Origin of the sequence: Rhizobium sp. YTUHZ045 (assembly GCF_051124255.1) — a bacterium.
Classification (GTDB): Bacteria; Pseudomonadota; Alphaproteobacteria; order Rhizobiales; family Rhizobiaceae; genus Rhizobium.
In genome coordinates this window covers 3,592,183-3,649,729 of sequence record NZ_CP101432.1, presented here as the reverse complement: position 1 = coordinate 3,649,729, position 57,547 = coordinate 3,592,183, and the positions used below count along the sequence as shown (strand labels likewise).

Below are 57,547 nucleotides of genomic sequence, written 5' to 3'. Positions count from 1 at the left end.
GGAACTCGGCATCGATTGATCATCGCTCAAGATGAGACGTCTCCGGCGGCGGCGTAAGCGTGCCGCCGGAACCTTCGGTGGGGTGATGATGGCTTTTCTCGAATTCAAACATATCTCCAAGGGCTATCCCGGCGTGCAGGCACTGTCGGACGTCTCGTTTGCCGTCGCGAAGGGCGCCGTCCACGGCCTGATGGGCGAGAACGGCGCGGGCAAATCGACGCTGATCCGCGTGCTGTCGGGCGATCAGGCCGCCGACGCCGGCAATATTCTCATCGACGGCGAGGAACAGAAATATGCCTCGGTTCGCGACGCCTTCCACGCCGGCGTCATCGTCATCCATCAGGAACTGCAGCTCGTTCCGGAGCTGACCGTGGCTGAAAATCTCTGGCTCGGGCGTTTTCCTGCCAAGGGCGGGGTGATCCAGGCCAAAACCCTGATCGAGACGGTGCGGTCGAAGCTCGATGAAATCGGCATCGATGTCGATCCGGCGGCCAAGGTCGCTTCACTTTCGATCGGCGCGCGGCAGATGGTCGAGATCGCAAAGGCCGTCATGCTCGAGGCGCGGGTGATCGCGCTCGATGAGCCGACCTCCTCGCTCTCCTCGCGCGAAAGCGAAATCCTGTTTTCACTGATCGAAAGATTGAAAGCGAAGGGAGCGGTCATCCTCTATGTTTCGCACCGTCTCGACGAAATCTTCCGGCTTTGCGACAGCCTGACGGTGCTGCGCGACGGCAAGCTTGCTGCCCATCATCCTGAGATCGCCGCCACGACACGCCAACAGATCATCTCGGAGATGGTCGGCCGCGCGATCAGTGATATCTGGGGTTGGCGCGAGCGTCCGCTCGGCGACATTCGACTGGAGGTCACGGGCCTCTCGGGGGCCAAGCTTCGCCATCCCATCAGCTTTTCAGTTCGCCGAGGGGAGATCCTCGGCTTCTTCGGCCTGATCGGCGCCGGCCGCAGCGAGATGGCGCGGCTGCTCTACGGCGCCGATGCGAGGCATCAGGGCCAGGTGACGATCGATAGCGTCGCCGTTTCGCCGAACGATCCGAAAGCGGCGATCGACGCCGGCATGGTGCTTTGCCCGGAGGATCGTAAATCCGACGGCATCGTTCAGGGGCGGTCGATCGAGGAGAATATTGCGATCTCGTCGCGCCGGCATTTCTCTCCCTTCGGGGTTCTGAACCCGAAGAAGGAGGCGGCGCTGGCCGATCAGTTCATCGCCCGGCTGCGGGTGCGCACGCCATCGCGCAAGCAGGACATCATCAATCTTTCGGGCGGCAACCAGCAGAAGGTCATTCTGGGCAGGTGGCTTTCCGAACAGGGCATCAAGGTTCTGGTGATCGATGAGCCAACGCGCGGCATCGATGTCGGGGCGAAGTCGGAAATCTATGAAATCCTTTATGAGCTGGCGGCCGACGGCATGGCGATCGTGGTGATCTCAAGCGAGCTGCCCGAGGTCATGGGAATCTCCGATCGCATCATGGTGATGTGTCAGGGCAGGGTGGCGGCCAATGTCGCCCGCCCGGATTTCGACGAGCGCGGCATCCTGACGGCGGCACTCCCCGACAAGAATGCCGCAGGCATCATGTAAGACTGGGAACACGGACGATGACTTCGTTGAAAAAAATCCTTCTGGGGGAGCAGGGGCTGGTGGTGATTTTCGCCGCCGCCTTCGTGATCGTCTCGCTCTTCGTTCCGAACTTCCTGACCGAGCGAAACATGCTTGGGCTGCTGCAATCGGTCGTCACGATCGGCATCGTCGCCTGCACGATGATGTTCTGCCTGGCTTCCCGGGACTTCGACCTTTCCGTCGGATCGATCGTCGCTTTCTCCGGCATGGCTGCGGTGATGGTCTCCAACGCGACAGGCTCCATTCCCGTCGGGTTGCTGGCAGCCCTGCTCTGCGGCGCCATCGTTGGCCTGGTCAACGGTATCGTCATCGCCCGGTTCCGAATCAATGCGCTGATCACGACGCTTGCGACCATGCAGATCGTGCGCGGGCTGGCGCTGATCGCGTCGGATGGCCGCGCCGTCGGCATCAACGATCCCGCCTTCTATCAGCTTGCCCTGTCGCGTTTCCTCACCGTGCCGACACCGATCTGGATCATGCTCATCCTTTTCGTCTTCTTCGGCTTCGTGCTCAACCGCACCGTTTTCGGCAAGAACACGCTGGCGATCGGCGGCAATCCCGAAGCTTCGCGGCTTGCCGGCGTCAACGTCGTCACCATGCGGGTCTGGATCTTTGCGCTGCAGGGTCTTGTCTGCGGCATTGCCGGCATCCTGCTTGCCTCGCGCATCACTTCCGGCCAGCCGAATGCGGCGACGGGGCTCGAGCTTTCGGTGATTTCGGCCTGCGTCCTCGGCGGGGTTTCACTTGCCGGCGGCCGGGCGGCAATGAGCGGCGTCATCGTCGGGGTGCTGATCATGGGAATTGCCGAAAACGTTATGAATCTGCTGAATATCCAGGCATTCTATCAGTATGTCGTGCGCGGGCTGATCCTGCTGATCGCAGTGCTGCTCGACAATTTGAGATCTTCGGCTGCGGGACGACGCGGATGAGCAAAGGGCATGGCGGGGACGACATCGATCTGGGCCGCGGTGATCTCTCCGTCAGGATCAGCCGTCGGGGCGCGGCCGTCACCGCCGCAACATTCCGGGGCAAGCCTTTCCTCGTTTCGACAGGTGGCCAGGATGGGACCTTCGCGAGTTTTCCCATGGTTCCGTTCGGCAACCGCGTGGAAGGCAATGCCATGACCTTTGGCGGACGCAACTATGCCTTCCAGCGAAATTGCCACGATCCGCTCTACCTGCATGGCGATGGCTGGATCAGCCTATGGGAGCTGGAAGAATCGAGTTCCGAGCACGCGCAGCTCCGCTTTTGGCGCGATGCCGACAGGATCTCGCCCTATGCCTATCTCACCCGGCAAGAGATCCGCCTCAGCGGCAATCGGCTAGCGCTGACGCTCTCGGTGGAGAACAGGGGAGAGGCGGTCCTGCCCTTCGGGCTGGGGCAGCATCCCTTCTTCACCCGGACGCCGGAAACACGATTGACGATCGCAGCCGACCGCTTCTGGAGCGAACGGCCGGACCATCTCCCTGATGCACCTGGTCCGGTACCCGCTAAATTCGATTTCACTTCCGGTGCGCTGTTGCCGTGGCAATGGATGAACAACGCCTTCGAAGGATGGAACGGACGGGCAGCCATCGCTTGGCCGGAACTTGGAATCCAGGCGACGCTGGAAGCCGATGATGCGCTCAATCGCTTCATGCTGTACATGCGGCTCGACCGGACAGATTTCTTCTGCCTGGAACCGATGAGCCACCTGCCGAATGGGCATCATCTGCCGGATTTCGGAGGGCTCAAACCTCTTGAGCCGGGCGAGGCTCTTTCAGGCAAGGTCACGATCGATCTGTCGGCGCTGCCGGTTCAGCCGGAGGGAAGATAGATGGGTGATCGCCTGCAGGGCAAAAATATTCTGATCACCGGCGCTGCGCAGGGTATCGGCCTTGCGATCGCCAAGGCTTTCATCAGGGAGAATGCCGCGGTCTATCTCGTCGATCGCGATGGAGCGCTGCTGGCGCATGCAGCGGGAGAACTCGCCAGCACGGGCGGCCGGGTTGGTTATCTGCCGGCCGACATTACCGATGCCGGAACAATCGCCAAGGCGGTTGCTCAGGCGAATGACGAGATCGGGCCATTGAATGCGCTCGTCAACAATGCCGGGGTCAATGTCTTTGCCGAACCGCTCCACACGACCGACGAGGAGTGGAGCCGCTGCTTCGACATCAATCTCAAGGGAGCATGGAATTGCTGCAAGGCGGTGCTGCCCGGCTTCATCGAGCGCGGCGACGGCGTGATCCTCAACATTGCCTCCACGCACGCTTTCACGATCATTCCGCATACGTTTCCCTATCCACTGGCGAAACATGCGCTGCTCGGCATGACGAAATCCCTCGCCCTGGAGTATGCGTCCCGCAATATCCGGGTGAACGCGCTGGCGCCGGGCTATGTCTCGACGCAGAAGGTGATCGACTACTGGAACAGCTTCCCCGATCCGGAGGCAGCGAAAGCCGAGACGATGAAGCTGCATCCCGGCGGGCGGATCGCAACGCCTGAGGAGATCGCCATGGCGGCGGTGTTCATGATCTCCGACGAATGCCCGTTCATGAACGCCACCTGCCTGACGATCGACGGCGGTCTCAGCGTGCAGCAGCATCCCGCCTGAAAGGCTTTCTATTTCGCCGATTTTTACGAGCCTGTCGTCTTCTCAGGATAGAGCGTTATATTGTCCCACCGGGAGGCTATCCAATCTCCCTCAGGCATGGAGCGGCGCCCTGCCGCTTCCTCAAAACCATCGAAACAGGAGGACGGCATGCAGATCAATCGCACGGCTTCGGCTCATTGGAGCGGCGGCCTCAAGGACGGCAAGGGCTTGATCTCGACTCAGAGCGGCGCCCTGACAGACTATCCCTACGGCTTTGCCAGCCGCTTCGAAGGCATTCCCGGCACCAACCCGGAAGAGCTGATCGGCGCTGCCCATGCCGGCTGCTTCACCATGGCGCTGTCGCTCATCCTCGGCGAAGCCGGCTTCACCGCCGAGCATATGGAAACCTCGGCCAAGGTGACGCTCGAAAGCGTCGAGGGTGGCTTCGCCGTCACTGCCATCCATCTCTCACTTTCCGGCCGCGTCCCCGGTGCAGATGAGGCGACCTTCACCGAACTGGCCAACAAGGCGAAAGCCGGCTGCCCGATTTCCAAGGCGCTCGCCGCCGTTCCGATCACGCTCGACGTCAAGCTCGCCTGATTTTTTTCTGCTATTGCCGCGAAGTGCCGCGCGTCTGATGTCGCGGCACTTTTCAATCGTGGCTCGCGCTCATCATCACCTCGTTTCCAAATTTATCGCACCGCTCGCGTTACGCAGGCGGCATTGACAAGTGACGTTTGATGTTTTACGACTGACGAAATTCGAAAATCGTCAGTCGTTACTCGAGGTCTCGAAGTCCATGAACGACATTGCGGAAAATACGCTCGACGTCACGCGACAGGAGAATATCACGCGGATACTCGACGCGGCCGAGCGGCTGTTCCGTCACTACGGCTACAGCAAAACGACGGTGGCAGACATCGCCCGCGATCTCGGCATGTCGCCGGCCAATATTTATCGATTCTTCGCTTCGAAGGTGGAGATCCATCAGGCGCTCTGCGGACGCATGCTCGCCACTTGCTATCAGCTCGCTTACGACATCCGCCACCAGCCGCTCAGCGCCAGCGAACGGCTGCGCCTTTATGTCGAGACCCAGTATCAATGGACGATGGATACGATGCTCGACGAGATGAAGGTGCACGAGATGATCGTGGTCGCGATCGAGCGCGACTGGCATGTCATCGAGAAACATATCGATCGCGTCCATGATCTGATTGCTGAAATCATCGCCGAAGGCATCGCCTCCGGCGAGTTCGCCGAGCACGATCCGGTGGTCGCCTCGCGCTGCTTCGGCGCGGCGACGGTCAATCTCTGTCATCCCCAGATGGTGGCGCAATGTCTCGCGAAGACCAACCGCGCTGCCGTCGACGAACTGATCGATTACGCCATCAGGGCGCTCAAGAAATAATCGACGGCAGCCGTCGTCGGTCCCCCGAAACATTCCAGGAGTGCGGAAGATGTTTTCGCTCAACACCCTCAGCAACCGCATGCCGTCCGTCGCGAACCTCGCGCTCATCGGCGTCATCGGGATCGGCCTGTCCGCCTGCTCGGAAGAAAAAGCTGAGGTCAAGGAAGTTATTCGGCCGGTGAAGGTCGTGGAGATCGCCAAAGCCGACGATACCCGCAAGCTCGATTATTCGGGGTCGGTCAAGGCGCGCACGGAGATGAACCTCGGGTTTCGGGTGGCCGGCAAGATCACCGAGCGTCTCGTCGATATCGGCGACCGGGTGACGCCGGGCGACGTTCTCGCCCGCATCGATGCCACGGACTATCAGCTCGCAGTCAAGACGGCGGAGGCCAATCTCGCCGCGGCCGAAAGGGGCGTCGAAACCGCCGATCTCGCCAACAAGCGCGCCGAGCAGTTGTTCGACAAGAGCGTCGCCCCGAAGTCGCAGCTCGAACAGGCAGCACTCAGCCATGACCAGGCGATCTCGCAGCGCGACGCAGCGCTCTCGGCGCTGGATCAGGCGAAGAACCAGGTGAGCTATACCGAGCTCAAGGCCGGCCAGAATGGGATAGTGACATCGATCAATGCCGATATCGGCCAGGTCGTTGGCTCCGGCAGCCCCGTTTTGACCGTTGCCGTCGATGGTGAAAAGGAAGTGCAGATCGCGGTTCCGGAAAACGACATTGCCGAATTCAAGCCCGGCAAAACGGTCAAGGCCAGTTTCTGGGCTGATGCCAGGCTGGTGCTCGACGGCAAGGTGCGCGAGGTTTCCGGCAGCGCCGACCAGCAGTCGCGCACCTTTGCGGTTCGCGTGAGCCTGCCGAACGATCCGCGGGTGTTGCTAGGCATGACCGCGACCATCGAAGCCGATGTCAACAACGGCAACAGCTATGTCTCGATCCCGCTCACTGCGCTGGCCGAAAAGGACGGCCAGCAGATGGTCTGGACGGTCGACCGCGACACGGCGACGGTGCATGGCCGCATCATCGAGGTCGCCGATTTCACCGGCGACGGCGTGCATGTGACCCAAGGCCTCGATAGCGGCGATCTCGTCGTTGCCGCCGGCACCCAATTCATGAGCGAGAACCTGAAGGTGAAGGTGCCGAACCAGCAGTCGGCCCAGGCCGATACCGACCAGGCCGTTCGCTAATCGCGCTTCAAGAGGGAACCAGGACCATGGACGCCACCGCGGAAAAACGGCCCTTCAATCTGTCGCGCTGGGCGATCGGACATCCGAGCATCGCCCGCTTCCTCTTCGGCCTGATCATCATCACCGGCATTCTCGGCCTGATGCGCATGGGCCAGCGCGAGGATCCCGAATTTACTTTCCGCGTCATGGTCGTCCAGGCGATCTGGCCAGGCGCTTCCATTCAGGAAATGGAAGATCAGGTCGTCAACAAGATCGAGCGCAAGCTGCAGGAAACCCCGCATCTTGACTGGGTCAAGTCCTATACGCGGGCGGGCAGCTCCATCATCACGCTTCAGGTCAAGGGTGATACGAATTCGAAGGACGTGGCCGATGCCTTCTACCAGGTGCGCAAGAAGGTCGGTGATATCTCCAGCGAGCTGCCGCAAGGTCTGCTCGGCCCCTATTTCAACGATGAGTTCGGCGATACCTTCATCACCCTGCATTCGATCAGCGGCGAGGGTTATACCTATCCGGAACTGAAGAAGTTCGCGATCCAGGCGCGCGACATGCTGCTGACGACACCGGGCGTCGAGAAGGCGGTCATCATCGGCGACCAGCCTGAGAAGATCTATATCGACGTCTCGTCCAAGGCACTCGCCGAGCGCGGCCTGACGATCCTCGACCTGCAGAACGCTATCAAGGGTCAGAACAATGTCGATCCGGCGGGCTCCGTTGATACCGGCCTGCGTTCGGTACGCATCTCTGTCGAAGGCGACGTGAAGAAGGCGGCCGATATCCGTGAGCTCAGCCTTCGCGCAGGCGCCCAGGTGACGCGCCTCGGCGATATCGCCACCGTCAGTTCCGGGCTCGAAGATCCCTACCAGCGCAAGTACCGTTTCAACGGCCATGACAGCGTCCAGGTCGGCGTCGTCATGGCCAAGGGCTTCAACGTCACCGATGTCGGCAAGGATGTGGAGGCGACCTATCAGCGCTTCGAGGAATCGCTGCCTTACGGAGTCGCAGTCGATCAGATCGCCAACCAGCCCGACGTGGTAACGGATGCGATCGGCGAATTCATGCATGCGCTCGGCGAAGCCCTCATCATCGTGCTCGTCGTCTCGTTCTTGTCGATTGGCTGGCGCTCGGGCCTCGTCATCGCCATCGCCATTCCGCTGGTGCTCGCCGCCACTTTCGCGCTGATGTACGAACTCGGCATCGACCTGCAGCGCATCTCGCTCGGCGCCCTGATCATCGCGCTCGGCCTGCTGGTCGACGATGCGATGATCGTCGTCGAGATGATGGAGCGGAAGCTGGAGGAGGGACTGGTCAAGATCGAGGCGGCAAGCTTTGCCTATTCCTCAACCGCCTTCCCGATGCTGACGGGGACGCTGATCACCACGGCCGGCTTCATTCCCGTTGGTTTCGCCGCATCGACGGCCGGCGAATATGTCCGCTCGCTGTTCTACGTCGTCGGCATCGCGCTTGTTACCTCGTGGTTCGTCGCGGTCTATTTTACGCCGTGGCTCGGTTACATGATCCTCAAGCAGCGCCATCACGCCGGCGAGCATCATGATGCCTTCGACACCCGCTTTTATCGCCGGCTGCGCGGCACCGTCGGCTGGGCGGTTCGCCATCGGGTGATCGTGCTGCTGTTGACGCTCGGAACCTTCGTCACCAGCCTCTGGGCCTTCCAGTTCATTCCGCAGAATTTCTTCCCGCAATCCTCGCGGCCGGAAATCCTGGTCGATCTCTGGCTGCCCGAAGGCACCAGCATTCGGGAAGTCGAAGTGCAGGCGAAGGCGCTCGAAGCGAAGATGATGGATGATCCCGACAAGCGGTTCATCGCCACCTATATCGGCGAAGGCGCACCGCGTTTCTTCCTGCCGCTCGACCAGCAGCTGCGCAACCCGAACTTCGCCCAGCTGCTGGTTATGGCGAAGGACGAACCGGCGCGCGAACGGCTGATCGTCAAGCTGCGCACCATTCTTGCCGAAGACTTCCCATCGATCCGCGGCAAGGTCGACCGCCTCTTCCTCGGCCCGCCCACAGGCTGGCCGGTGCAGATGCGCATCATGGGGCCTGACCGCCAGGAGGTGCGAGCGATCGCCGATCAGGTGAAGGCGCGCTTTACGGCCAACCCGATGCTCGGCGCCATCCATGACGACTGGCTGGAGCCGGTGCCGGCGATGAAGCTAGTGATCGACCAGGACCGCGCCCGGGCGCTTGGCGTGACCTCGCAGCGCGTGCGCCAGATGCTGCAGACCGCCATGTCCGGGGCTCCGCTCGACGATTTCCGCGACGGCGAGGAGACGGTCTCGATCGTCGCCCGCGAGCCGGATGCCAGCCGCTCGCTGCTGTCGGCGGTCAATTCCGTCTACGTGCCGACGGATTTCGGCGGCTTCGTTCCGGTCTCGCAGGTCGCCAAGGTCGTGCCCGTCATGGAGCAGGGCATCGAATGGCGGCGCGACCGGCTGCCGACGATCACGGTGCGCGCGACGCTGCCGGACGGCGTGCAGCCGAATGACGTGGTCATGAAGATGTATGCCGACATGAAGGACCTGCGCGACAGCCTGCCGGCCGGCTACAACGTCGAGATCCAGGGCGGTGCCGAGGATGCGGCGGAAAGCCAGATGTCGATTGCCGCCAAGGCGCCGATCATGCTCGCCGTCATCATCGTGCTGCTGATGGTGCAGCTGCAGCATTTCGGCAAGGCGATGCTGGTGCTTGCCACCGGCCCGCTCGGCATCATCGGGGCGGCCGCCGCCTTGCTGATCAGCGGCGCGCCCTTCGGCTTTGTGGCGATCCTCGGTGTCATCGCGCTGCTCGGCATTATCATGCGCAATTCGATCATTCTGGTCGATCAGATCGATCAGGACATCAAGGCTGGTATGCACCGGCAGGAGGCGATCGTCGGTGCGGCCGTGCGGCGTTTCCGGCCGATCATGCTGACGGCGCTGACCGCCGTGCTGGCGTTGATCCCGATCTCGCGCGGCGTCTTCTGGGGTCCGCTCGCCTTCGCCATGATGGGCGGCATCTTGGTTGCGACAGTGCTCACCATTCTGGTTCTGCCCGCCGGTTACGCCCTTTTCTTCGGCCGGGAGCCGAAGGCAAAGGACGAGCCAGGCCGGGATGCCGACGCCATCCAGGAAGAGGCGGATGACAGACATCCGCCGGCGTTGGCAGCCGAGTGAGGACGGCGCGGCGAAAGCCGCGCCGTTTTCCTTGCAGGCCGCAATCTCACGGTTCTCATCACTGCCGGGTTCGCCTCGACTCGCGTCGATTCCCTTGCCGCCTCGAAAAAGCTAAGCTTTTGAAAGCATGCCGGGGCACAAGCCGTCATCCCGGCCGCTCATTGACGGGGAGGGTGAGACCATGGCCGATTATCGTCTGGAAACAAGCTGGCATCCGGTCGAAGGCAGTTTCGGGCGCTTGATCTTCACGCTCTTCAATCTTTCAGCCGAGCCGCTTTCCAGTTTCTCGCTCGCCTATACGTCGGAGACACGGGTTGCCGAAAAACACGTCTGCGATGGCGGCAGCCTGAAGCGACAAGTCGCGCATCTCCATGAATTCCGGCCGCCCGACGGGCTGAGTGTGCCGCCGGGCGGCCACTGGCGGTTCACCGTCGAGGGACTGACCCGAGAGCCGAAACATGTGACATCGGGGGTCAAATCGGCCTATCTGGCACTTGGCGACGGGCGCCATATTGCTGTCGCCTTCGGCGATCTGATTCTCGAAGACCGCGATGGCGGAATTGCGCCGCCGCTTCTGCCGCCGGGCCGGGTAGAGGAGCCTTATTCGCTGCTGCCCTGGCCGCTGGCGCTCGCGTTGAAGGCGGGAGAACTGCCGCTCGTCCTTTATCCGGCCGAGAGGACACGGCCCGAGGCGGTCAAGGCGTTGTCTCTGGTTCTTTCGCTTTACCAGCGGCTTTATCCGGCCGAAAATGTGCCGTTCTCGCTCTGCGCCGTAAAGGGCGGGCGGGCTATTCGTTTCGTTACTGAATCATCGATCGCTGCGTTCGCCTATGAAATACGATTTACCGCGCATGAGGTCGTGCTCTCCAGCGCGGATGCGGCGGGTCGGCACTATGGCCTGATCAGTCTGGCGCAAATCATGCACGGCGCGCGTGCCAATCGGGAGAGCTTCAGATTTCCGAATTTCGGCACGATCGCCGACCAGCCTCGTTATGACTGGCGCGGCTGCCATCTCGATGTGGCCAGACAGTTCTATCCGGTGGCTGACGTCATGCGGCTGATCGATATCCTCGCCTGGAACAAGCTCAACATCTTCCATTGGCACCTGACAGACGACGAAACCTGGCGGCTGGAGATCAAGGCCTATCCCCAGCTTACGGAGATCGGCGCGCTGCGCGGGCCGGACGAGGTGCTTGTGCCGCAGCTTGGTGACGGGGCGGAACCGCGCTCTGGCCATTACACGCAGGAGGATGTCAGGCGGATCGTCGCGCATGCTGCGTCGCTTCAAATAGAAGTAGTGCCGGAAATCGATGTTCCCGGCCATAGCACCGCGACGCTGTTGTCACTGCCCGAACTCGTCGACGGGCAGGAGGCGCCGGACAGCTATCGCGCCGTGCAGGGTTATCCCAATAATGCCCTCAACCCGGCGGTCGAATTCACCTATGAGTTCCTCGGGAAGGTGTTCGACGAGATGGTCACGCTGTTCCCCGGTGAATATATCCATATCGGCGGCGACGAGGTCGCAAGCGGCGCCTGGCTTTCCTCGCCGCTTTGCAAGGCGCTAATGGAACGGGAGAAAATTGCCGGCACAGCGGAGCTGCAATCCTATTTGCTGAAACGGATCAAGGCCATGTTGTCGGAGCGCGGCAGGAAGCTCGCCGGCTGGAACGAAGTCTCGCATGGCGGCGGAGTTGATCGCGACGGCACTTTGCTGATGGCCTGGGAAAAGCCCGCTGTCGGAATCGAGCTGGCGCAGCAAGGTTACGATGTGGTGATGACGCCGGGCCAAGCCTATTATCTCGACATGGCGCAAGCGGAAGCCTGGTCTGAGCCCGGCGCGAGCTGGGCTGGCCATGCGCCGCCGGAACACACCTATGCTTACGAGGCCGAGGGCGAGTTGCCGGATGCGCTGCGGGAGAAGCTGCGCGGCGTCCAGGCTTGCATCTGGACTGAAAACTTCCTCTCTCGCGCCTATTTCAACCGGCTGGTCTTCCCGCGCCTTCCGGCCGTCGCCGAAGCCGGGTGGACGCCATTGGAACGCAAAGACTGGGACCGGTTCGCAGCGATCGTGCGGATGTGGCCGGTGCTTTAAGACGTGATTGCTTCCGCCTTGAGCCCCAACAGCGCTGCGCCGATCAGGCCGGGTTCGATGCGGCATTCACTCGGCACCACCAGTGGACGGTCGAATTTGCGCAGGATGCGGGTACGCACGGCCTTGTCTAGCTCGGCGAGCAAGGGCTCGACATTGGAAAGTCCGCCGCCGACCGGAACGATGGTGGCGCCGGTGATGTTGATCGTCAGGGCGAGCGGTGATGCAACCAGATCGACATAGACGTCGATGGTGCGTGTCGCCTTCTCCTCCCCTTGTCGCCACTGACCGATGATCTCTTCGCTTGAGAGCTTGAGATCATGCAGCGTCTTATGCAGGCGCTCCAGCCCGCGGGCGCCGCCGACAGTGTCGACACAGCCCTTCTGGCCGCAGCCGCAGGCGTAAGCAGGAATGGCGACGGGAGGATTACCGGCCGCCGAGGCGATGATCGGCCCATGACCCCATTCGCCGGCAAAGCCTCCGGCCTCATTGACGAGCCGCCCGTCGGCGACCAGACCGCCGCCGACGCCGGTGCCGAGGATGGCACCGAAGACGATGCGATGGCCGCGGCCAGCGCCGAGACCGGCTTCAGCCATGGCGAAACAGTCGGCGTCATTGGCGATCAGCACCGGCAAGCCGAGTTCGGCTTCGAGATCGGCCGCGAGCGTGCGGCCGTGTATGCAGGGAATGTTGGCGCAGGTCAGCCGCTGGGTATCGGGATCGACGACCCCAGCGATCGAGAGGGCAATACGGCTCGGGCGTTCGCCGGTTTCCGCGATGATATCGCACAGGGTCTCGACGAAAGCGCCAAAATCATCCTTCGGCGTCGGACGGCGGCCAAGCGGAACGATGTCTGACTCGGAGCGGGCGATGCCGCCCTTGATGGCGGAACCGCCGATGTCGAATGAAATGACCATTGCCTGCCTGCCGTTTCTCTAGCCTTCAGCGTCTGCTCGCACTGTTGGCAGGGAATTTCAAGCCTTGATGCATCTGCCTGCCACGCGCTTGCGGCGCAAAAAAGCGGCGGTCGAATGTAAATGGCCGCCGACAGGTCTTCTCATTGATTTCCTGTCCCTTAAGTCATTCAATTGGCATATTGCGCGGCCAAGATCGGGCTTGGCATTCCATCATCTAACGGTATCATGACCTTCGAAAACGCCGATCCCCACAGACGCCGAAGACCACGTCCGCCCCGTCCAAAAGGCCGCCGCCTCTCAGCTGTCCTGCGGCAGTTGGCAGGCGATCAAAGCCGGGAGTGGATTTCGATCGGCGATCTGTTCGAGACGATGGGTGACAGGGCGATCAGTGCTCTGATGTTGATCTTCGCGCTGCCGAACGCTTTTCCCACCCCGCCCGGCACATCGGCCGTGCTTGGCGCGCCGCTGATTTTTCTGGCGGCCCAATTGACCTTCGGGCTAAAACCCTGGCTGCCGAAGGCAATCGCAAACCGCTCGATGCGGCGGGAGGATTTTGAGACTATCGTCGGCCGCATCCATCGCTGGCTCGCCTGGGCGGAGCGCATGCTGAAGCCGCGACTTGCCATCTTCGCCGAACCGCCGGCGGAATATTTCGCCGGCCTCGCCTGTCTGCTGCTTTCGATCGTGCTGGTTCTGCCGGTACCGCTCGGCAATATCCTGCCGGCAATCACCATTTCGGTGTTCGCGTTCGGCATTATGGGCCGTGACGGGCTTTTCGCGCTCATTGGCTTTATCATGACGACCGTGTCGCTCGTCATTGCCGGCAGCGTGATTTACGGTCTCGCGAAGGCGTCGATTTATTTCGTCATGCAATGGTTCGCCTGAGCGGTTGCGTCAACAGGCTCGACATTTTCGGGAATTTTGTTTTGAACTGGCGTGGATAGAGACTCACATCATGCCGGCGGCGGCAAGCCGGCTCATTTTGCGCGGTAGGCAGTAGATGGCAAAAAGATCCGAGACCCCTGCACGGCTCGACGATGCAGCCCGTGCCGGCTGGCTTTATTATGTCGCCGGACGCACGCAGGATGAAATCGCCGCCACGATGGGCATTTCACGGCAATCGGCGCAGCGGCTGGTGTCGCTTGCCGTCGCCGAGCGTCTGATCAAAGTGCGGCTCGACCATCCGATCGCCGCCTGTCTCGAGCTTGCCAACCAGCTGCGGCGAAAATTCGGGCTGAAACATGTGGAAGTGGTGCCGAGCGATGCGGGTTCCTCGTCGACCACCATCGGCATCGCCGAGGCGGGTGCGGCCGAGATCGAGCGCTGGCTGAAGCGGCCGGAACCGATCGTGCTGGCGGTTGGCACCGGCCGCACGCTGAAGGCGGCGGTCGACCAGCTTCCGGCGATCGAATGTCCCAATCACCGGATCGTCTCTCTGACCGGCAATATCGCGCCGGACGGTTCGGCCGCCTATTACAACGTCATCTTCAGCATGGCGGATGCAGTCAAGGCGCGGCACTATCCGATGCCGCTGCCGGTGCTCGTCACCTCGGCCGAAGAACGGGAGCTGCTGCATGGGCAGCAACTGGTGCGCTCGACGCTCGACATGAGCGCGCAGGCAGACGTCACCTTCGTCGGCATCGGCGAGCTCGGCATCGACGGGCCGCTCTGCGTCGATGGCTTTCTTGAAAAGGACGAGATGATGGAACTGATGCGTGGAGGCGCCGTCGGTGAAATCTGCGGCTGGATCTTCGATGTCGACGGCAAATTGCTCGACAACCCGATCAACGAGCGTGTCGCCTCGGCGCCGATCCCGTCCCGCGAGGCTTCGATGGTCATCGGGCTCGCCAAAGGCAAGCGAAAATACAAGGCTATCAGAGCCGCCGTAGTCGGCCATCAAATCAATGCTCTGATCACTGACGAAGAGACCGCTGAGTTTTTGCTCAAAAGCTGAGCAAAAAATATAGCAATTAAATCAAGGACAAGACCACTGCCTTCGGCATCGCAGCAACGATTGTCGATTGACTTTTTTCATGCAGTGATGAGTAATTGCTCATGAGCAAAGCGAATGCTCACATCTCGTCTTCTGGGAGGAAGATATGACATTGAGAACTTTCCTGCTGGGCGCCTGCTCAGCATTGGCGTTTGCCGGCATGGCTTCGGCCGAGACGCTGACAATTGCGACCGTCAACAACGGCGACATGATCCGGATGCAGAAGCTGACGGACGACTTCAAGGCAAAGAATCCCGGCATAGACCTTGAATGGGTCACCCTCGAAGAAAACGTGCTGCGCCAGAAGGTCACGACCGACATCGCGACCAAGGGCGGCCAGTACGACGTTCTGACGATCGGCACCTATGAAGTTCCGATCTGGGCGAAGCAGGGCTGGCTGCTGCCGCTCGACAATCTCGGCGACGCCTATGACGTCAACGACCTGCTGCCGGCCATCCGCAGCGGCATCAGCATGGACGGCAAACTCTATGCCGCGCCGTTCTATGGCGAAAGCTCCATGGTCATGTACCGCAAAGACCTTTTCGACGCCGCTGGCCTGAAGATGCCCGACGCGCCGACCTGGGACTTCATCGCGGACGCTGCGAAGAAGGTCACCAACAAGGACAAGGAAATCTACGGCATCTGCCTGCGCGGCAAAGCTGGCTGGGGCGAAAACATGGCCTTCCTGACGGCTATGTCGAACTCCTTCGGTGCGCGCTGGTTCGATGAGAAGTGGAAGCCGCAGTTCGATCAGCCCGAGTGGAAGGACACGCTGACCTTCTACGTCAACCTGATGAAGGAAGCTGGCCCTCCGGGCGCCTCCTCCAACGGCTTCAATGAAAACCTGGCGCTCTTCCAGACCGGCAAGTGCGGCATGTGGATCGACGCGACGGTTGCCGCTTCCTTCGTCTCCGATCCGAAGCAGTCGCAGGTCGCCGACAAGGTCGGCTTCGCGCTCGCTCCGGACAAGGGCCTCGGCAAGCGCGGCAACTGGCTCTGGGCCTGGAACCTCGCCATTCCGGCAGGCTCGCAGAAGGTCGAGGCCGCCGAGAAGTTTGTCGCCTGGGCAACGAGCAAGGAGTACACCAACCTGGTTGCCGAGAAGGAAGGCTGGCTGAACGCACCTCCGGGCACCCGCACCTCGCTTTATGCGAATGCGGAGTATCAGAAGGCTGCTCCCTTCGCCAAGATGACCCTCGATTCGATCAACTCGGCCGACCCGACCAAGCCGACCGTCAAGCCGGTCCCTTATGTCGGCGTCCAGTTCGTGGCGATCCCGGAATTCCAGGGCATCGGCACGGCGGTGGGCCAGCAGTTCTCGGCAGCCCTTGCCGGCCAGATTTCGGTCGATCAGGCTTTGAAGAGCGCACAGCAGCTGGCGACCCGCGAAATGACCAAAGCCGGCTACATCAAATAACCTCCTGAGAAGAGGCGGATCCTTGACAATCCGCCCCTCTGGGCCGCCGATTGCCCAAACCGCATCGGCGGCCTCTTTTCCAGATCAAGCTGCATTGCGGCCGCTCCCCGCTTCACTTCAGATCGGTGATTGCCATGGCAACAACACATACTCGCTCCGCGGCGCGCCTGATGATTGCGCCCTCCGTGCTGTTCCTCTTTGCGTGGATGATCGTCCCGCTTGCGATGACGATCTATTTCTCTCTGCTGAACTATAATCTGCTCAGCCCTGGCATGGAGAGCTTCGTCGGCCTGCTGAACTACGAATATTTCCTGTCAGATCCGGCCTTCATCGCCGCTCTGATCAATACGCTGCTGCTTGTCGCCGGCGTTCTCGTCGTCACCGTCGTCGGCGGCATCGCCTTCGCGCTGCTGCTCGACCAGCCGATGTACGGCCAGGGCATCGTGCGCATCCTTGTCATCGCGCCGTTCTTCGTCATGCCGACAGTGGCAGCACTCGTTTGGAAGAACATGTTCATGAACCCGGTCAACGGCCTGTTTGCGCATCTTGCGAAGGCGCTCGGCCTGCAGCCGATCGACTGGCTGGCGAATGCGCCGCTGCTCTCCGTCATTCTCATCGTCGCCTGGCAGTGGCTGCCCTTTGCCACGCTCATCCTGTTGACGGCGCTGCAGTCGCTCGACGAGGAGCAGAAGGAGGCGGCCGAAATGGACGGCGCCGGGGCGATCTCGAAATTCATTTACATCATCCTGCCGCACATGGCGCGTGCCATCACCGTGGTGATCCTGATCCAGACGATCTTCCTGCTCTCGGTCTTCGCCGAAATCCTCGTCACCACCAATGGCGGGCCGGGCACCGACAGCACCAACCTCACCTATCTCGTCTATGCGCAGGCTCTGCTGCAGTTCGATATCGGCGGCGCTTCTGCAGGCGGCATCGTCGCGGTCGTGCTTGCCAATATTGTCGCGATCTTCCTCGTGCGCCTCGTCGGCAAGAATCTGGAGGCTTGAGATGGCCAGAAAAGTCACAACTCAGCGCAAGCTCATCGTGACGGCGGTCGCCTGGACGCTCGGCATCCTGATCTTCTTCCCGATCCTCTGGACGTTCCTGACCAGCTTCAAGTCGGAAGCCGACGCCATCGCCTCGCCGCCGCAGTTCCTGTTCTTCCACTGGACCGCGGAGAACTATGCGGAAGTGCAGAGCCGCTCGAACTATCTCAGCCACTTCATGAACTCGGTGGTCATTTCCTTCGGCTCGACGCTGATCGGCCTGATCATCGCTATTCCGGCCGCCTGGGCGATGGCGTTCGCGCCGACCAAGCGGACGAAGGACGTGCTGATGTGGATGCTCTCGACCAAGATGATGCCGCCTGTGGGCGCGCTGATCCCCATCTATCTGATGTTCCGCAATTCCGGTCTGCTCGACACGCGCATCGGGCTGGTGATCGTGCTGACGCTGATCAATCTGCCGATCATCGTCTGGATGCTCTACACCTACTTCAAGGAAATTCCCGGTGAGATCCTCGAAGCGGCCCGCATGGACGGCGCCTCGCTGATGAAGGAGATCGTCTACGTGCTGACGCCGATGGCGGTGCCGGGCATTGCCTCGACGCTGCTTCTGAACATCATCCTTGCCTGGAACGAGGCCTTCTGGACGCTCAACCTCACCGCCTCGAAGGCGGCACCGCTGACGGCCTTCATCGCCTCCTATTCCAGCCCCGAAGGCTTGTTCTATGCCAAGCTCTCGGCGGCCTCGACCATGGCGATCGCGCCGATCCTGATCCTCGGCTGGTTCAGCCAGAAGCAACTCGTCCGCGGCCTGACCTTCGGCGCAGTGAAATAAGAAAAGGGAGACAAACATGGGCAGCATTACCCTTCAGAAGGTTTCCAAGGTCTTCGGCGAAGCCAAGGTCATCCCTTCGATCGATCTCGATATCAACGACGGCGAGTTCGTCGTCTTCGTCGGTCCATCCGGCTGCGGCAAGTCCACGCTGCTTAGGCTGATCGCCGGTCTTGAGGATGTCTCCGGCGGCAAGATCGTCATCGACGGCAAGGACGCCACCGAGAAGGCGCCGTCGGAGCGCGGCCTTGCCATGGTGTTCCAGTCCTACGCGCTCTATCCGCATATGAGCGTGCGCAACAACATCGCCTTCCCGCTGAAGATGGCGGGCGTCGACAAGGCGGAAATCGACCGTAAGGTGACGGATGCGGCACGAGTGCTGAACCTCACCGACTATCTCGAGCGCAAGCCGCGCCAGCTTTCCGGCGGTCAGCGCCAGCGCGTCGCGATCGGTCGCGCCATCGTGCGCCAGCCTTCAGCCTTCCTCTTCGATGAACCACTGTCGAATCTCGACGCGGCTCTGCGCGTCAATATGCGCCTCGAAATCAGCGAGTTGCATCAGCAGCTGAAGACGACGATGATCTATGTCACCCATGACCAGGTCGAGGCCATGACCATGGCCGACAAGATCGTCGTGCTGAACCGCGGCAATATCGAGCAGGTCGGCTCGCCGCTCGAACTCTACAGCCGCCCGCGCAATCTTTTCGTCGCCGGCTTCATCGGCTCGCCGAAGATGAATTTCATCAAGGGCCAGAACGCCGCCGAGCTCGGCGCGCACACGCTCGGCATCCGTCCCGAACACATGCTGCTGTCGATGGAGAGCGGCGATTGGAAGGGCAGGGTCGTCGTTGCCGAGCATCTCGGTTCCGACACCTTCCTGCACATAGATGTCGAGGGGATCGGGATGGTGACGGCGCGCGGCAGTGGCGATTTTGCCGCGCAAGCGGGCGACACGGTCTATCTGACGCCGGACCGGTCACGCATTCATAAATTCAACGAGGGCGGCCTTGCCATCTGAGCAGGCGGCCGGCTGGGGGCAGGCATGCGAGCCGGGCGATGGCGCTCGGCCGTCTCGGCAAGACCTTCAAGAGGACTGAAACATGACGTGCAAATTATCGCTGGCAACGCTTTCGGACGCGGCGCGCACTGCCGCCATCCCTTCCTACGACAGGGCGTCGCTGAAAGCCGGCATCGTGCACTTCGGCGTCGGCAATTTCCACCGCGCGCATCAGGCGATCTATCTCGACGATCTCTTCAACCAGGGCGCCGATCACGACTGGGCAATTATCGGTGCCGGCGTTCTGCCATCGGATGCCGCCATGCGCGAGAAGCTTGCGGCGCAGGATTTCTTGACGACGGTGGTGGAGCAGGACAACAACAAGACGGCGGCGCGTGTCACCGCCCCGATGATCGACATTCTGCCGGTCGGCGATCCTGCCGCCATCATCGCCAGGCTTGCCGATCCCGAGATACGCATCGTCTCGCTGACGATCACCGAGGGCGGTTATTTCATCGATGCTTCAGGCACGTTCAATCCGGCCCATCCTGCTATCGCCGCCGATGGACAAAATCCCGGTGCGCCGAAGACGGTCTTCGGTCTGATCGTCGCTGGCCTCAAGGCGCGCAAGGACAAGGGCATCGGACCTTTCACCGTGATGTCCTGCGACAACATTCCCCATAATGGCGTCGTCACCGCCAATGCCGTGATCGGCACTGCAGCACTTTCGGATGCCGCCCTTGCCGACTGGATCAGGGCTAATGTTGCCTTTCCAAACGCGATGGTCGACCGGATTACGCCGGCGACCGGCCAGCGGGAGATCGATTTCCTCAGGGACAATTTCGGCATTGAGGATAATTGGCCGGTTTATTGCGAAGAATTCAAGCAGTGGGTGCTCGAAGACAAGTTCACGGCCGGCCGCCCGGCCTTGGAAAAGGTCGGCGTCACCTTCGTTCCTGATGTTACGCCTTACGAGCATATGAAGATCCGTATCCTTAACGGCGGGCATGCCGCGATCGCCTATCCGTCGGCGCTGATGGACATTCATTTCGTGCATGATGCCATGGAAGATCCGCTGATCCGGGCGTTCCTGGCCAAGCTGGAGAGAGACGAAATCATTCCGATCGTGCCGCCGGTGCCAAACACCTCGCTGACGGATTATTTTGCCCTCATCGAACATCGGCTTCTCAATCCGAAGATCGCCGATACCATCCCGCGTCTGGCGCAGGATGGCTCGAATCGCCAACCGAAATTCATCCTGCCGTCGACGCTCGACAATCTGCGCCAGGGCAGAGATGTCATCGGCCTGGCGCTGGTCTCGGCGCTTTGGTGCCGTTATTTCGCCGGCAAGACCGACAGCGGCAAGGATATCGTCTTCAACGACGCCAGCGCCGAGCGCCTGCACGCAGCGGCGCTGAAGGCAAAGGCCGATCCGTCCGCCTTCCTCGGCTTCGATGATATTTTCGGCGAGGTGGCGAAATCGGATCTTTTCCGCAAACGTTTTGCTCATGCTGTTAAAACCTTGTGGGAAAAGGGCACGCGGGAAACGCTGCAGCTCTATCTCGACGGCAAGCTCGCAGTGTAAGGGGAATGCGGATGGCGGCATCGGCTGGCGCCATCCATCCCGCCTTGCGGGCGGCGCGGGACGATCATGCGTCCGAATTGAAGTCAGGTTGGGTTTTTCATGGCTGATGCTGAACCACGGCTGGTCATTTTCGATTGCGACGGCGTGCTCGTCGACAGCGAACCGATCTCGATCAGCGTGCTCGTCAGGGCGATGAGTGATCTCGGCGTTTCGATTACCGAAGACCAGGCCTATGAGCGCTTCCTCGGACGCAGCCTGGCAACCCTCATCGATACGCTGGAAACCGAGTTCAATATTCACGCCGGCGAAGAATTCCTGGAGCGCATTCGCACTGATCTCTACGCGCGGTTTCGCACCGAGCTGAAGCCGATAGACGGCATCGCGGCGACGATCGACGGGCTCGGCATTCCCTGTTGTGTCGCTTCATCAAGCCAGATGGAGCGAATCCGGTTGTCGCTGTCCGTCACCGGACTTCTCGACAGGCTGCCCGACATCTTCAGCGCGACGATGGTCAAGCGCGGGAAACCGGCGCCCGATCTCTTCCTCCACGCGGCACGGCAAATGCATGTCGAGCCGGGATCCTGCCTCGTCATCGAGGACAGTCCGGCCGGCATTGCCGCCGCCAAGGCGGCGGGCATGACGGTCTTTGCCTTCACCGGCGGATCGCATGCGAATTTCGCCGGATACCGCGCCGAACTCGACCGGCTTTCGCCTGATGTCGTGTTTGACGCCATGCCGGAATTGATACACCTTGTCCGCAACCATAAGCTGGACGGGACTGCAATTTAATGCGTGATCATGTGGTTGCGGTGGATGTCGGCACCGGCAGCGCGCGCGCCGGCGTCTTCGATGCCGGGGGCCATCTGCTGGCCAAGGCTGAACATCCAATTGTCATGAACCGGCCGCGTGAAAACCACGCCGAGCACGATTCCGAAGACATCTGGTCGGCCGCCTGCACCGCGGTGCGCAGGGCGATGGAGCAATCCGGTATTGCCGCCGCCTCGGTCGGAGCAATCGGCTTCGACGCTACCTGTTCCCTCGTGGTCCGCGACGTCGAAGGTGGACCGATCAGCGTGTCCACAACCGGTGAGCGGCGTTTCGACACCATCGTGTGGCTCGATCATCGCGCGCTGAAGGAAGCCGACTTCTGCACGGCGACGGAGCACAGGGTGCTTGAACATTCCGGCCACGTCATGTCGCCGGAAATGGAAATGCCGAAGCTGATGTGGCTGAAGAAGAAGCTGCCGGCGACGTGGGAAAGGGCGGGCTATTTCTTCGACCTTGCTGATTTCATGACCTGGAAATCAACTGGGTCGACCGCCCGTTCTCGTTGCACGCTGACGGCAAAATGGAATTATCTCGCCCATCTCGAAAAGGGATGGCAGCAGGATTTCCTGCAGCGGATCGGGCTCGATGATCTTCAGACTCGCGGCCGGCTGCCGGATGAGACTGTGCCGGTCGGCGGCAGTATAGGCCGGCTGACGGCTGATGCGGCCGAGGCGCTCGGGCTGACTACGGAGTGCCATGTCTCCGCGGGAATGATCGACGCTTATGCCGGCGCGCTTGGGGCGCTCGGCGGTTATGCCGCCGATCCCGTAACACGTGAGCGCCAGCTGGCACTGATCGCCGGCACGTCGAGCTGCGTCGTCGCCTTCTCGCGGGAGTGCAATCCAAGCCACGGCATGTGGGGGCCTTATTATGAGGTTGTCTTCCCGCAGTCCTGGCTGGTGGAAGCGGGGCAATCGGCGACCGGTGCGCTGCTCGACCATATCGTGCGCATGCATGCGGCCGGCGGTGAGCCGACAGCGGCATTGCACCAGAAGATCGTCGCGCGCATCGCCGAATTGCGGGCAGAGGAGGGCGACGCTTTCGGCGAGCGTATTTTTGTGCTGCCGGACTTTCACGGCAATCGCTCGCCGCTTGCCGATCCGCATGCCGTCGGCGTGATCAGCGGGCTGACGCTCGACACTTCCTTCGACGGGCTTTGCGCGCTCTATTGGCGGTCTGCCGTCGCGATCGCTCTCGGCATCCGCCATATCCTGGAGACGATGAAGGACTACGGCTACGTGCCCGATACGCTGCATATCGCCGGCGGACACGTGAAGAACCCGGTGCTGATGGAACTCTATAGCGACGCCACCGGCTGCAAGGTCGTGGTGCCGAAGATGAACGAGGCGGTGCTGCTCGGTACGGCGATTGCGGCATCCGTCGCCTGCGGCCTGCACGAGGATTTGGCGGCAGCCGGCGAGGCGATGTATCGGGGCGGCGTCGAACGGCTTCCCGACAAAGCGAAACAGGCGCTTTACGACCGCGATTATCGCCGTCTTCTGGCCATGCATCGGCACCGTGCCGAACTGGAAGCGATGTTCTGAAAGCTCACATCTAGTGGTTCGCGGTTTCACCGAGGACGGTCGCAAATTCCAGCATGCGGCGGCGGCGCAGCGCTGCCTCCTCTCCGACTTCGAGAATGACGGATTCCGAAAGGCAATCGAGCAGTGCGATCAGCGGCGGAAGGTTGTCGAGATCGGGAGCGCGTGCCGGCGGCAAGGACAGCATGACGTTTGACTGATCTGCCATCCAGTCTGCTTGCTGAGGCGAAATCAGCACGACCTTGTAGCCGTAGCGGCGCGCGGTTCTGGCAAGCAGCCGTGCCTTGGCGAAACGGCGGCAGTCGATGATGACGAGCAAAGCGTCGTCGACGGCCTGCCGGGCGAAGAGTTCGGCAAAACGGTTGTCGGTGGCATCGAGCGTGCGGACGCCATCGCGGGCCTGCGTCAGCCGCTGGGAGAAATGATTGGCAAGGCTTGCGAGCCGCGCATGCGTGGCGATCGATACTTCGCGGGCCGTGCTGATCAGGCGGACGGCTTCGGCCCAAAGCGGCTGCGCCGTCAGATGATAGATGTGATGCAGGGCCTGGATCTGCTCGGCAACCAGCACGGCAAGCGGCTTGCCCTCCGCGGCGTCCGCATGCAGTTCGCTCATGGCGCTCTGCAACTGCGCCGGCGATGTCGTCACGGTCTCGCGAATTTCCACCTTGACGCTGTCCAAACCCTGATAGCCGAGCGCGCGCAGGAAGCGCCCGACGGTCATCGGCGAGAGGTCCAGCCTGTCGGCGACAGATGCTGCCGTCTCAAACGGCAGGTCGTTCAGGTGCTCGGAGAAATATTTCGCGATACGACGCTCGGCCGGTGTGCCGCTTTTTACGTATTGCCTGAGTTTGTGTACAAAGTCTTCCACATCAGCCTCCCCGTATTTCCTCAGAGGCGTTCCGTGGATGCGCTATCGCAATCCCTTGTCTTGGCAACTATTGTCGGAAGCTGCTTCTCAGGCCCATGCGTATTTCTGCGTCTCATAATATTATATTCGTTCTAATATTGCGACAAGTTTCTATTAAAGCCTGCAATTTTATTCTCTCTTGTCGGTAGCATTCGCCTTTCCTACATCTTTTGCGCAACCGGAGACGCTGAAGAAATGATTCTTGATGCCGCACGCCTTTCGCTCGCCAATCTGTTCGCGCCGGAGACACGCTTGGTCTTCTGGAAGGTGCTCGGCCTGACGCTTCTCGTGCTCGTCGGCCTCTGGTTCGCGCTACGCGGGGCCTTCATGGCCTTCCTCTTTCCCTGGCTCACCAGTTTCTTTCCCGATATGCCGGACTGGGCGGGATGGTTTGCTCTGGTCTTCGCAATCCTTGCCGGGGTCGGCCTTGCGCTCGTGCTGGCGTTGCTGCTTTCGCCCGTCACGGCGCTGATTGCGGGCCTTTTCCTCGACGATGTCGCCGACGTTATCGAAAAACGTGACTATCCCGGCGACGCGCCGGGCGCCGCCATGCCGCTCGGCCCGGCGATGGCGAGCTCGATCAAATTCCTGGGGGTGGTGATCCTCGGCAATATCGTGGCGTTGTTGTTGCTGTTCATTCCCGGCGTCAATCTGGTCGCCTTCTTTCTGGTGAACGGCTATTTGCTCGGACGGGAATTCTTTGAATTCGCCGCCATGCGCTTCCGTTCGCCGCATGAAGCGCGGCTCTTCCGTGCCAAACATGCGCCGACGGTCTTTCTCGGCGGGCTGGTCATCGCGCTCTTTCTGGCGATCCCCGTGGTCAACCTGCTGACGCCTCTCTTTGCGGCGGGCATGATGGTGCATCTGCACAAGCTGATTTCGGCAAAGGACGCCGGTTTTCGCGCCTGAGGATCAACCCGGTAAGGCTGATGTCTCGTACATTGGCGCAAATTCGGCGCTCGGCGGGATCGGCGTGATGATGTCGATCAGCACGCCGTTCGGATCGGCGGTGATGAAATGCCGCTGGCCGAAATCCTCGTCGCGGATCTCCTGCAGGATCGGGAGGTTTGCGCTGTTGCAGGCCGCGTAGACCGCATCGACATCGGCAACCTCGAAATTGAGGAGCAGTCCGGACACTTTGCCGCGAGCCGCAGCCGGGATGGTTTCGTGGCTGCCGTCGAGGATTGCGAGCGAGACATGCTCCGCCTCAGTCGATTGCAGATGAACGTACCACTCGCTCTCGAACAACGCCCCGAAGCCGAAATGCGTGCAATAGAAGCGGGCGGAACCGGCAACGTCGTCGGTCATGATGACAGGATAATAGCTCGTCGATTTCATCCTTTTCCTCCATAGATACAGACAGACTGTATGTTTTTATTCTTAACATACAGTCTGTTTGTATGTAAATGGGGGAAATGAGCCGCAGCAATCGCGAAAGAACGGAACAGACAAGAGGGGCGCTGATCGATGCCGGACGACGCCTCTTCGTCGATAAAGGCTATGCCGAAACGGCGACGCCGGAGATCGCGGCGGCGGCGGGTGTGACACGCGGAGCGCTCTATCATCATTTCGAAGACAAGAAGGCGCTCTTTCGCGCGGTTGTCGAAGTCGAGGCGCGCGCAGTCGCCGAAGCAATCGCGGCATCTTCGGCGTCCGATGATACGCCGCGCGACGCGCTGATTGCCGGCGTTTCGGCCTATTTCGACGCAATGATGGCGGAGGGCCGCACGCGGCTGCTATTGATCGACGCTCCTGCCGTTCTCGGTCTGCCGGCGAGCCAGGCGATCGATGCCGACAACGCGGAAAGGACATTGCGGACAGGACTTGCAGCCATGCTTCCGAGAGCTGGCGCTACGCTTGAGCCTCTGACATTGCTGCTATCGGCGGGCTTCGACCGCGCGGCAATTGCGATCGAGGCGGGCGCCGAACGGCGGAGCTACGAACAAGCGATCACTGTTCTACTCGACAGCCTCGCCGATCACCTGCGGCGGTAGTTCGACCAGCGGGGCCGGCACATCCGAACTCTTCTCCGGCGATTTGCAAATATCGGCGATGACGCAGCGCTCGCATTCGGGGCGGCGTGCCTTGCAGGTGTAGCGCCCGTGCAGGATCAGCCAGTGATGGGCGTGATAGAGATAGTGTTTCGGCACCACTTTCATCAATCGCGCTTCGACTTCATCAGGCGTCTTGCCGGGAGCAAGCCTGATGCGATTGGCGATCCGGAAGATGTGCGTATCGACGGCCATGGTGGCCTGGCCAAAGGCCATCGACAGCACGACATTGGCAGTCTTGCGGCCGACACCCGGCAGGCGCACCAGTTCCTCGCGCGTTTCCGGCACCTTGCCGGCGAAGTCGTCGACCAGCATTTGCGAGAGCGCGATGACGTTTTTCGCCTTGTTGCGGTAAAGGCCGATTGTCTTGATGTAATCGCGAAGCTTGTCCTCGCCGAGATCGAGCATTTTCTGCGGCGTATCGGCTACCTTGAAAAGCGCTCGCGTCGCCTTGTTGACGCCGGCATCCGTGGCCTGGGCGGAGAGAGCCGCCGCCACGACGAGGGTGAAAGGGTTGGTGTGTTCCAGCTCGCCCCGCGGCTCGGGTCGCTGCACGGAAAAGCGACGGAAGATTTCCTCGCGCTCGGCCTGCGAATAGGCGGTTTTCACCGCCGCCGCCGGTTTGCGGCGGGTGATCACATTCGTGCCTTGCGGCAGGGATTTGAGTTTCGGATTCGCCATAGGAACTCTATACTCAGCGGTCATGATGGAAAGCAACGCCAACAGCTCTAGCGAGCAGCCTGTTTTCGCCGCCGAGCTCTTCCCCCACCGGTCGCTCGGCCGCCGCGGCTTCAAGGTGCTGCTCATCCTGTCCGGCGCCGTCTGCTTCCTCTATGGGATGTTCTTCATCGCTACCGGCGCCTGGCCGATCGGCTTCTTCTTCGGATTGGATTTTGTGCTTCTCTACGGCGCCTTCTGGCTGAATTACCGGTCCGGGCGGGTGCGCGAACAGGTCACCGTGTCGCGCACCGACGTATCGGTGCGCAAGTTTGCCCCATCGGGGCGGATGGTAGAGCATCATTTCAACCCGTTCTGGGCGCGTTTCCTCGTTCGGAGGCATCAGGAGATCGGCATCCTCTCGATGCATATTTTCGGCGAGGGCCGGCGCACGGATATCGGCTCCTTCCTCAATCCGGATGATCGCGAGAGCTTCGCAAAGGCCTTCAAAGGCGCGCTTGCGACGGTCAAGCAGCGTATCTGAGCGTAGTGGACGAGCGCGCAAGAATCGGGTGGTTTGCCCCGGCCCTATTGATTATCTCCTTGTTACAAGGAGAAAGACCATGGATATGATCGCGAACCTGCAGACCGACATCACGCCTGACGGCCCCGATTACGATATCGTCCGTCGGGTCATCGAACTCATCACCGAGGATTATCGCGACCAGCCGTCGCTGGAGGCGATCGCCGCTAGGCTCAACCAGTCGCCGACGCAGCTGCAGAAGACCTTCACCCGCTGGGCCGGCCTCTCGCCGAAAGGTTTCCTGCAGGCGGTGACGCTCGACCACGCCAAGCGGCTGCTGCGCAAGGAAGACATGCCGTTGCTCGAGACGTCGATCGAAGTCGGCCTCTCCGGGCCGAGCCGCCTGCACGACCTTTTCGTGACCCATGAGGCGATGTCACCCGGCGAATGGAAGGCAAAAGGCGGCGGCCTCACCATCCGCTACGGTTTCCACATCTGCCCCTTCGGCGTGGCGCTGATCATGGTGACCGATCGCGGTCTTGCCGGCCTTGCCTTCAGCGATTCCGGCGGGGAACGGGCTTGCCTCGAGGACATGACCTGCCGCTGGCCGAATGCCGAATACATCGAAGACCTGCAGGCGACGGTGCCCTATGCCGCCCGCATCTTCCAACCCGGAAAATGGTCTTCCGAGCAGCCGCTTCGCGTCGTGCTGATCGGGACGGACTTCCAGGTGCGCGTCTGGCAGAGCCTCATGAAGATACCGTTCGGCAAGGCGGTCACCTATTCCGACATCGCCAACGATATTGGCCGGCCGACGGCGCAGCGCGCAGTGGGCGCGGCGGTCGGGGCAAATCCGATCTCCTTCGTGGTGCCTTGCCACCGGGCGCTCGGCAAGAACGGTGCGCTGACGGGCTACCACTGGGGCCTCACCCGCAAACGGGCGATGCTCGGTTGGGAATCGGCGCATGCGTAAAGCATGCCCAGCAAAAAGCACGGCATGCAAATCTCCGAGATCGCGGCGCCTTTTAGGCCTGTTCGGCAAGTTCCAGCAATGCTTGCGCCGCACCTTCATCGGTGATCAGCGTGTTGCAGCCGATGCGCTTGATCGTGGCGCGGATGGCGGTGGCCCGGTGGGCGCCGCCGGAGGAAAGCACGATGTGCTTGGCCTCTTTCAGCATGTCGAGGTCGACGGACATCACGCGCTGGTTGATCGAGTGATCGACCGAATTGCCGTCCTTGTCGAGGAAATTGAACATGGTGTCGCAGACGCAGCCGGCATTGATCAGTTCCTGCAACTCGGCCTTCGATATCCAGCCTTCCGATAGCGAGGTCGAGTGCGGCCCGATATCACCGCAGCTGACGATCGCGAGATCGAGGTTCTCGGCGAGGCGGTAGATCGTGTCCAACCCGCATTTGTCGATCAGATTGCGTTTGGTTTCGATGGAATCGACGAGAAGCGGCGCCAGGAACATGTAACATTCGGCGCCGAGCTGGTTGGCCAGCCGCCAAGTGTAATCGATCGGATTCGTCTGATGCACGGCAACGATGCCGCCGAGCAGCGAAACGACCTTACAATTGGCGCGGCGTGGCGGCCGGAAGCTCGCCAGCGAGGCGGTCATGGTGCGGCCCCAGCCGACACCGATCGTATAGTCGTCGGGAATGGCTTCGGAGAGGAACTGGCCAAGCGCCAAGCCGACGTTCTTTGCCAGTGAATCGACATCGCCATGAACCGGCGCAGGCACGACGATCGCTTCGTCGAGGCCATAGGCACGCTCCAGCTTGACCGAAAGCTCGACGCAATCGCCGATCGAATCGTTGATCCAGATCTGGACTTCGCTGCGTTTCATCGACTCGTCGAGCAGGCGGATCACCGTCGTCCGGCTGATGCCGAGCTGTTCGGCGACGTCTTTCTGGGTCAGGCCCTCATTGTAATAGAGCCATGCAGCCCTCAGCCGCAGCGAGGATGCCTCGGAATAGGCGGTATGGGTGCCGCGTTTGAGCTTGACCACGTCTCCTCCCGCAGGATTTTCGCCTAAATCCCTGATGGGACGAAAGGCTGCGCCTATGCGTTTGCTGCCGGGATAATGACGGGTGTGACACTTATGTCAATCAGAATGCACAAATGTCCTTGACTTTTCCTTGCGCGAACGGCGATAGTCCTCGCGACACAAAGTCGTCCCTGTCAGTCCGAGGAGGACATAGTGCGGGCATGCCGAAAGTCACGACCGGCCTTTGCGCCGCAGGCGGTATCGCCTGCGTTCGAGCAGCCGTTCGCATGCGGCCGGAACACGTCGACTGTCCCTCACGTTTATGAATCATCCGTGACGGAAGCGGGTATATTCGCCCGCAGCATGCAAAACATCTGTCCCTAGATCATCTCTTTGCCGGGCGGAAGTCGCGCCGGTCCGCTTTGAATTCAATAAGGATCACCAACCATGACATCCAAGCTTGACCAACTCCGCGAGATTACCACCGTCGTCGCCGATACAGGCGATATTCAGGCAGTCGCCCGCCTGAAGCCGGTCGACTGCACGACCAATCCATCCATCGTCCTAAAGGCGCTCGGTACCGAAATGTTCGCAGACGACATGAAGGAAGCGATCGCCTGGGGCAAGAAGCTCGGCGGCGATGCAAATGTTGCCGCTGCAGCCGTTGCCGACCGCCTTGCCATCTCGGTCGGCGCCGCCCTGGTGAAGCTCGTTCCCGGCCGCGTTTCGACGGAAGTCGATGCCGATCTGTCCTTCGATACCGAAGCATCGCTGAACAAGGCACGCAGCATCATTGCCGCCTACAAGGAACGCGGCATCGAGAAAGACCGTATCCTGATCAAGCTCGCGTCTACCTGGGAAGGCATTCGCGCAGCGGAAATCCTGCAGAAGGAAGGCATCGACTGCAATCTGACGTTGCTCTTCTCCAAGGCGCAGGCGATCGCCTGCGCCGATGCCAAGGTTTTCCTGATTTCGCCCTTCGTCGGCCGTATCCTCGACTGGTACAAGAAGTCGACGGGCAAGGATTTCACTGCTGAGGAGGATCCGGGCGTCATCTCCGTCCGTGACATCTACAACTACTACAAGGCCAACGACATCAAGACGGTCGTCATGGGCGCGTCCTTCCGCAATACCGGCGAGATCGAAGCGCTGGCCGGTTGCGATCGCCTGACCATCGCTCCGAACCTGCTCGACGAGCTTTCAAACGACCAAGGCAAGCTCGAGCGCAAGCTGTCGCCTGAAACGGTCAGGCCGGCTGCCAAAATCGCCGTCGACGAAAAGACCTTCCGCTGGATGATGAACGAAGACGCGATGGCGACGGAAAAGCTCGCGGAAGGCATCCGCGCCTTCGCCAAGGACCTGTCGACGCTGCGCACCATGGTGCAGAAGGAACTGCAGCTCGCTGCCGCCTGATAGAGCACGCCAACGATCGAAGGCGCGGATGCCGGCTGGCAACCGCGCCTTTTTCATGCTCTTATCAATGACATATGCTGTCGGAGACCGATATGGCGGACGAGGAAGCGGCAAGGTCGCCTTTGGCACTTGCCCGCAAGCACGCAAGCTTCATCATTGCCGCTGTTGCCGGACTTGTGGTCTTCTTGGCTCTGACCTCGCGAGAGGTCGGCGCCGGCAATATCTTGTTCGGCTGGAATATCAGCGCCATTGTTTTTGTCGCGCTCAGCTGGCGCAAGATGCTGCGGGCGACGGTCGACTCGATCCGGAAACGCGCCGCCGATCTCGATTTTTCGGATACCGTTTTGCTGGCCCTTTCGATCGGTGCTGCTCTTGCGAGCATCGTCGGCATCGGCACCGAGCTTCATTCGATCAAGGAGGCGCCACCTGACGTTGCGCTGACGCGAGCGGGTGCCGCGGTGCTGACGATTCTGATCTCGTGGATTTTTCTGCATACGCTTTTCACCATCCACTATGCCCATCATTTTTATGGCGGGGCGGACGAAGAGAGCGGCCTCAAATTCCCCGACGGCATCGAAGAGCCCGGCTATTGGGACTTCCTCTATTTCTCCTTCACCGTCGGCGTTGCCGCGCAGACCGCGGATGTCGCGGTCAGTTCGACCAGCATGCGCAAGCTAACACTGCTGCATGCCGTGCTGTCGTTCCTGTTCAACACGACGATCCTGGCGCTGGCGATCAATGTCGGTGCAAGCCTGTTATAATGCGCCGTAGCCGGCGACCGGGAGGATCCAGCTCATAACACCCGGGAGACGGACGGAATTAACGCAGGGGCCACACGACCGGTCCACCTGCTCTGCAAAGCGGAGGGTATGATGAAGAGCGTCGCAAGCCGGTTCCGATCAGCCGACCTCGTTCTGCTTCTGGGCAGGCTTCTGCTGGCGCTGATTTTTCTGCACGAAGGCTCGTCTCTTGCGGCAGATCTCGCGTCGACCATCGACACCTTCGCGAACTTAGGGCTATCGGCGCCGGTAGCCTTGGCCACCATCGCTCTTCAAATCGGCGCCGGCATTTCCGTTGCGGCGGGTTTCCTCGGTCGGCTGGGTGCCACGGCGCTGGCGCTCTTCTGCCTGGCTACCGCCTTTCTCTTTCATACGAACTTTACCAGCCAAAACGAACTCTTGCATTTCGAGAAGGACCTGGCGATTGCCGGCGGCATGTTCGTCCTCGCCGCTTCCGGAGCGGGTTCGATATCGGTCGACAATCTGTTGAAAAGGCGGGCTAACAGCCTTCATCCCTGGCTGAGGGCGATGCTGTAGCCAATGCTGCAGGCTTTTGCGCGCCATGAACATGCCGCGGCTCTTCCGAGCCGCGGAATTGCTCCGGATTGGGCGGCGCCCGCTTACAAGACCGCCTGGCCGGCCATCAGCGCCAGAACCAGGAAGATCAGGAAGATCACCAGCGCAATACCGAAGAGCACGCGGGCGATGGTCGCGGTGGCGGCGGAGACGCCGGAGAAGCCAAAGAAGCCGGCGATGATCGAAATAACGAAGAATATCAGAGCCCATTTCAGCATGACATCATCCTTTGCGTTTGTCTGAAAAGACGCGGCAACCGGGAAATTGTTCCACGTCGCGCGAAATTGGACGATGTTCCTGCTGTCGGCGTGGCTTCCATATCCTTGACGTTTTCGCCGGTCAGCCGTGATTGATCATCACATGGCGAACGGCGGTATAATCCTCCAGCGCATAGACGGACATGTCCTTGCCGTAACCCGACTGCTTGAGGCCGCCATGCGGCATCTCGTTGACCAGCATGAAATGCGTGTTGATCCAGGTGCAGCCATATTGCAGGCGGCCGGCGGTCTTCATGCCGCGGCCGATATCCCTGGTCCAGACCGAGGAGGCGAGGCCGTAATCGCTGTCGTTCGCCCAACCGATGGCATCGTCAGCGTCGGAGAAGCGGGTGACGGAGACGACCGGGCCGAAGACCTCGCGGCGGACGATCTCGTCGTCCTGCAAGGCGCCCGCAATGACGGTCGGCGTGAAGAAGAAGCCTTTGTCGCCGGAGACCTTGCCGCCGGTGGTGATTTCCATGTGCTTGTGCTCGGAAGCGCGGGCGACGAAGCTTTCGACGCGGTCACGCTGGCGCCTGGAGATCAGCGGACCGATCTCGTTTTCGGTATCGTCGGCTTGGTTGAAGCGGATGCTTGAGACGGCCGAAGAGAGATCGGCAACGAAATTGTCGTAGACCTTGGCGTCGGCATAGATGCGGCAGGCCGCGGTGCAGTCCTGACCGGCATTGTAGTAACCGAAGGTGCGGATGCCTGACACGACGGCATCGATATCGGCGTCGTCGAAGACGATGACCGGGGCCTTGCCGCCAAGTTCCAGATGAGTGCGCTTGACGGTCTTGGCGGCGGCCTGCAGCACCTTCTTGCCGGTGGCGACATCGCCCGTGATCGAGATCATGTCGACTTTGGCGTGGTTGATCAGCGCATTGCCGACGCTTTCGCCGCGGCCGAGGATGACGTTGACCACGCCTTCGGGAAGGATGTCGGAAAGCAGCTTCGCCATCTTCAGCGCTGTCAGGGGCGTCTGTTCCGAGGGTTTGAAGACGACGGTGTTGCCGCCCGCGATTGCCGGCGCCAGCTTCCAGGCCATCATCATCAACGGATAGTTCCACGGCGCGATCGAGCCGACGATGCCGATCGGATCACGGCGGATCATCGAGGTGTGGCCGGGCAAGTATTCGCCGGCGGCCGGTCCGTGCAGGTTGCGCACTGCCCCCGCGAAGAAGCGGTAACAATCGACGATTGCCGGGATTTCATCGTTCAGCACTGAATTGATCGGCTTGCCGCAGTTCAGCGCTTCCAGCGCGGCGAAACCGGCGGCGTCCTTCTCGATAGCGTCGGCGATCTTCAGCAGGTAACTCGAGCGTTCGGAAGGCGTCGTCTGCGAGCAGCTCTTGAAGGCTTTTTCGGCGGCATCGACGGCGGCATCGACCTGGGAAAGCGAGGCCTCGGGAAGGTCGATCACCGTCTGTCCGGTCCTCGGGTTCAGGATGTGCTCTTCCGTCTCCGTGCCCTTTTCGAAGCGGGAACCGATCAACATTTGCGTATCCATGATGTTCTCCCTGTTATTTGCCGGCACCGGCGATCTGGTCGCCGTCGCGGGTGAGGTAATAGGCTGCCAGGATCGGCAGGAAGGTGACGAGCACCACGACCATGGCGACCACATTGGTGACGGGGCGCTGGCGCGGGCGGATGAGTTCTTCGAGCATCCAGATCGGCAGCGTCGATTGCTGGCCGCCGGTGAAGGTGGTGACGATGACCTCATCGAAGGACAGGGCAAAAGCGAGCATGCCGCCGGCAAGCAGGGCGGTGCCGATATTCGGCAGGATGACATGGCGGAAGGTCTGGAATCCGTCGGCGCCGAGATCCATCGAAGCTTCGATCAGCGAGCCGGAGGTGCGGCGGAAGCGGGCGACGGCGTTGTTGTAGACGACCACCACGCAGAAAGTGGCGTGGCCGAGCACGATGGTCCAGACCGAGAACGGGATGTCGAAGAGGCTGAAGGCGGAGCGCAGCGCAATGCCGGTGATGATGCCGGGAAGCGCGATCGGCAGGATGACCAGCAGCGAGATCGCCTCGCGGCCGAAGAACTTCGTCTGGCTGACGGCCGCGGCACAGAGCGTGCCGAGGATCAGCGCGATCGCGGTGGCGATGACGGCGACCTGCACGGAAAGGCCGAGCGCCGACCAGACGTCGGTCCGGTTCCAGGCAACGGCGAACCATTGCAGCGTCAACCCGGGTGGCGGCCACTGATAGCTCTTCTCCTCCGTCGTGAAGGCATAGACGAAGATCAGCAGGATCGGCAGGTGCAGGAAAAGCAGCCCGCCGGCGGCGGCGATCTTCAAGGGCAGCGGCGATGTCTTGAGATCAGAGGGCATCGAAGGCCCCCAGTCTTTTGGCGAGCGACAGATAAAGCGCCATGATGACGATCGGCACGACCGAGAAGGCAGCCGCCAGCGGCACGTTGCCAGCCGTCCCCTGCTGCGCATAGACGGCCTGGCCGATGAACAGCCTGGAAGAGCCGATGATCTGCGGGATGATGTAATCGCCGAGGGTCAGCGAAAAGGTGAAAATCGAACCGGCGATGACGCCGGGGAGTGCCAGGGGCAGCAGCACGGTGCGGAATGTCTGGCGCGGGGTGGCGCCGAGATCCGCCGAGGCCTCGATCAGGTTGCCGGGCACACGCTCGAGGGCCGCCTGAGTCGGCAGAATCATGTAGGGCAGCCAGACATAAACGAAGACGATGAAGGTGCCGAGGTAGCTGACCGAAAGCGAATTGCCGCCGACGACGGGCAGGTTCAGGACGCCGTCGAGAAGCCAGGAGAGATGGAGCTGTTCGAAGATCCAGGTCAGGATGCCTTCTTTAGCGAGGATCAGCTTCCAGGCGTAGATCTTGACGAGATAACTCGACCAGAGCGGCAGCATGACGCCGAGATAAAACAGCACCTTCCATTTGCCCCGCGCATAACGGGCGGCGTAGTAGGCGATCGGGAAGGCGATGAGTGCGGAAGCGACGGTGACCAGCGCCGCCATTACGACGGTGCGGATAATGATGTCGAAATTCGTCGGGCTCAGAAGCTGGGCGTAGGTCGACAGCGTGAATTCGTAGTTCACCAGTCCGGAAAAATCGTCGATCGAGAAGAAACTCTGGAGAAGCAGGGCGATGAGCGAGCCGATATAGATGATGCCGAGCCAGAGCAGGGGCGGTGTCAGCATCAGGAACAGCAAAAGCTTCGGGTGCCGCCAGAAGGCATCCGACAGCCGGCCGAAGACGCCGCTGCGTCCCGGAAGGATCGATGTCTTGCCGTCGGAGATGATGAGTGCCGTCATGCCGCATCGTCCATGTAGTGGATATCGGCGGGCTGCCAGGCAAGCCGGATGCCGGCGCCGATATCCGGCACAGGCATGTCTGCCGGCAGCGTGACATGCAGCCGGCTGCCCTGCAGGTCGACGCTGAGACGGGTGGCGGCGCCGAGGAAGCTCGCATGCTCGACCTTCGCCTCGATGCCGTCGCTTGCCAGCCGGATCGCCTCGGGGCGCAGGCTCGCCCAGCGTTTCTCGCCGCCGATCGCTGCCATCAGATCAGGCGCGATTACATTAGACGAGCCGACGAAATCGGCGACGAAACGGGTCTTCGGGCAGCGATAGATATCCTGCGGCGTGCCGTGCTGGACGATATTGCCATTGTTGAAGACCGCGACGCGATCGGCCATAGACAGCGCCTCGCCCTGATCATGGGTGACGAAGACAAAGGTGATGCCGAGCGCGCGCTGCAGGCTCTTCAATTCCTCCTGCATCTGCTCCCGCAGCTTCAGGTCCAGCGCACCGAGCGGCTCATCGAGCAGCAGCACCTTCGGCTTGTTGACGAGGGCGCGGGCGAGCGCCACGCGCTGCCGCTGGCCGCCGGAGAGCTGGCCGGGGCGGCGGCCGCCATAACCCGGCAGTTTGACGAGCTCGAGGGCTTCTCCCGCCGCCTTCATCCGCTCCGCCTTGCCGACGCCCTTGACCATCAGCCCGTAGGCGACGTTGTCGAGGATGTTGAGATGCGGGAAGAGCGCGTAATCCTGGAATACGGTGTTGACGTTGCGCCGATAGGGCGGAACGCCGTCGGCCGTCTCGCCGAAGATCTGAATGTGGCCTGCTGTCGGCTGTTCGAAGCCGGCGATCAATCTGAGGCATGTCGTCTTGCCGGAACCCGACGGGCCGAGCATGGCGAAGAACTCGCCCGGCGCTATTTCGAGATCGACGCCGTCGACGGCGCGAACCTGGCCGAAATGGCGCGATACCTGTTGGAAGCGGACGGCTGACGTCATGGAAGGCTCCGGGTCTTTCAATAGAGGGCGTCGGTCGCGGCTTAAATGACCCCGCCCCAACCCCTTCCCACAAGGGGGAGGGGCTTAATCTGCCGCATCCTCGCAAAGAACTCGGTGTTCAAGAGGAGCGAGGCGGTGCCACTTGTAGCCCCTCCCCCTTGTGGGAAGGGGTTGGGAAGGGGTCTTCAACCACACAAGCCGACTTGGCTATTACCGCCCGCCAATCACGCCGATGTAATCCGACACCCAGCGGTGATAGGGCACGCATTCGCTCTGCGTTGCGCATTTGGCGACCGGTGTTTTCCAGAACTTGATCTTGTCGAAGTGATCGAAGCCGTTGGTGGCGCAGCCGGTTTCTCCCATCAGTTCGTTGCCCTTGCAGGCAGCGGGAACGGAGGGCACGGCGCCGAACCAGGCGGCGGCGTCGCCCTGGACCTTGGCCTGCAGCGAATGTTCCATCCACATATAGGCGCAGTTCGGATGTTCGCTGTCGGCGTGCAGCATGGTCGTGTCGGCCCAGCCGGTGACGCCTTCATCCGGAAAGGTGGAGGCGATCTTCTGCTTGTCGGCCTGGAGCAGGTTGACCTGAAAGGGCCAGGAGCCGGAGGCGACGACGCCTTCGTTCTTGAAGTCGTCGATCTGGATCATCGCGTCGTGCCAGTAGCGTGAGACGAGCTTGCGCTGGCCGCGCAACAGGTCGAGGGCGGCCTTGTACTGGTCCTCGGTCAGTTCGTACGGGTCCTTGATGCCGAGATCGGGCTTATGGGCCATCAGATACATGGCCGCATCGGCGATATAGATCGCGCCGTCATAGGCCTGGACGCGGCCCTTGTTTGACTTGCCGTCCGGCAGGGTCTGCTCCTCGAAGACGACACCCCAGCTGGTCGGCGCCTTGTCCTTGAAGGCGTCGGTATTGTACATCAGTACGTTCGGCCCCCAGAGATAGGGCACGCCGTAATGCACGCCGCCGACCGTGTACCATGGGCCGTCCTGCAGGCGCTTGTCGACATTCTTGAAGCTCGGGATCAGATCGGTATTGATCGGCTGGACACGCTTGCCGGCGATGAGGCGAAGCGACGCGTCGCCGGATGCGGTGACGAGATCGAAGCCACCTTCGTTCATCAGCGACACCATCTCATCGGATGTGGCGGCAGTCTTGACTGAGACCTTGCAGCCGGTTTCCTTTTCGAAGCCGGTGACCCAGTCGTAATTCTTGTCGGTTTCGCCGCGTTCGATGTAGCCGGCCCAGGCGACGATGCTGACCGCGCCTTCGCCCTTACCCAAAGCCTTCAGCGGTTCGGCGGCGACCACCTGTGTCGCGAAGCTCAGGCAGGCGAGCGCTGCCGTGCAGGATTTCAAGAGATTCGTCATCTTCGTCTCCCGGTTTGGTGCCACTTCTGTGGCGATTTGTTCCCGGTTGAAAAGGTGACGCCAAAAGCCCGGTTTCGCAAATTCATTTATCAGAAAGGCGATATCGGAAATTCCGATATCAGCGGAGCCGGCCGGACCGCATGGTTTCGGCGATGCCGACGAAATCGCGCGCCGCCTGCGGCAGGCTGGAGCCCTTGCGCCAGACCATCCCCACCTGGACGACCGGCAGCGAGCCGGAGACGTCGCGGCTCTCGATGCGGTCGCCTTCGAGCGACCAGGGTCGGTAGACAAGATCGGGAAGCAGCGCCACGCCGGCGCCTGTGGCGACCAGGCTGCGCACCGCTTCCACCGAGCGGGTGCGGAAGGCGACATGCGGGCGGGCGCCGAGTGCGGAGAGCAGTTTGCCGGTATTCTCCTCGATCTCGTCGACCGTCAGCATGATCAGCGGTTCGCGGGCGATATCGGCGACAGAGATGATATCGGCCGACACCAGCGGATGGCCCATCGGCAGCCAGAGGCGATAGGGCGAGGTTTCGAGGATTTCCGCCTGGAGCGCCATGCGGTCGCGCAGATTGGATATCACCATCACCGCCACGTCGAGTTCGCCGCCGACCAGCAGATGTTCGAGATAGCCGCCATTGTCCTCGATGGCGCTGACTTCGATGCCCGGGCAGGCGCGCCGGTATCGCGCCAGCAGATCGGAGAGAACGTAGCCGGCGACAAGCGAGGTGACGCCGATATTCAACGTGCCGGAGAGGGTACTCTGCTGGCCGGAGAAGCTGGTCCGCGCATCGGAGACGGAGGCGAGAATCTTGGTCGCGTGACGGAGGAACTGATGTCCGTTGTGGGTAATCGTCAGGCCGCGCGGATGGCGCTCGAAGAGTTCGACGCCGAGATCGTTTTCGAGCTCCTTCAGCGCTTCCGTCACCGAGGATTGCGAGATCGAAAGGTTCTGCGCGGCTCGTGTCACCGAACCCTGTTCGGCGACGGCCACGAAATATTGGATCTGGCGAAGCGTGAAGGCCATGGGTGTTTAGAGCATGGCGGAATGTGCCGTGGCAAGCAGCCGAAAAATTCGGACCTTTTTTGGGATTTTCCTGAAATGGAGCGAGCACGGCGCGCCCACTTAAACTTTCCGAAACGTCATTTCCCTAGCATTCTCAGCACCTGTCCTGCGTTGGAGTTTGAGATGGCGGAGCAGTTGGCGTGAAGGCCTTACTGCGCATATTCCGGCCTTCCCGGAAATTGGCAATCATCATCGGCGGAGTCGCGCTTCTGGCGGGCGTTTCCGGCGGCGCGGCGCTGTATGTCGGCAAGGACAGGCTGATCGGCGTCTCCAGTGGCGGCGCGCTCGAATGCAGCGACGTCAACCTTGTGACGATCAGAAAGCAGGATCATGTCTGGGTGCGGAAATACATCAAGACCGAACCGACCGACGGGATGACGCGGGTCAGGACCGCGCTCCGTGTCGCCCAGGCCGTCTATGCCGCGCAGAAACCGGATCTGGTACAGGTGGTGGTGCTTGATGAGAACGGCCCAACGCTGCGCGCCGATATTCGCGGCCGGGCGATAGGCGCCGATGTCGTCTTCATCCCGCATCCCGACAAGACCGTTCCCGGCCTCGACGACAAGCGCTATACGGCGCGCTACTACGACGGCAAGGCCAGCGAAAACGGATTGTTCTTCGGCGAGCGTATCGAACTGCCGGCCGATGAGATCGCCATGATTAGCGCTGGCTTCAAGGATCCGGAGGATTGCGTCGATCCGGTCGCCGTCGCCTCGACCAAGGGCGAGGCGACGGGCAAGAAGATTGAGGAGAAGGACAAGAAGGCCGAGGGCGGGGGACATGGCGCGGCACCGGCTGCCGAAAGCGAACCGGCGCCAGCTGCCGAGGGCGACGGCGCCGATGTAGTGGCCGAAGCGCCGGCCGAAGAACCGTCGGCGGAAGCCGCCAAGACCCACTGAACAGGCATATGAAAAAGCGGAGCGCCGGCCGGCAGTCCGCTTTGATCAACCTGCATCTTTCCTGTCAGTCGGCCTTGCTGCGGCGGGCCGGGAAGAGGATGACGTCGCGGATCGACGGCGCGTTGGTCAGAAGCATGATCAGACGGTCGACGCCGATGCCGAGGCCACCAGCCGGCGGCATGCCCTGGTCGATCGCGTCCAGGAATTCGTCGTCCAGCTGCTTTTCCTTTTCGCCGCGGGCATGCGCCTGCTCGAGCTGCTCGACCATGCGGCGGCGCTGTTCCTCGGGATCGTTGAGTTCCGAGAAGGCGTTGCCGAGTTCCCAGGCATTGCAATAGGTCTCGAAGCGTTCGACAAGCCGCGGCTCGCCCGGCACTTCCTTGGCGAAGGGCGAGATGTCCTTCGGGAAATGCGTGACGTGGGCCGGCTGGATCAGCGTCGCTTCCACCTTTTCCTCGAAGATGAAGGCGAGGCATTCGCCCCAGGTCCAGTCCTTCTCAACCGCAAAGCCGGCAGCCTTGGCGGCGGCGCGGGCTTCCTCGTCGGTCTTGATGGCGAGGAAATCGATGCCGGTTGCTTCCTTGACGGCATCCGGCATCGGCACACGCTTGAACGGGCCCTTGAAGGAGAGGCGCTTGTCGACGAAGTCGAATTCCGTCGTGCCATGAATGGAGAGCGCCAGGGTCTCGAACAGCCGCTCGACGAGGTCCATCATGTCCTCGTAATCGGCATAGGCCCAGTAGCACTCCATCATGGTGAATTCGGGATTGTGGCGGGTGGAGACGCCTTCGTTGCGGAAGTTCCGGTTGATCTCGAAGACCTTGTCGGTGAGGCCAGAGACCAGCGTACGCTTCAGGAACAGTTCCGGCGCGATGCGCAGATACATGTCGAGCTTCAGCGTGTTGTGATGCGTCTTGAACGGCTCGGCGGTGGCGCCGCCATAGACGGAATGCAGCATCGGCGTCTCGACTTCCATGAAGCCGTCATTCTCCATGAAACGGCGGATCCCGGAGACGATCTTCGAGCGCTGCTGGAAGCGCAGCTTCGAATCCTCGTTGGTCATGATGTCGAGATGGCGCTTGCGGTAACGCAGCTCGATATCGGAGAGACCGTGCCACTTCTCGGGCATCGGCAGCAGCGACTTCGTCAGCATTTCGATTTTCTGCGCGTTGATCGTCAGCTCGCCGCGCTTGGTGCGGCGCACGATGCCGGTGACACCGATGATGTCGCCGATATCGATCATCGGCAGCAGGGCGCGGGCCTCTTCCGGCGTCGTGTCCTTGTGGCTGAAGATCTGGATCTTGCCGGAGGCGTCATGGATATCCATGAACATGCCGGAATTGCGCGAGGAATAGACGCGGCCGGCGACGGTGACGACATCCTGCGTCTCGACGTCGGGTTCCAGAGATTCATACTTGGCGCCAAGCTCAGCATTGGTCAGCGTCCGGTGAAAATGCGCCGGATATACATCGCCGATCTGCGCGCGCAGCAGCTTGAGCTTCTGGGCGCGCACCTCGGTCGCGTCGGAGGAAAGGGTGTTTTCGGTCTTGTTGTCAGCCACTGTCGAAATCCTCTGACTTTTCTTATTTCGAGCCGACGAGGGCGGCGACCGCCTGTGCTGCGAGCTTCAGGCGCTGGCGCACGACGGAGCGGCCGAGCAGCGCCATGGAATCGAAGAGTGGCAGCGAACGCGACGAGCCGGAGACGGCGACGAAGAGCGGTGCCACCACGACCTTCAGCTTTTTGCCCATGCGGTCGGCGACGGCGCGCAGCTCCGCCTCGATCGTCTCGACATTCCATTCCAGGATCTTTTCGAGATCGGGCTGGACGGTGTTGAGGATCTCTAGGATCTCTTCCGGCGGCGATTTGATCTTGGCGAAATCGGACGGCTGCAGGCTAAGATCGGATTTCAGCAGGAAGCCTGCTAGATCGGGCAGTTCGCCGAGCTTGGAAATGCGCGTCTGCGACAGGCGCAGGCCGGCCTTCAGGCGATCGTTCTCCATCGCCCAGGTCAGTACGCGCGCCTGGAATTCCTCCTCGGAGAGCTTCTCGCGGATCCAGCGGCCGTTCAGCCAGTCGAGCTTCTGAATGTCGAAGATCGCGCCTGCTTTGGAGAGATTGTCCGGATCGAACTTTTCGGACAGTTCTTCCATCGTCAGAAGCTCTTCGCCTTCGGCGATCTGGATGAAGAACAAGCCGAGGAAGTTCATCAGCGCCTCGGGGATATAACCGAGCGCGGAATAATAGGAGATCGAGGTTGGGTTCTTGCGCTTCGACAGCTTCGACTTGTCGGCGTTGCGCATCAACGACAGATGCATGAAGACCGGCTGCTCCCAGCCGAAATAGCGATAGAGCAGGATGTGCTTCGGCACCGACGCCAGCCATTCCTCGCCGCGCGCCACATGGGTGATCTTCATCAGATGATCGTCGATAACATTGGCCATGTGATAGGTCGGCATGCCGTCGGCCTTGATGAGGACCTGCATGTCGACGGAATCCCACGGAATGGAGACGTCGCCGTAGACGCCGTCGGTAAAGTCGCACGAGCCTTCGGCCGGGATCTTCATGCGGATGACGGTGCTTTCGCCGGCCGCCATGCGCGAGGTGACTTCTTCGGCCGTGAGGTTCAGGCAGAGACCGTCGTATTTCGGCGGCTTGCCGTCGGCGCGCTGCGCCTCGCGCATCTGCTCCAGCCGCGCAGGCGTGCAGAAACAGCGGAAGGCATGGCCATTGTCCAGCAGTTCCTGTGCATAGGGCTGGTACATCGGCTTGCGGTCGGACTGGCGATAAGGGCCGTAGGGGCCGCCGATATCGGGGCCTTCCTTCCATTCCAGCCCGCACCATTTCAGCGCGTCCAGCACCTTGGTCTCGAATTCCGGGGTCGAGCGCGTCGCATCGGTATCTTCGATGCGCAGGATGAACTCGCCACCGTGCTTCTTGGCAAAGAGGTAGTTGAAGAGAGCGATATAAGCGGTGCCGACATGCGGCTCGCCGGTCGGCGAGGGAGCGATGCGGACGCGGACGCCGGAAGCTGTCCCGGAATTTGTCATTGTATGTGCCCGTCAATGAATGCCGGACTGCTTTCACGGGAAAGCGACGTTCGGCCGGAAGGATGCAGATATCTTCATCGGCAAACCGGCCGAAAAAGGGCATTCGCCCGCACCATTCGCCGATCGTCCGTTCGGCTGGCCTTAGGCCATATTCAACCGGGCGCGTCAAGAAAAACCGCGTCCGCAACGGCTTGCGGACGCTGAGAAGGTGCGCCGGTTGCGGCGCACGCTCCCGTATCTGCCTCAGTGCGCGCCTTCGCGTTTCCGCTTGCGGGCGTTGCGTGCGAACATGTTCAGCACCTCGACCAGCGCCGAGAAGGCCATGGCGGCGTAGACGTAGCCCTTCGGCACGTGGAAGCCCATGCCTTCGGCGATCAGCGTCGTGCCGATCATCAGCAAGAAGGCGAGCGCCAGCATGACGATCGTCGGATTTCTTTCGATGAAGTTGGCGAGCGGGGTCGCGGCAACCAGCATGACGGTCACAGCGGCAATGACGGCGATCACCATAATCGGCAGATGCGGCGTCATGCCGACGGCGGTGATGATGCTGTCGACGGAGAAGACCAGGTCGAGCAGCAGGATCTGACCGATCGCCGATGCAAAGCCTGTCGTTGCCGACGTGGCGATGAAATCTTCCTGATGGTCTACGGGGTCGACGCTGTGGTGAATTTCCTTGGTGGCTTTCCAGACGAGGAACAGGCCGCCGGCGATCAGGATCAGGTCCTTCCATGAGAAGCCGTGGCCGAAGGCTTCAAACAGCGGTTCGGTCAGTTGCACGATCCAGGCAACGGTGCCGAGCAAGGCCAGACGCATGATGAGGGCAAGGCCGATGCCGATCCGGCGAGCTCTCTCGCGGTGCTCAGGAGGCAGTTTGTTGGTCAGAATGGAAATGAAGATCAGGTTGTCGATCCCGAGAACGACTTCCATCACCACCAGTGTGATGAGCGCCACCCAGGCGGCCGGGTCCTGAATGAGCGTCATGATATCCTGCATCAGCGTATATCCTCTTTGGCGTCACATGATGGAACGACGCGCGCAATGTAATGGCGCCTGCCGTCCGGACAAGCGCCACAAGCGGGTATACGAAACTGATATGATCTTTATTCCCTTACAGGTAGCCAGATTTCGGTGACGCCCATGCCGGTATAGGGATCGAAGCGCTCGTCGTAACATTCGAACATGTCGGGTGTCTCGCCATGTTCCAGGCCTGAGCTTGGCCACCATGTGCCGAAAATCCGGTTCATGGTCAGGGAAATGCCGGAGACGTGGCCGCGATGGGTGAAGACGGCGTAGCGCTGTCCCGGAAGCTTGAGCGTCGTAAACTCCGCGGGCAAGTCGCCGGCGTCGGAAATCTCGGCTGCGGCCATGTAGCGGAATTTCTCCTCCTCGCCGATATGTCTGCAGATGCCATAGGCGACATTGCCTTTCTGGCCTGGAATATGCCCGAAATGGGTATTGAACTTTTGCCAAAGCGAGGGGATGGCGGCATTGTCGCCATAAGGGTAGGTCTCCTGCAGGCCGGCAAAGAGCATTGGTTGAAGAGTCTCGAAACGGGGTGGTTCGAGGTCGTTGAGGTGGTCGGTATCCATTCGGATCGGCTCCAATAAAACAAGGTTACGGGCGTGTCCCTGTCTGCGCACAGCATCCGGCGTCATGCCGAACTGCTCGCGGAAGGCACGGGTGAAAGCTTCGTGCGAGCCGTAGCCCGCGCAAAGCGCAACCTCGAGAATGGTGGATGAGCCGGTGACCAATGCGGGCACGGCGCGGCTGAGGCGCCGTCCTCTCATGTAGCTGCTGATCGAGTGGCCGGTGACGAGCCCGAAGACGCGCGACAGATGGTAGCGCGACAATCCGGCTGCGTCCGATATCTCTTCCAGCGATATATCGCTTTCGAAATGGCTCTCTATGAACCAGATCGCCCGTGCGATGGCGTTCATCTTCATTCCCCTGGTTGCGGCTCCTTCATTAGAGAAAAGCCGGCAGCCGGGTTTGATCGTCCTTGCGGAGTTTTGGCCGAAGGGGAGCGGCAGTCAAGGATACGGGATTAAGCAGTCTCGTGCCGGCGCGCGCCGTAGGCTGCCATGAAGACCTTGATCGCACCGCGGATGACGCGGTCGATTTCCTCACGAGTCGGCGGTTCTTCCATGCTGCCGAACAGGCGGAGCTTGAAGAAGCTGCCGCTGGCAAGATCGAGAAACTGGCCGGCGGCAAGATCGATGTCGTCGATCTCGAGCCGGCCTTCGGCGACATGCTGTTCCAAAAAATCGCGCATGATCGTGCGCAGGTTTACCGGGCCCTTGAAAAAGCGTTGACAGAGTACCGGCATGCGGTCGCGAACGCCGAGAACGGTGCGCATCGCGCTGATGACCTTCTCATCGGTCATGTGGGTGACGAAGCTTATCCCGAATTCGTACAGGCCGGATTCGGGGTCATCATGCTCGGCAAGGGCCGTGCGCACGGCCGCCACGAAGGCGGCGCGCTCGGTCTCGATCATCGCCGAAAACAGCTCTTCCTTGTTGGTGAAATAGACGTAGAGCGTTCCCTTGGACACGCCAGCTTCGCGCGTTACGTCGTTCATGCTGGCGGCGTCGAAGCCCATTTTCATGAAGACTCGCTTGGCGCCGGCAAGAATTTGCTGGCGCTTGGCCGGGTCTTCGCCCGCGGCAAATCGGCCCCCGGCGGCGGGAGGACTGAATACGGCGGCGTGGTCGGGTTTTAGCGTCATGTCTCCTTAACCGTGTTCACGGTTTCACAACTTCCTTAAAAGAAATCGAACCGATTGGTTCTATACATCTTGATATGACGATAAAACAGGTTTATGTCAACTGAACCGAACCGTTCAGTTCGATTATTACTCCAAGATCGGTAGAGTGGCCATGTCGAGCAACCAGAAGAGCAACGTCGCGCGTATCGTCAGCGAAAACGCCGAAGCCGAAGAGGCAAAGGTCGCGGTCATTGCCGAGGCGCCGACGGCGGAAGCCCTGGAAAAGCCGGCTGCTCCCGCACAGTCAGTCCCGGCCCAGGGGCCAGTTGCTGCTCCTGCTACGGCAAAGAAGCGCCGCAGCCCGGTGCTGCCGATCGTCGTGCTTGCCCTGCTTGCGGGCGGCGGCTGGTACGGATACGAATGGTGGATGAACGGCCGGTTCATGGTGTCGACCGACGATGCCTATATCGAAGGCGATATCGCGACCATCTCGCCGAAGGTTACCGGCTACGTCGCGAAGGTGAATGTTGTCGCCAACCAGGAAGTCAAGGCAGGCGACGTTCTCGCTACCCTTGATAACGGCGACTACCAGAATGCCCTCGATCAGGCGAATGCCCAGATTGCGACCGAGCAGCTTTCGCTAAGCCGTATTGATGCGCAGATGGAAGGCGCCAAGGCAAGCCTTGTGCAGGCCCAGGCCCAGAAGACTGCCCTCGAAGCCACGGTTCGTGGCGCGGAAATCAAGCAGAAGCGCCAGAGCGACCTGCAGGCAAAGTCGGTCGGCACCACCGCGGATCTCGATGATGCCAATACCGCACTCGATCAGGCCAAGGCCAATCTTGCCGGCGGCGACGCCAATATCGTGGCGGCGCAGGCCAATATTGCCATCCTCGAAGCCCAGCGCAGGGAAGCGGAAGGTTCCGTCCGCACGCTTGAAATCCAGCGTGACAAGGCCGCCCGCGACCTCTCCTTCACCGTGCTCAAAGCGCCCTATGACGGCATCGTCGGCAATCGTTCCGTCCAGGAAGGCGATCTGGTCTCGCCCGGCCAGCGGCTGATGGCGCTCGTTCCGGTGCGCCAGCTTTATATCGACGCCAATTTCAAGGAAACGCAGATCCAGCATCTCGTTCCAGGCTCGAAGGTCAGCGTCCATGTCGATGCCTATGACGACCATCCGATCGTCGGCACCGTCGAATCGATCTCGCCGGCCTCCGGTTCGGTCTTTTCGCTGCTGCCGCCGGAAAATGCCACGGGCAACTTCACCAAGGTGATTCAGCGCGTGCCGGTGCGCATCGCGCTGCCGCAGGATGCGCTCGACAGCGGCCGTCTGCGCGCGGGCCTCAGCGTCGTGGTCGACGTTGATACTCGCACGGCGCCGAACAAGTGAGCCTCTAACAAGGCGGAGATGATCCGATGGCCGGGAGCGCGACAGCAACAGCGGGAACAATTCCGACAGCGCCCGCCCACGCCGGAGATCGCATGGATCCGAGGAAGCTCATCGCCTTTTTCGCGATGGTGCTCGGCATGTTCATGTCGATCCTCGACATCCAGATCGTCTCTGCGTCGCTTGCCGAAATTCAGGCCGGCCTGTCGGCCGGTTCCGACGAGATCGGCTGGGTGCAGACGGCCTATCTGATCGCGGAAGTTATCATGATCCCGCTGTCGGGCACGCTGGCGCGCATCATCTCGACGCGCTATCTCTTCGCCATCTCGGCCGCCGGCTTCACCATGGCGAGCGCGCTCGCCGCGACGGCGACGAATATCGACCAGATGATCGTCTACCGCGCCATACAGGGCTTCATCGGCGGCGGCATGATCCCGTCGGTCTTCGCGGCCGCCTTCACCATCTTCCCGCCGTCGAAGCGCAGCATTGTCTCGCCGATCATCGGCCTGATCGCGACGCTGGCGCCGACCATCGGCCCGACCGTCGGCGGCTATCTCAGCCACGCCTTCTCCTGGCACTGGTTGTTCCTCGTCAATATCGTTCCGGGCATCATCGTCACGCTGGTTACCTGGAACTTCATCGACTTCGACAAGCCGGAACTGTCGCTCTTCAAGAAGTTCGACTGGTGGGGGCTGATCTCGATGGGCGTCTTCCTCGGTGCGCTGGAATATGTGCTCGAAGAGGGCAACTCGAACGATTGGTTCAACGACAATTCCATCGCGCTGGCTGCCGTCGCCTCCGGTGCCGCGGCCATTGTCTTCTTCTATCGCGCCTTCACGGTGGAGTTTCCCGTCGTCGACCTGAAGGCCTTTGCGAACCGGAATTTCTCCTTCGGCTCGGTGTTTTCCTTCGTCATGGGCATCGGCCTCTACGGCCTTACCTATATCTACCCCGTCTATCTCGGGCGAATCCGCGGCTATGACTCGCTGATGATCGGCGAGACGATGTTCGTCTCCGGGCTTGCGATGTTTTTCACGGCACCGATCGCCGGGCGGCTGTCGACCAAGATGGACCTGCGCCTGATGATGGTGATCGGTTTTATCAGCTTCGCCGCCGGCACATACATCATGATCCATCTGACGGCGGACTGGGATTTCTACGAGCTCTTCATCCCGCAGATCCTGCGCGGTTTCGGGCTGATGATGTGCATGGTGCCGATCAACAACATCGCGCTCGGCACGATGCCGCCCTCGCGCATCCGCGGTGCGTCCGGCCTGTTCAACCTGACCAGAAATCTTGGCGGCGCCGTCGGCCTCGCTGTCATCAACACCGTGCTCACCAACCGGCAGGATGTGCACTACGAGCGATTGCGGGAGAATATGGACTGGGGCAATTCGGCGGCGATCGACCAGATGAACAACATGGCCGCCAATTTTACCAGTTACGGCATGGACGGCACTTCGGTCGCGATCAAGCAGATGGTTGGCCTCGCCACTAAGCAGGCGGTCATCCTTTCCTTCAGCGATGTGTTCCTGATCCTGACCGCACTGTTCGTTGCGATGATCCTGGGTGTCGCCATGATCAAGAAACCCGCGCCGCAAGGCGGCGGAGGAGGTGGCGGCGGCCACTGACCTCCGGCCCCGTCCCTCGAAAAGGCCCTCTCCGGAGGGCCTTTTTGTTGCGCTTTTCCAGCCTCTGTGTCATCAGGTGGGCGATCGCTCAGCGAATTGATGCCAGCGGCCGGCAAGACCGGAAAAATGATGCGAAAATCGCCCCGCTGGTTTTTTTGATTTACGTACATCAAATTTGGCGCTAATGGTCTCGTCAGGAGGAACGATGAGGCCAACTGTTCACGATATCGCCGCTGCGGCGGGCGTCAGTCTCGCGACTGTCGACCGGGTCCTCAATCAGCGTCCTGGTGTGCGCCATGTCACGCGGGAGAAGGTCGAGACCGCAATCCGCGAACTCGGTTATATCAGGGACGTCGCCGCCGCCAATCTCGCCAAGGGTCGCACCTATCCGCTGGTCTTCATCCTCCCGGCCAGCGACAATTCCTTCATGCACGGGCTCAATGCCGAAATCCGGCAGGCGATCCTCCGCTCGCCTGCTGAACGCACCGATATTCGTACCATCGAGGTACCTGCCTTCGATCCGGCCGCTCTCGTCGCCGTGCTCGAAGGGCTTTCCCGCGAAAAGCCTTGCGGCATCGCAATGGTTGCGACCGATGCGCCGGAAGTGCGTGCCGTCGTCGACGGGCTGGTGCGTGCGGGCTTTCCCATCGTCACGCTGGTGTCCGATCTTACCGGATCGCTGCGCCATCACTACGCCGGTGTCGACAATATTGCGGCTGGCCGCACGGCGGCCCGTCTGCTCGGCCGGTTCCTAGGGCCGCGAAGGGGCAAGATCGCCGTGCTCGCCGGCTCCATGCTGGTGCGCGACCATCGCGAGCGGCTGGAAGGGTTCACTTCGGTCATGGGAGAGGAGTTTCCCGATCTTGCGATCCTTCCGGTTCTGGAGGGCCGTGACGATCCGGAGATCGCCCATATGCTCGTCGCGGAGGCACTTGGGAATGCCGACATTATCGGCGTCTATAGCCTCGGCGCCGGCAATCGCGGCCTCATCCGGGCACTGAAGGAGAAGGCCGTCGACCGGACGCTGACGGTCATCGCCCACGAGCTGACCGCCCACACGCGGGCGGCGCTTATCGACAACACGATCGATGCGATACTCAATCAGAATGCCGGTCACGAGGTGCGCAGCGCCATCCGGGTGTTGAAGGCCAAGGCGGACGGGCTCGCCGTCATCGAAGCGCAGGAGCGCATCCGGCTCGACATATTCCTGAAGGACAATCTGCCGTAACGGCAAAGGGAGAATGCCACATGTATCTCGGTCTCGATCTCGGAACCTCCGGCGTCAAGGCGATGCTGATCGACGGCGACCAGAAGATCGTCGGTTCGGCCAACGGCGCGCTCGACGTCTCGCGCCCGCATTCCGGCTGGTCGGAACAGGAACCGGCTCACTGGGTGCGCGCGACCGAGGAGGCCGTCGCCGGGCTCAAGGCGAAACATCCAAAGGAGTTTGCCGCAGTCAAGGGCATCGGTCTTTCCGGGCAGATGCACGGCGCGACCCTGCTCGATGCTTCCGACAAGGTGCTACGCCCCTGCATCCTCTGGAACGACACGCGCAGCCATGTCGAGGCGGCGGCACTCGATGCCGATCCGCGCTTCCGTGCGCTGACCGGCAACATCGTCTTCCCCGGCTTCACTGCGCCGAAACTCGCATGGGTTCAGAAGCATGAGTCTGAGGTCTTCGCCAAGATTGCCAAGGTGCTGCTGCCGAAGGATTATCTACGCCTTTGGCTGACCGGCGAATATATCTCCGAAATGTCGGATTCGGCGGGCACCTCCTGGCTCGATACAGGAAAGCGCGGCTGGTCGTCCGAACTGCTTGCTGCCACCAACCTTTCCAAGGAGCAGATGCCGGCGCTCGTCGAAGGCACCGATCAGGCCGGCAGACTAAGGTCCGAACTCGCGGCGCAATGGGGCATATCGGGCACCGTCGTCGTCGCCGGCGGCGCAGGCGACAATGCGGCTTCGGCCTGCGGCATGGGTACGGTCAGCGACGGCGCGGCCTTCGTCTCGCTCGGCACCTCGGGCGTGCTTTTTGCGGCCAACGGCTCCTATCTGCCGAAGCCGGAAAGCGCCGTGCATGCCTTCTGCCACGCGCTGCCCAACACCTGGCACCAGATGGGAGTCATCCTGTCGGCCACGGATGCCCTCAACTGGCACTCCGGTGTGACCGGCAAATCCGCTGCCGAACTCACAAGCGAACTTGGCGAGAGGGTGAAGGCGCCTTCCGGCGTCACCTTCCTACCCTATCTCTCCGGCGAGCGTACGCCGCACAATGACGCCGTGATCCGCGGCGCATTCTTCGGGCTGGAGCATGAAAGCAGCCGCGTCGTGCTCACCCAGGCCGTGCTAGAAGGGGTGGCCTTCGCCATCCGCGACAATCTCGAAGCTTTGCGCTCTGCCGGCACCAACATTTCCCGCGTTACGGCAATCGGCGGCGGCTCGCGCTCCCGTTATTGGCTGGGTTCGATCGCCACTGCGCTCGGCTTTCCTGTCGACCTGCCGGCTGACGGCGATTTCGGCGCGGCCTTCGGCGCCGCTCGTCTCGGTCTGATCGCGGCGACGGGTGCGGATCCGATCGCCGTCTGCACGCCGCCAATGACGGCGGGCACGATCGAACCGGTCGCGGCGCTGAAGGGCGCTTATGAGGATGCTTACAAGCGTTACCGGGCGCTCTATCCGGCGATCAAGTCGCTGGCGCATTGAGAGTCTGAGCCAGCGGCCCCCTCACCCTACCCTCTCCCCCGAGGGGAGAGGCGGAGCCCGCAGCGACGGCTTTGAAAGAGCTGCAAACGTTGCGGCAAGTCTCTTCTCCCCCTGGGGAGAAGGTGCCGGCAGGCGGATGAGGGGGCTGTATGGCACGAACGATAAGACTGAACGACGAACCCAAGGAGACCCCAACATGAGCACCGGATTTTTCGGCGATATCCAGAAGATCAGATATGAGGGCCCGGACAGCACCAATCCGCTGGCCTTCCGCTATTACCAGCCGGACGAGATCGTCCTCGGCAAGCGCATGGAAGACCATCTGCGTTTTGCGGTAGCCTACTGGCACACCTTCACCTGGCCGGGCGGCGACCCCTTCGGCGGCCAGACCTTCCTGCGCCCGTGGTTCGAAGACTCGATGAAGGCGGCCAAGCTGAAGGCCGACGTCGCTTTCGAATTCTTCTCGCTGCTCGGTGCGCCCTACTACTGCTTCCATGACGCTGACGTGCGCCCGGAAGGCAAGAATTTTGCCGAGAACACCAGGAACCTCAACGAGATCGTCGATTATTTCGCCGAAAAGCAGGCGGCGACCGGCACCAAGCTGCTCTGGGGCACGGCGAATCTGTTCTCCAACCGCCGCTATATGTCGGGTGCGGCGACCAATCCTGATCCCGATGTCTTCGCTTTCGCAGCCGCGACGGTCAAGACCTGCATCGACGCTACGCAGAAGCTCGGCGGCGAGAACTACGTGCTCTGGGGCGGCCGCGAAGGTTACGAGACGCTGCTCAACACCGACCTCAAGCGCGAGCTCGACCAGCTCGGCCGCTTCCTCAACCTCGTTGTCGAATACAAGCACAAGATCGGCTTCAAGGGCACGATCCTGATCGAACCGAAGCCACAGGAGCCGACCAAGCACCAGTATGACTATGATGTCGCGACCGTCTACGGCTTCCTCAAGAAGCACGGTCTCGAAAACGAGGTGAAGCTCAATATCGAGCAGGGCCATGCGATCCTCGCCGGCCACTCCTTCGAGCATGAGCTGGCGCTCGCCAATGCGCTCGGCATCTTTGGCTCGATCGACATGAACCGCAACGACTACCAGTCCGGCTGGGATACGGACCAGTTCCCGAACAATGTTCCGGAAATGGCGCTTGCCTATTACTACGTTCTGGCAGGCGGTGGCTTCAAAACCGGCGGCACCAACTTCGACGCGAAGCTGCGTCGCCAGTCGCTCGACCCGGCAGACCTCTTGATCGGCCATATCGGCGGCATGGATTGCTGCGCCCGCGGTCTCAAGGCGGCTGCCAAGATGATCGAGGACAAGGCTCTGTCGCAGCCGCTTGCCGATCGTTACGCCGGCTGGGAATCGGCCGAGGCGCAGAAGCTCTTCCGCGGCGAGTATTCGCTCGAGGAGATCACCAATTGGGTCGAGACCAAGGATGTCAATCCGCAGCCGAGATCCGGCAAGCAGGAACTGCTCGAGAATATCGTCAACCGTTACGTTTGATGATGGACGCCGGCGGCCATCGGTCGCCGGCGCTTTTTGTGGTCGGCTATTCTATCTCCGTTCAGCGCTTCAACCAGTTGCGTGAGGGCGCGGAGACGGAGTTTCTCACCACGAGATCCGGCCTCAGCAGGATTTCCGTCTCGGCCGGCTGGCCGTCGGACAGAAGTTCCAATAACAGCGCCATCGCCTGCTTGCCGATCGCCGTTCGCGGCTGGCGGATCGTCGTCAAAGACGGGGATATGAAGACGGCCTGGGGCACATCGTCGAAGCCCGTCACCGAGAAATCCCGCGGAATATCATAGCCGCGTGCGCCGAGCCCGATCATGACGCCGATCGCCGTCTGGTCGTTCACGCACATGAAGGCTGTGGGAAGCGTGTCGCGCATGAAAAGCTGCTCGACCGCATGCCGTCCGCTTTCGATCGTGCCGTCGCCTTCGAGCACGATCCTCAAGTCGGGCGGGACGCCAGCAGCGTCGAGACCGGCATCATAACCCATGCGGCGCCTGGTATAGGCGAGCCGGGTGCGGGAATCGCCGATGAAGGCGATCTTGCGATGCCCTTCGGCCAGCAGCAGGTCGACAGCTTTCCGAGCGCCCTCGGTATCGTCAACGCCAACATAGGGGATGCCGCCGTTGAAGACCGGTTCGAAAACCCCGACGCTCGGCGGCAGCCGCGCCGTCATGGTCTGATGACCGAAGGGCAGGATGCCGGTGAAGAGGATGAGCCCGGCCGCCTGGTTCGAGTTGAAGAATTTCAGATATTCCAGGCCGCGCTGGGCATCGTTCTGGGTGTGGCCGATCAGGACGCCGTAGCCGTGGGCGCGGGCCTCGTTCTCCAGTCCGACGAGAATATTGGAAAAATTGGGATCGCCGATATCGGGCGCCACCACGAGGATCATGTTGGAGCGGCCGAGTCTCAGGCTGCGGGCCATGGCATTGGTCGTATAACCGGTGATGGCGATCGCCTGATTGACCTTGAGCCGCGTCGAGTTGGCGACTTTTTCCGGCGTGTGGATCGCCCGCGAGACCGTCGCGATGGAGACCTCGGCGATCCGGGCGACATCTTCGATTGTTGCGGGCGTGGAATTCGACACTGGGGCTCTGCCTTAAGGCTGTCTTCGCCGCGACACTACACAGACTTGTCGAGAGGTCAAAGGCAAGCGTCAACTGATCTGTGTTAATCCACGATGTAAACCTTTACATGGTTGATGTAAAGGTTTACATAAGGCTCGAAGCGGATGGGAGCCGCGTGCGCGTGCCTGTTTGAGGCCTAAGGCGGTTTTCAGACGGAAAATGTGCGCTAGTTCAAAATGGAGCGTTGCCGGGATGCGGCGCTCTAGGGGAGGGCATAATGACCGTGGAGATCGCCGACACCGCACCCGTGGTGCTGTCCGCCAGGCGCATATGCAAATCCTTCAGCGGCGTGCAGGTCCTCTTCAGCGTCAACTTCGATCTCCGCGCCGGTGAAATCCATGCGCTCATGGGCGAAAACGGCGCCGGCAAATCCACGCTTGTCAAGGTGCTGTCGGGTTTCGAGCAGCCGAGTTCGGGCGAGATCCTGCTCGACGGCAAGCCTGTGGTGCTGCCGCCGAATGGCGCTGCGGAAGCGCTCGGCATCGTTATCATTCACCAGGAATTCAACCTCGCCGACCATCTGACCGTGACGGAAAGCCTTTTCCTCGGTCGCGAAGTCACGCGTCTCGGCGTGCTCGACCGCAAATATATGCGCGCCGAGACGCGCAAGGTTCTCGACGTGCTCGGTTCGCATGTCGATGAGAATGCCTTGATCAGCACGCTTTCCATCGCCGACAAGCAAATGGTCGAGATCGCCAAGGCGATCAGCCGCGATGCGCGCGTCGTCTTCATGGATGAGCCGACCGCCGTGTTGTCGCGGGAAGAGACCAATATGCTTTTCAAGCAGGTCCGCAAGCTCCGCGACCAGGGTACGAGCTTCGTCTTCGTGTCCCATAAGCTCGACGAGGTAATGGAGCTGACCGATCGGGTGACGGTGCTGCGCGACGGCCAATGGATCAAGACGTCGCCGACATCAATCCTGGACGGGGAATCGATCGCGCAGCTGATGGTCGGCCGCGAACTTTCCAGCCTCTATCCGGCCAAGGTCGAGCCTGATGTCGACGAGGAGATCGTCCTCAGCGTCGCTTCGGTGTCGACCGGTTATGTCAGGGATGCGAGCTTCGAAGTGCGCAAGGGCGAGATCATCGGCTTTTCCGGCCTGATCGGCTCCGGCCGTACCGAACTGATGGAGGCGATTGCCGGACTGCGGCCCCGCCTCGAGGGAGAGGTGGTCATCAAGGGGCAAGCGGTCCCCTCCGGCGACGTGCACGCGGCCAATCGCTGCGGTCTTGCCTATATGACCAAGGACCGCAAGTCGAAGGGTCTGCTGTTGCGCTCCGGCATGGCGACCAATCTGACGCTGCAATCGCTCGGAAGACATTCGCGCCACGGCTATCTCAGTCCGAGCAGCGAGGCGGCCGCACTGGCAAAAGCCAAGCGCCGCTTCGACATCAGGGTTCGCGACACCAATATCGTCGCCGGCCGCATGTCGGGCGGAAACCAGCAGAAGCTGCTGCTCGCCAAGGTCATGGAGACCGATCCCGACATCATCATCATCGACGAGCCGACGCGCGGCATCGATGTCGGCACCAAGCAGCAGATCTATCATTTCATTTCGGCGCTCGCCCGCGACGGCCGATCAATCATCGTCGTTTCGTCGGAAATGCCCGAAGTCATCGGGCTCTGCACAAGAGTGGCCGTCATGCGCGAAGGACGGATTGTCGGCGTGCTCGAGGGCGACGAGATTTCCGAGCAGGAGATCATGCGTTACGCCGCCGGGCTCAAAAAGAAGGTGGCTGCGTGAGGCCGGAGCGAGACTTCGCCGACGCGGACAATAGATAGGATGCCCAGACGAACTGGGACGGGAGGTTGGTTTTGGACATGAGCATTAACGAGGAGACCAGGGCGATCCGGCGCAGGTCCTGGCGTGACGTTGATCTGCGCGCGGTTGCACCGTTTGCCGCCTTGGCCTTGCTCCTGATTGTCGGCGCACTGGTCAACCCGAATTTCATCGGCATCACCAATCTTGCCAACGTCGCGACACGCTGCGCTTTCATCGCCATCATCGCGGTCGGCGCCACCTTCGTGATCTCGGCCGGAGATCTCGACCTTTCCGTCGGCTCGATGGTCGCCTTCGTCGCCAGCCTGATGATCCTGCTGATCAATTCGGGCGTCATTGCCGATCCGGTGCTGATGCTGACGGCCGCGGTGGTCTTTACGGTGATTGCCGGGGCTCTTTGCGGCCTCGCAAACGGGCTCATCACCACCGTCGGCAAGATCGAGCCTTTCATCGCCACACTCGGCACAATGGGCATTTATCGCGGCTTGACCACCTGGCTGTCGCAGGGCGGCGCGATCACCTTGCGCTCGAGTGAAATCCAGACGCTCTACCGTCCGGCCTATTTCGGCAATATTCTCGGTATTCCCGTGCCGATCATGGTGATCCTTGTCGTCACCGCGATTGCAGCCTTCATCCTCTATCGCACCCGTTACGGCCGCCATGTCGTGGCTGTCGGTTCGAACAGCGACGTCGCGCGCTATTCGGGCATAGCGGTCAACCGCGTGCGCACCATTGCCTTCGTCATCCAGGGCCTCTGTGTGGCGATTGCCGTGCTGCTCTATGTGCCGCGTCTCGGATCCACCTCGGCAACGACCGGCATCCTGTGGGAGTTGCAGGCCATCACCGCCGTCGTCGTCGGCGGCACGGCGCTCAAGGGCGGCGCCGGCCGGGTCTGGGGGACCATCTGCGGCGCCTTCATTCTCGAACTCGTCGGCAACATCATGCTGCTGTCGAACTTCATCAGCGAGTATCTCATCGGCGCGATCCAGGGTGCAATCATCATCATCGCCATGCTGGTGCAGCGGTCGCTGGTTCGCAAATCCTAAGACAAAGAACTTCTCGGATTGGCCGGGCTTGACAGGGCACCCGGCTCGGATTGGACAAGTCCCTGATATTTTTGGGAGGAAATAGCATGCGCAAGCTCATGTTGGGTCTGGCGGTTGCGGGGGTGGCTTTTGCCGGCGCAGCCTACGCCCAGGACAAGAACTACACGATCGGTGTGTCCATTCCGGCCGCCGATCACGGCTGGACCTCCGGCGTCGTGTTCCATGCCGAGCGTATTGCCAAGAAGCTGATGGCGGAACATCCGGGCCTGAACGTCATCGTCAAGACCTCGCCGGATGCCGCGACGCAGGCAAACGCCGTGCAGGACCTCGATACGCAAGGCATCGATGCGCTCGTCATCCTGCCGTCGGATCCGGATCCGCTCGTCAACGCCATCAAGGAGGTCAAGGACAAGGGCAAGTTCGTAGCACTTGTCGACCGCGCGCCGTCGAATAACGACAATTCCGTGCGTGATCTTTACGTCGCCGGCAACAACCCTGCCCTCGGTGAAGTCGCCGGCAAATATATTGCCGAAAAGACGCCGGAAGCCGAAGTCGTCGTCATCCGCGGTCTGCCGATCCCGATCGACCAGCAGCGCCAGGACGGCTTCGACAAGGGTATCGCCGGCTCCAAGGTCAAGGTTCTCGACCGCCAGTACGGCAACTGGAACCGCGA

At 61.3% G+C, this 57,547-nt stretch carries 53 protein-coding genes (2 of these 53 running past the window's edge); 35 read left to right on the top strand and 18 right to left on the bottom strand.

Annotated elements, in window-relative coordinates:
• From NMA58_RS18020 to NMA58_RS17975, 10 genes are all read left to right on the top strand, one after another.
• Window positions 1–19: the 3' portion of an arabinose ABC transporter substrate-binding protein gene (locus NMA58_RS18020; protein WP_097597157.1), read on the top strand. Its footprint begins 965 nt before the window's first position; the window shows 19 of its 984 coding nt (coding positions 966–984); its start codon lies beyond the left edge, outside the window; it ends in the stop codon at window positions 17–19.
• Between the two features lie 69 nt (window positions 20–88).
• Window positions 89–1,594: an L-arabinose ABC transporter ATP-binding protein AraG gene (gene araG, locus NMA58_RS18015; protein WP_434711502.1), complete on the top strand. Its 1,506-nt coding sequence runs from the start codon at window positions 89–91 to the stop codon at window positions 1,592–1,594.
• Window positions 1,595–1,611: 17 nt separating this feature from the next.
• On the top strand, window positions 1,612–2,562 hold the full coding sequence (araH, locus tag NMA58_RS18010; RefSeq protein WP_434711501.1) for an L-arabinose ABC transporter permease AraH: 951 nt from the start codon (window positions 1,612–1,614) through the stop codon (window positions 2,560–2,562).
• On the top strand, window positions 2,559–3,449 hold the full coding sequence (locus NMA58_RS18005; RefSeq protein WP_430958072.1) for an aldose 1-epimerase: 891 nt from the start codon (window positions 2,559–2,561) through the stop codon (window positions 3,447–3,449). Before araH ends, NMA58_RS18005 begins: the two co-directional genes overlap by 4 nt.
• Window positions 3,450–4,229: an SDR family oxidoreductase gene (locus NMA58_RS18000; protein ID WP_434711500.1), complete on the top strand. Its 780-nt coding sequence runs from the start codon at window positions 3,450–3,452 to the stop codon at window positions 4,227–4,229.
• A 147-nt stretch (window positions 4,230–4,376) separates the two neighbouring features.
• Complete coding sequence (locus NMA58_RS17995) at window positions 4,377–4,808, top strand: OsmC family protein (RefSeq protein WP_085779561.1); 432 nt, start codon at window positions 4,377–4,379, stop codon at window positions 4,806–4,808.
• A gap of 199 nt (window positions 4,809–5,007) precedes the next feature.
• The gene (locus NMA58_RS17990) at window positions 5,008–5,616 is read left to right on the top strand and encodes a TetR family transcriptional regulator (RefSeq protein WP_085779560.1); all 609 of its coding nucleotides are present in this window, start codon (window positions 5,008–5,010) and stop codon (window positions 5,614–5,616) included.
• A 49-nt stretch (window positions 5,617–5,665) separates the two neighbouring features.
• Entirely contained in the window at window positions 5,666–6,805 is a 1,140-nt protein-coding gene (locus tag NMA58_RS17985) for an efflux RND transporter periplasmic adaptor subunit (protein ID WP_097597162.1), read from the top strand.
• A 26-nt stretch (window positions 6,806–6,831) separates the two neighbouring features.
• Window positions 6,832–9,975, top strand: coding sequence for an efflux RND transporter permease subunit (locus NMA58_RS17980; RefSeq protein WP_434711499.1), 3,144 nt, complete (start codon window positions 6,832–6,834; stop codon window positions 9,973–9,975).
• 181 nt (window positions 9,976–10,156) lie between these two features.
• The gene (locus tag NMA58_RS17975) at window positions 10,157–12,067 is read left to right on the top strand and encodes a beta-N-acetylhexosaminidase (RefSeq protein ID WP_434711498.1); all 1,911 of its coding nucleotides are present in this window, start codon (window positions 10,157–10,159) and stop codon (window positions 12,065–12,067) included.
• Here the strand turns inward: NMA58_RS17975 and NMA58_RS17970 are convergent.
• Window positions 12,064–12,981, bottom strand: coding sequence for an ROK family protein (locus NMA58_RS17970; protein WP_430958065.1), 918 nt, complete (start codon window positions 12,979–12,981; stop codon window positions 12,064–12,066). The two genes, NMA58_RS17975 and NMA58_RS17970, sit on opposite strands and share 4 nt — an antisense overlap.
• 306 nt (window positions 12,982–13,287) lie before the next feature.
• On the opposite strand from NMA58_RS17970, the gene NMA58_RS17965 reads away from it, so the two are divergent.
• The 9 genes from NMA58_RS17965 to NMA58_RS17925 all read left to right on the top strand — a co-directional run bounded on the left by NMA58_RS17965 (window position 13,288) and on the right by NMA58_RS17925 (window position 23,181).
• Window positions 13,288–13,866, top strand: coding sequence for an exopolysaccharide biosynthesis protein (locus NMA58_RS17965; RefSeq protein ID WP_430958090.1), 579 nt, complete (start codon window positions 13,288–13,290; stop codon window positions 13,864–13,866).
• Window positions 13,867–13,981: 115 nt separating this feature from the next.
• Window positions 13,982–14,935, top strand: coding sequence for a sugar-binding transcriptional regulator (locus tag NMA58_RS17960; RefSeq protein ID WP_085779554.1), 954 nt, complete (start codon window positions 13,982–13,984; stop codon window positions 14,933–14,935).
• Window positions 14,936–15,080: 145 nt separating this feature from the next.
• Window positions 15,081–16,391 carry an ABC transporter substrate-binding protein gene (locus NMA58_RS17955; protein ID WP_085779553.1) on the top strand — a complete coding sequence of 437 codons (1,311 nt, stop codon included), beginning with the start codon at window positions 15,081–15,083 and terminating at the stop codon, window positions 16,389–16,391.
• 134 nt (window positions 16,392–16,525) lie between these two features.
• Complete coding sequence (locus tag NMA58_RS17950; RefSeq protein ID WP_085780200.1) at window positions 16,526–17,398, top strand: carbohydrate ABC transporter permease; 873 nt, start codon at window positions 16,526–16,528, stop codon at window positions 17,396–17,398.
• Window position 17,399: 1 nt separating this feature from the next.
• On the top strand, window positions 17,400–18,230 hold the full coding sequence (locus NMA58_RS17945; protein WP_085779552.1) for a carbohydrate ABC transporter permease: 831 nt from the start codon (window positions 17,400–17,402) through the stop codon (window positions 18,228–18,230).
• 16 nt (window positions 18,231–18,246) lie between these two features.
• Window positions 18,247–19,245: an ABC transporter ATP-binding protein gene (locus NMA58_RS17940; protein ID WP_434711497.1), complete on the top strand. Its 999-nt coding sequence runs from the start codon at window positions 18,247–18,249 to the stop codon at window positions 19,243–19,245.
• An 82-nt stretch (window positions 19,246–19,327) separates the two neighbouring features.
• Window positions 19,328–20,809, top strand: coding sequence for a mannitol dehydrogenase family protein (locus NMA58_RS17935; RefSeq protein WP_434711496.1), 1,482 nt, complete (start codon window positions 19,328–19,330; stop codon window positions 20,807–20,809).
• A gap of 99 nt (window positions 20,810–20,908) precedes the next feature.
• Window positions 20,909–21,598, top strand: a complete 690-nt coding sequence (locus tag NMA58_RS17930; protein WP_097597432.1) for an HAD family hydrolase — start codon at window positions 20,909–20,911, stop codon at window positions 21,596–21,598.
• Window positions 21,598–23,181: an FGGY-family carbohydrate kinase gene (locus NMA58_RS17925; protein ID WP_434711495.1), complete on the top strand. Its 1,584-nt coding sequence runs from the start codon at window positions 21,598–21,600 to the stop codon at window positions 23,179–23,181. The genes NMA58_RS17930 and NMA58_RS17925 overlap by 1 nt, the downstream gene beginning before the upstream one ends.
• 10 nt (window positions 23,182–23,191) lie before the next feature.
• Here the strand turns inward: NMA58_RS17925 and NMA58_RS17920 are convergent, their stop codons facing one another.
• Window positions 23,192–24,046 carry a MurR/RpiR family transcriptional regulator gene (locus NMA58_RS17920; RefSeq protein WP_085779547.1) on the bottom strand — a complete coding sequence of 285 codons (855 nt, stop codon included), beginning with the start codon at window positions 24,044–24,046 and terminating at the stop codon, window positions 23,192–23,194.
• 234 nt (window positions 24,047–24,280) lie between these two features.
• On the opposite strand from NMA58_RS17920, the gene NMA58_RS17915 reads away from it, so the two are divergent.
• Window positions 24,281–24,994: a sulfate transporter family protein gene (locus NMA58_RS17915; RefSeq protein WP_430958058.1), complete on the top strand. Its 714-nt coding sequence runs from the start codon at window positions 24,281–24,283 to the stop codon at window positions 24,992–24,994.
• A gap of 3 nt (window positions 24,995–24,997) precedes the next feature.
• On the opposite strand, the gene NMA58_RS17910 is transcribed toward NMA58_RS17915, so the two are convergent.
• On the bottom strand, window positions 24,998–25,423 hold the full coding sequence (locus tag NMA58_RS17910) for a VOC family protein (RefSeq protein WP_430958057.1): 426 nt from the start codon (window positions 25,421–25,423) through the stop codon (window positions 24,998–25,000).
• 77 nt (window positions 25,424–25,500) lie between these two features.
• Between NMA58_RS17910 and NMA58_RS17905 the strand changes: the two genes are divergently transcribed.
• Window positions 25,501–26,079, top strand: a complete 579-nt coding sequence (locus NMA58_RS17905) for a TetR/AcrR family transcriptional regulator (protein ID WP_184454904.1) — start codon at window positions 25,501–25,503, stop codon at window positions 26,077–26,079.
• Here the strand turns inward: NMA58_RS17905 and nth are convergent.
• Window positions 26,044–26,841, bottom strand: a complete 798-nt coding sequence (gene nth / locus NMA58_RS17900) for an endonuclease III (RefSeq protein ID WP_434711494.1) — start codon at window positions 26,839–26,841, stop codon at window positions 26,044–26,046. The two genes, NMA58_RS17905 and nth, sit on opposite strands and share 36 nt — an antisense overlap.
• Here nth and NMA58_RS17895 point away from each other — a divergent pair.
• Window positions 26,840–27,337, top strand: a complete 498-nt coding sequence (locus NMA58_RS17895; RefSeq protein ID WP_430958054.1) for a DUF2244 domain-containing protein — start codon at window positions 26,840–26,842, stop codon at window positions 27,335–27,337. The genes nth and NMA58_RS17895 overlap by 2 nt on opposite strands.
• Before the next feature lie 79 nt (window positions 27,338–27,416).
• Entirely contained in the window at window positions 27,417–28,289 is an 873-nt protein-coding gene (locus tag NMA58_RS17890; RefSeq protein ID WP_183698604.1) for a methylated-DNA--[protein]-cysteine S-methyltransferase, read from the top strand.
• Window positions 28,290–28,341: 52 nt separating this feature from the next.
• Here the strand turns inward: NMA58_RS17890 and NMA58_RS17885 are convergent, their stop codons facing one another.
• Window positions 28,342–29,325, bottom strand: coding sequence for a sugar-binding transcriptional regulator (locus NMA58_RS17885; RefSeq protein ID WP_221112669.1), 984 nt, complete (start codon window positions 29,323–29,325; stop codon window positions 28,342–28,344).
• Window positions 29,326–29,751: 426 nt separating this feature from the next.
• Between NMA58_RS17885 and tal the strand changes: the two genes are divergently transcribed.
• From tal to NMA58_RS17870, 3 genes are all read left to right on the top strand, one after another.
• Entirely contained in the window at window positions 29,752–30,717 is a 966-nt protein-coding gene (tal, locus tag NMA58_RS17880) for a transaldolase (protein WP_085779539.1), read from the top strand.
• Window positions 30,718–30,809: 92 nt separating this feature from the next.
• On the top strand, window positions 30,810–31,478 hold the full coding sequence (locus tag NMA58_RS17875; protein WP_434711493.1) for a DUF1345 domain-containing protein: 669 nt from the start codon (window positions 30,810–30,812) through the stop codon (window positions 31,476–31,478).
• 111 nt (window positions 31,479–31,589) lie between these two features.
• Window positions 31,590–32,033 carry a DoxX family protein gene (locus NMA58_RS17870; RefSeq protein WP_434711492.1) on the top strand — a complete coding sequence of 148 codons (444 nt, stop codon included), beginning with the start codon at window positions 31,590–31,592 and terminating at the stop codon, window positions 32,031–32,033.
• Window positions 32,034–32,116: 83 nt separating this feature from the next.
• Here the strand turns inward: NMA58_RS17870 and NMA58_RS17865 are convergent, their stop codons facing one another.
• The 7 genes from NMA58_RS17865 to NMA58_RS17835 all read right to left on the bottom strand — a co-directional run bounded on the left by NMA58_RS17865 (window position 32,117) and on the right by NMA58_RS17835 (window position 38,998).
• Window positions 32,117–32,290, bottom strand: a complete 174-nt coding sequence (locus tag NMA58_RS17865; protein ID WP_004678026.1) for a DUF1328 domain-containing protein — start codon at window positions 32,288–32,290, stop codon at window positions 32,117–32,119.
• Window positions 32,291–32,411: 121 nt separating this feature from the next.
• Window positions 32,412–33,839: a gamma-aminobutyraldehyde dehydrogenase gene (locus NMA58_RS17860; RefSeq protein ID WP_434711491.1), complete on the bottom strand. Its 1,428-nt coding sequence runs from the start codon at window positions 33,837–33,839 to the stop codon at window positions 32,412–32,414.
• Window positions 33,840–33,852: 13 nt separating this feature from the next.
• Window positions 33,853–34,665: an ABC transporter permease gene (locus NMA58_RS17855; RefSeq protein WP_434711490.1), complete on the bottom strand. Its 813-nt coding sequence runs from the start codon at window positions 34,663–34,665 to the stop codon at window positions 33,853–33,855.
• A complete protein-coding gene (locus NMA58_RS17850) occupies window positions 34,655–35,617 on the bottom strand; it encodes an ABC transporter permease (RefSeq protein WP_434711489.1) in 963 nt (320 codons plus the stop codon). The genes NMA58_RS17855 and NMA58_RS17850 overlap by 11 nt, the downstream gene beginning before the upstream one ends.
• Entirely contained in the window at window positions 35,614–36,600 is a 987-nt protein-coding gene (locus NMA58_RS17845) for an ABC transporter ATP-binding protein (protein ID WP_097597184.1), read from the bottom strand. Before NMA58_RS17845 ends, NMA58_RS17850 begins: the two co-directional genes overlap by 4 nt.
• A 210-nt stretch (window positions 36,601–36,810) precedes the next feature.
• Window positions 36,811–37,971 (bottom strand): ABC transporter substrate-binding protein, encoded by a 1,161-nt coding sequence (locus NMA58_RS17840; protein ID WP_183698620.1) that lies wholly within the window; start codon window positions 37,969–37,971, stop codon window positions 36,811–36,813.
• 118 nt (window positions 37,972–38,089) lie between these two features.
• The gene (locus NMA58_RS17835; protein WP_430958044.1) at window positions 38,090–38,998 is read right to left on the bottom strand and encodes a LysR family transcriptional regulator; all 909 of its coding nucleotides are present in this window, start codon (window positions 38,996–38,998) and stop codon (window positions 38,090–38,092) included.
• 179 nt (window positions 38,999–39,177) lie between these two features.
• Between NMA58_RS17835 and NMA58_RS17830 the strand changes: the two genes are divergently transcribed.
• Window positions 39,178–39,936, top strand: coding sequence for a hypothetical protein (locus tag NMA58_RS17830; protein ID WP_430958043.1), 759 nt, complete (start codon window positions 39,178–39,180; stop codon window positions 39,934–39,936).
• Between the two features lie 64 nt (window positions 39,937–40,000).
• Here the strand turns inward: NMA58_RS17830 and lysS are convergent, their stop codons facing one another.
• The 5 genes from lysS to NMA58_RS17805 all read right to left on the bottom strand — a co-directional run bounded on the left by lysS (window position 40,001) and on the right by NMA58_RS17805 (window position 45,711).
• Entirely contained in the window at window positions 40,001–41,497 is a 1,497-nt protein-coding gene (gene lysS, locus NMA58_RS17825; protein ID WP_183698624.1) for a lysine--tRNA ligase, read from the bottom strand.
• Window positions 41,498–41,519: 22 nt separating this feature from the next.
• Window positions 41,520–42,986, bottom strand: coding sequence for a glutamate--tRNA ligase (gene gltX, locus NMA58_RS17820; RefSeq protein WP_085779528.1), 1,467 nt, complete (start codon window positions 42,984–42,986; stop codon window positions 41,520–41,522).
• A gap of 243 nt (window positions 42,987–43,229) precedes the next feature.
• On the bottom strand, window positions 43,230–43,979 hold the full coding sequence (locus NMA58_RS17815) for a TerC family protein (protein ID WP_085779527.1): 750 nt from the start codon (window positions 43,977–43,979) through the stop codon (window positions 43,230–43,232).
• A gap of 107 nt (window positions 43,980–44,086) precedes the next feature.
• On the bottom strand, window positions 44,087–44,923 hold the full coding sequence (locus NMA58_RS17810) for an AraC family transcriptional regulator (RefSeq protein WP_430958041.1): 837 nt from the start codon (window positions 44,921–44,923) through the stop codon (window positions 44,087–44,089).
• Window positions 44,924–45,030: 107 nt separating this feature from the next.
• Entirely contained in the window at window positions 45,031–45,711 is a 681-nt protein-coding gene (locus NMA58_RS17805) for a TetR/AcrR family transcriptional regulator (protein ID WP_430958040.1), read from the bottom strand.
• 151 nt (window positions 45,712–45,862) lie between these two features.
• Between NMA58_RS17805 and NMA58_RS17800 the strand changes: the two genes are divergently transcribed.
• The 5 genes from NMA58_RS17800 (at window position 45,863) to xylA (ending at window position 52,915) form a co-directional block, all read left to right on the top strand.
• A complete protein-coding gene (locus NMA58_RS17800) occupies window positions 45,863–47,077 on the top strand; it encodes an HlyD family secretion protein (protein WP_434711488.1) in 1,215 nt (404 codons plus the stop codon).
• 26 nt (window positions 47,078–47,103) lie between these two features.
• Entirely contained in the window at window positions 47,104–48,705 is a 1,602-nt protein-coding gene (locus tag NMA58_RS17795) for a DHA2 family efflux MFS transporter permease subunit (protein WP_430958038.1), read from the top strand.
• A gap of 205 nt (window positions 48,706–48,910) precedes the next feature.
• Entirely contained in the window at window positions 48,911–49,933 is a 1,023-nt protein-coding gene (locus NMA58_RS17790; protein WP_434711487.1) for a LacI family DNA-binding transcriptional regulator, read from the top strand.
• 20 nt (window positions 49,934–49,953) lie between these two features.
• Window positions 49,954–51,408: a xylulokinase gene (gene xylB / locus NMA58_RS17785; protein ID WP_434711486.1), complete on the top strand. Its 1,455-nt coding sequence runs from the start codon at window positions 49,954–49,956 to the stop codon at window positions 51,406–51,408.
• Between the two features lie 196 nt (window positions 51,409–51,604).
• Window positions 51,605–52,915: a xylose isomerase gene (xylA, locus tag NMA58_RS17780; protein WP_434711485.1), complete on the top strand. Its 1,311-nt coding sequence runs from the start codon at window positions 51,605–51,607 to the stop codon at window positions 52,913–52,915.
• 61 nt (window positions 52,916–52,976) lie between these two features.
• Here xylA and NMA58_RS17775 read toward each other — a convergent pair whose 3' ends face one another.
• The gene (locus tag NMA58_RS17775; protein WP_097597195.1) at window positions 52,977–54,008 is read right to left on the bottom strand and encodes a LacI family DNA-binding transcriptional regulator; all 1,032 of its coding nucleotides are present in this window, start codon (window positions 54,006–54,008) and stop codon (window positions 52,977–52,979) included.
• Window positions 54,009–54,265: 257 nt separating this feature from the next.
• Here NMA58_RS17775 and NMA58_RS17770 point away from each other — a divergent pair, with 257 nt between their 5' ends.
• The 3 genes from NMA58_RS17770 to NMA58_RS17760 all read left to right on the top strand — a co-directional run.
• Window positions 54,266–55,792, top strand: a complete 1,527-nt coding sequence (locus tag NMA58_RS17770) for a sugar ABC transporter ATP-binding protein (RefSeq protein ID WP_097597196.1) — start codon at window positions 54,266–54,268, stop codon at window positions 55,790–55,792.
• Between the two features lie 77 nt (window positions 55,793–55,869).
• Window positions 55,870–56,874 carry an ABC transporter permease gene (locus tag NMA58_RS17765; protein ID WP_434711484.1) on the top strand — a complete coding sequence of 335 codons (1,005 nt, stop codon included), beginning with the start codon at window positions 55,870–55,872 and terminating at the stop codon, window positions 56,872–56,874.
• 86 nt (window positions 56,875–56,960) lie between these two features.
• On the top strand, window positions 56,961–57,547 hold the 5' portion of the coding sequence (locus NMA58_RS17760; protein ID WP_011426857.1) for a substrate-binding domain-containing protein. Its footprint extends 361 nt past the window's final position; only the first 587 of its 948 coding nucleotides appear in the window; the start codon lies at window positions 56,961–56,963; its stop codon lies off the right edge, out of view.

Coding starts and splice junctions, on each gene's coding strand:
- NMA58_RS17765 (WP_434711484.1), top strand. CDS start 55,870: ATGAGCATTAACGAGGAGACCAGGGCGATCCGGCGCAGGTCCTGGCGT.
- NMA58_RS17910 (WP_430958057.1), bottom strand. CDS start 25,423: ATGAAATCGACGAGCTATTATCCTGTCATCATGACCGACGACGTTGCC.
- NMA58_RS17875 (WP_434711493.1), top strand. CDS start 30,810: ATGGCGGACGAGGAAGCGGCAAGGTCGCCTTTGGCACTTGCCCGCAAG.
- NMA58_RS17835 (WP_430958044.1), bottom strand. CDS start 38,998: ATGGCCTTCACGCTTCGCCAGATCCAATATTTCGTGGCCGTCGCCGAA.
- NMA58_RS17860 (WP_434711491.1), bottom strand. CDS start 33,839: ATGGATACGCAAATGTTGATCGGTTCCCGCTTCGAAAAGGGCACGGAG.
- NMA58_RS18005 (WP_430958072.1), top strand. CDS start 2,559: ATGAGCAAAGGGCATGGCGGGGACGACATCGATCTGGGCCGCGGTGAT.
- NMA58_RS17815 (WP_085779527.1), bottom strand. CDS start 43,979: ATGCAGGATATCATGACGCTCATTCAGGACCCGGCCGCCTGGGTGGCG.
- NMA58_RS17790 (WP_434711487.1), top strand. CDS start 48,911: ATGAGGCCAACTGTTCACGATATCGCCGCTGCGGCGGGCGTCAGTCTC.
- xylB (WP_434711486.1), top strand. CDS start 49,954: ATGTATCTCGGTCTCGATCTCGGAACCTCCGGCGTCAAGGCGATGCTG.
- NMA58_RS17800 (WP_434711488.1), top strand. CDS start 45,863: ATGTCGAGCAACCAGAAGAGCAACGTCGCGCGTATCGTCAGCGAAAAC.
- NMA58_RS17810 (WP_430958041.1), bottom strand. CDS start 44,923: ATGAACGCCATCGCACGGGCGATCTGGTTCATAGAGAGCCATTTCGAA.
- NMA58_RS17890 (WP_183698604.1), top strand. CDS start 27,417: ATGGATATGATCGCGAACCTGCAGACCGACATCACGCCTGACGGCCCC.
- NMA58_RS17955 (WP_085779553.1), top strand. CDS start 15,081: ATGACATTGAGAACTTTCCTGCTGGGCGCCTGCTCAGCATTGGCGTTT.
- NMA58_RS17985 (WP_097597162.1), top strand. CDS start 5,666: ATGTTTTCGCTCAACACCCTCAGCAACCGCATGCCGTCCGTCGCGAAC.
- NMA58_RS17905 (WP_184454904.1), top strand. CDS start 25,501: ATGAGCCGCAGCAATCGCGAAAGAACGGAACAGACAAGAGGGGCGCTG.
- NMA58_RS17945 (WP_085779552.1), top strand. CDS start 17,400: ATGGCCAGAAAAGTCACAACTCAGCGCAAGCTCATCGTGACGGCGGTC.
- NMA58_RS17770 (WP_097597196.1), top strand. CDS start 54,266: ATGACCGTGGAGATCGCCGACACCGCACCCGTGGTGCTGTCCGCCAGG.
- NMA58_RS17925 (WP_434711495.1), top strand. CDS start 21,598: ATGCGTGATCATGTGGTTGCGGTGGATGTCGGCACCGGCAGCGCGCGC.
- xylA (WP_434711485.1), top strand. CDS start 51,605: ATGAGCACCGGATTTTTCGGCGATATCCAGAAGATCAGATATGAGGGC.
- tal (WP_085779539.1), top strand. CDS start 29,752: ATGACATCCAAGCTTGACCAACTCCGCGAGATTACCACCGTCGTCGCC.
- NMA58_RS17855 (WP_434711490.1), bottom strand. CDS start 34,665: ATGCCCTCTGATCTCAAGACATCGCCGCTGCCCTTGAAGATCGCCGCC.
- NMA58_RS17915 (WP_430958058.1), top strand. CDS start 24,281: ATGATTCTTGATGCCGCACGCCTTTCGCTCGCCAATCTGTTCGCGCCG.
- araG (WP_434711502.1), top strand. CDS start 89: ATGGCTTTTCTCGAATTCAAACATATCTCCAAGGGCTATCCCGGCGTG.
- NMA58_RS17960 (WP_085779554.1), top strand. CDS start 13,982: ATGGCAAAAAGATCCGAGACCCCTGCACGGCTCGACGATGCAGCCCGT.
- NMA58_RS17935 (WP_434711496.1), top strand. CDS start 19,328: ATGACGTGCAAATTATCGCTGGCAACGCTTTCGGACGCGGCGCGCACT.
- NMA58_RS17975 (WP_434711498.1), top strand. CDS start 10,157: ATGGCCGATTATCGTCTGGAAACAAGCTGGCATCCGGTCGAAGGCAGT.
- NMA58_RS17865 (WP_004678026.1), bottom strand. CDS start 32,290: ATGCTGAAATGGGCTCTGATATTCTTCGTTATTTCGATCATCGCCGGC.
- NMA58_RS17990 (WP_085779560.1), top strand. CDS start 5,008: ATGAACGACATTGCGGAAAATACGCTCGACGTCACGCGACAGGAGAAT.
- NMA58_RS17930 (WP_097597432.1), top strand. CDS start 20,909: ATGGCTGATGCTGAACCACGGCTGGTCATTTTCGATTGCGACGGCGTG.
- NMA58_RS17995 (WP_085779561.1), top strand. CDS start 4,377: ATGCAGATCAATCGCACGGCTTCGGCTCATTGGAGCGGCGGCCTCAAG.
- NMA58_RS17795 (WP_430958038.1), top strand. CDS start 47,104: ATGGCCGGGAGCGCGACAGCAACAGCGGGAACAATTCCGACAGCGCCC.
- NMA58_RS17870 (WP_434711492.1), top strand. CDS start 31,590: ATGAAGAGCGTCGCAAGCCGGTTCCGATCAGCCGACCTCGTTCTGCTT.
- NMA58_RS17980 (WP_434711499.1), top strand. CDS start 6,832: ATGGACGCCACCGCGGAAAAACGGCCCTTCAATCTGTCGCGCTGGGCG.
- NMA58_RS18000 (WP_434711500.1), top strand. CDS start 3,450: ATGGGTGATCGCCTGCAGGGCAAAAATATTCTGATCACCGGCGCTGCG.
- araH (WP_434711501.1), top strand. CDS start 1,612: ATGACTTCGTTGAAAAAAATCCTTCTGGGGGAGCAGGGGCTGGTGGTG.
- NMA58_RS17840 (WP_183698620.1), bottom strand. CDS start 37,971: ATGACGAATCTCTTGAAATCCTGCACGGCAGCGCTCGCCTGCCTGAGC.
- NMA58_RS17950 (WP_085780200.1), top strand. CDS start 16,526: ATGGCAACAACACATACTCGCTCCGCGGCGCGCCTGATGATTGCGCCC.
- nth (WP_434711494.1), bottom strand. CDS start 26,841: ATGACCGCTGAGTATAGAGTTCCTATGGCGAATCCGAAACTCAAATCC.
- NMA58_RS17895 (WP_430958054.1), top strand. CDS start 26,840: ATGATGGAAAGCAACGCCAACAGCTCTAGCGAGCAGCCTGTTTTCGCC.
- NMA58_RS17850 (WP_434711489.1), bottom strand. CDS start 35,617: ATGACGGCACTCATCATCTCCGACGGCAAGACATCGATCCTTCCGGGA.
- NMA58_RS17845 (WP_097597184.1), bottom strand. CDS start 36,600: ATGACGTCAGCCGTCCGCTTCCAACAGGTATCGCGCCATTTCGGCCAG.
- NMA58_RS17970 (WP_430958065.1), bottom strand. CDS start 12,981: ATGGTCATTTCATTCGACATCGGCGGTTCCGCCATCAAGGGCGGCATC.
- NMA58_RS17805 (WP_430958040.1), bottom strand. CDS start 45,711: ATGACGCTAAAACCCGACCACGCCGCCGTATTCAGTCCTCCCGCCGCC.
- NMA58_RS17940 (WP_434711497.1), top strand. CDS start 18,247: ATGGGCAGCATTACCCTTCAGAAGGTTTCCAAGGTCTTCGGCGAAGCC.
- gltX (WP_085779528.1), bottom strand. CDS start 42,986: ATGACAAATTCCGGGACAGCTTCCGGCGTCCGCGTCCGCATCGCTCCC.